The following is a 41070-nucleotide window of genomic DNA, read 5'->3' as shown; positions in this document are numbered from 1 at the left end:
CGGTGGCGCGGGCCCGCGCGGGTCGGCGCCGGTGCTCGCCGGTCTCGGCGGCACGCCGGCGCCGACCCTGCCGCCCGGCCTGTCGCCGCCGGGCGGCATACCGACGCCCGCCACACCGCTCGTCCCACCGCTGTTCCCGGCGGGTGGCGGGGGCCCCGCGAGCGTCGCGCCGGTGCTGCCGCCGCTGACCGCTACCGTCGGTGGCGTCGGTGGGCTCCGGGTGCCAGGGCCGAGCATCGGTGGGATCGGGGGGCAGCTCCCGCAGGCCGCCGTGCCGGTCGGCAACCCCGTCCCGCCGGTGCCGGGCGTCCTGCAACCCGTGTCGTCGCCCGGCCCTGCCGCCGCGTCGCCGGCGGCGGGCACCGGGACGCCACCGATGATGCCGCCACCCATGATCGGCGGCATCGGGACGCCCGGCGGCGGCGCGGCGGGCACGGGCGCGGCCGCGGTACGACGCCCGACGACCGGCCGGGGCCGGGGCCCCGCTGCCGTCCCCGGCCTGCCCGCGATGCTCAGCGGCCGGGCGGGCCGGGCGGATGCGAGCGCCTTCCCGGCGCGACCCCGGACGCCGGGGGTGCGCCGCCGGCCGGAGCCGCCGCCCGCCACCGGGCTCGTCGACGACGACCTGTGGTGGGTGGAGCGCCCGGATCCGGCCGGTCCGCTGCGCGCCGGCCGACCGCCCCGGCGCTGACCACCGACGGCCCGCGGGACCCGGGCGACGTCCGGCTCCCGCGGGCCGTGAGGGCTCAGGCCGGCGCGCGCCGCAGGGCGGCGTCGTGACTCAGGCCGCTGCCGATGGGGAGGCGGGCGACCAGCCCGGCGGGTATCCGAACCGGGCGGACCCCGGCGAAGCCCAGCACCTCCAGCAACTTCGGCTCGGCCAGCGGATGGCCGATGCCCAGGTCGGTCACCACCAGCACGGTGCCGGCCGGTGCGTCCGGGCCCGGCATCGACTCCACCACCGCGACGTGGCCGGCGGGCACCAGGACCCGGTCCGCGAGCCGCAGCCCCCGTTCGGTCCGCCCCGCGGTCTCCATCATCCGGTCGAGTGCCGGCAGGACCGGATCCACCAGGACGGTCGGCACCGGGCCGCTGGGCGCGAACACCAGGCACATCGTGGTCGTCGGGTCGGCGGCCACGAACTCCGGGCGGACGGTCGGCGGATCGCCGGGGACCCGCGGTGGATCGTGCTGCTTGCGGGCGCCGGCCGCCTCCAGCAGGCTGAGCGGGACGCCCGCCGGCCGCCCGCCGGGGTAGGCGGCGGCGGTGCCGGGAAAGGCGAGCTGGATGTCGTACTGAAGCTCGTCGATCGGCCGCAGATGCCCTACCTCGGCCAGGTAGTACCGCGTCCCCCGGGAGCCCGTCGTCGCCAGTACCTGCCCGGCGCGGATGTCGCTGCGACCGGGTACCGCACGGGACAGCCGGCCCACGCCCGGCACCACGACCGGCGCGATCGGCCCACCAGCCGGCAGCACGTCGAGGACCGCCGGGCTGAGCCGGATCGTCGGGCTGGCATCGAGCGCGACCTCCACCACCGTCGCGTCCGCCTCGTCGATCTCGTGCCGGTACCCGTGGCGCACCAGGTGCCGGCGGCCGGTGCCGACCTCCTGGACCAGCAGCGCGCGGTCGGCCAGCCCGCCGCCACCGGACGGGCGGTGACCGACCATCAGCACCGACTCCGCCACGGCCGCTCCGGTCCGGTCCGTGCCCCGCACCGAGCAGAACGTCCAGGTTCCGTCGAGCAGTCGGGCCGGCCCCGGTAGCGCGTCGGGAGCGTCCGGGATGCCGATGCGTGGCCCGCGGGCCACCTGGAGCAGGGAGTTGCGCGAGACGCTGCGGACCCGGGTGTGCCTGCCCAGCGCCAGCAGCGCCGAGGTGTAGTTGGCGACCGGGTGCAGCCGCCCGTTGAGATAGACGAAACGGGTGCCCGTCTCCTTCTCGACCACGACCGCGTCGCCGCTCTGCCAGTCCCTGGCCCCGCCGGGTACGACGATCCCGTAGACGCCGACGACGGCGAGCGCGAGCGCCGCCAACGCGAGGCTGCCGAACGCGGCGGCGCGCGGGCGGCCCAGGGGCGGCTGCTCCGGATCGCTCTCCCCGGTCAGCAGGGCCGAGACCACCCGTTGGGTGAGGTACGCGTGGGCCTGCAACTGGTCGCGGGCGGAGGCCACCTCAACCCCCCAACCCGCGGACGTGGTCGTAGAGTCCGAGCACCTCGCAGAGCACCGGGACGACGGCCAGCACCACCAGCACCTCCAGCAGTTCGGCGTACCGGATCAGGCGCGGGCCGGGGCGCCTGCTGCCGTACCGGACGGCGAGCAGCGCCACCAGCCCGCCGGTCAGCAACAGGGCCGGCCCGGTCACCGTCAGCAGGTCGGACCGGTCCGCCATCGACGGTCCACCGACCAGGCAGGCCGCCCCGGTGAGCCCGGTCAGCAGCAGCGCGGCGCGCTGGCGCGCGACCGGATACAGCCGGGCGCGCAGCAGGAACCCGAGGCTCAGCACGGCGACCAGGCTCAGCGCGGCGGGGCCGCCGGCGCGGACCAGGAGCACCTGGCAGATCGCGGCCACCAGCGCGAGGCCGCCCAGCATTCCGCCAAGCAGACTGTCGGCCCGCAGCACCGCGGCGTACACCGCCGTCCGGGGTGGTTGCGGTGTGGCGCGTACCAGGTCCGCGGCGCCGCGCGGGAGGACCGGCATCGGCATCCGGGCCAGTCGGATGGACAGCGGGGCGAGCGCCGGTGAGAGCACCAGGCCCAGGCCGGCCACGAGCGCGGCGGTCTCCGGTCCGTCGAGGGCGTCGAGGGTGCTCGACCAGGCGGCGAGCGCGGTGAGCAGCCCGACGGTGCCGGCGCAGACGAAGAGCGTCGCCCGGTCCACCACGCCGACCAGGGCGATCACCGAGGCGAGCAGCAGTGCGGCGCCGGCCACCAGCAGGTGCGGTGCGCCCAGGGCGGTCAGGGGACGGTCACCGGCGAGGAGGAGTCCGCCGCCGGCGAAGGCCAGGGGGAGCGCGGCCAGCGCGGCGACCGCGCCCACACCGGTGTCGCCGCCGGCCCTGGCCAGCAGCACCCCCGTGCAGAGCAGCAGTCCGGCCGCGCCGAGCGCCCACCAGGCCGGGGTCGGCCACGGCGGTCCGGACCGCAGGACGGCGACCAGGCAGAGCAGGGCGGCGAGCGCGCCCACGGCGAGGCCGGTCGCCCTGGTGTGCCGGGGCCCCCAGTAGCCGCCGATCCGGGTCGAGCCGGTGGCTATCGCGTCGACCAGGTCGTCGTACTCCAGTTCGGGCCACTCGGTGCGGGCGGGCGTCAGGTGCAGCACCTCGCCGTCGCGGACCCGGTGCCAGGCCAGCGAGCGGGCCAGCTCCAGCACCGTGCCGTCGGCGCGCCGGAGTGCCCAGCCACCCGTCGCCGTCCCCGTGTCGGCGAGGCTTTCGCCCGCGTGCGACAACAGGGCGGGCATCAGTTCGGCGAGGGACGACCGTTCAGGCAGGGTGAGGTCGATCCGTCGGGCCGGCGCCGCGACGGTCAGCCGAACCAGTCCGGTGGCGTTCATTCTCAGCTCCGGGGAGGGACTCGTCACCGCGGGCGGTGTGGCGCCGGCGGGCCCACCACCGCTGGTGGACGCACCCACGATCACCCAGTCGACCGGTGGGAGATCCGGCGTGGCCGGTAGCGGACACGCCCATCAGCCAGCGGACTCGTGCCGGCTCGGCGTGCAGCGGCGCAGCTGAGCGTCGCGGCATGTTCTTTGCGAGTTTCCGCTCTCGGCGTCGCTGACGGCGAGGTCACCGGGACCGCCCGAACTCGCTCAGCGAAACAGGCCGCCTCTCGACCCTAGCTGGCTGTCTCCGATCGGGCGGCGCGGCGGATGTCGAGCAGGTGGTGCTCGCCTTCGTGGATGGTGTGCCGACCGAGCCACAGCAGTGTGCGGGCCTGCGGTCGCGGCCACGGGTAGACCCCGGTGCGGGCGAGTTCCATGGGGCCGAGCGCGCCGATGCGGGCGGCCAGGTCGTCGGCGGCCGCGCCCAGCGCGGCCAGCACGGTCGCGGGATCCTGCTCGTTGTACGCCTGCGCCACGGCGCGCTCCTCGCGTCCCATCGGGGTGAACTCCGGTTCCTCGACGCGCAGCGCCAGGGCGAGGCGTTCGGCCTGCACGCCGAGCACGTCGCGGACGTGGCAGGCGTACTCCAGCGGCGACCACACCCCGTCGGCCGGCCGTCGGCGCACCTTCCGCACCTCGGCGAGGGCGGCCGCGTACCGCCCGCCGAGCGTGCGCAGCAGCGACGGCAGCTCGTCGGTGGAGACGCCGGCGTAGTCGAAGCCGCACTCGTCGCACCGGTCCACAGGCCGAGGCTAGCGGCGTCGCCGCCCCCCGTCACGCCCCACGGGCGCGGCGCCGTGGTCGTCGACGTGCCCGCCAACGACACCGACATCGATGGTGACCGCCCCGTCGCCACGCTGTCCACCGTCGCCGCCGGAGCGCCCGAGCACCACCGGCTCAGCCGGCCGCGCAGCCGCCGGGATCGTCGTCGCCCCTGACGATCGCGACGAGCTCGGCGCGCGAGGTGGCGCCGAGCTTGGCCAGGATGCTGGAGACGTTGTTGCGTACGGTCTTGGTGGAGAGGAAGAGCGTCTGCGCGATGTGGTCGTTGCCGCGTCCGCGGGCGACGAGTTCGAGGATCTGCCGTTCCCGTCCGGTGAGCTGCGGCCAGCGGGTCGCGTCCGGCGGGGCCTGTAGGCCGGTGCGGAGCCGGGGACTGACGGCGGCGCCGATGACGACGTCCCCGGCGGCGACCGCGTCGAGGGCCCTGCTGATCGAAGCCGACACCGTCGTCCGCCACGCGCAGGCACAGCGTGCCGTCGCGCACCCCGACGTGCACGTCGACGTGGGCCGCGTCGGCGTGCCGGACCGCGTTGGCGATCGCCTCGCCGGCGATGAGCAGGGCGGCGCTCTCCACCTCGGCGGGCAGGGCCGGCAGGGAGTCGCTCGTCGTGCTGACCGTGGTGCGCGCGGTCGTCATCGAGCCGGACAGGTCGGTCAGCGCCGCGAGGAGGCCGGCGGCGAGCCCCGGCGGGCCCATCTGCGCCACGATCCCGCGCAGCGTGGCGAGAGCCTCCTCACCGGCCTGCCGCAGCCGATCGAGCGCCTCGGGCGCGGTGGACGCGTCCCGGGCCAGGCGCAGGAGCGCCACGTCTGCCTGGAGCAGGGTCGCCGAGAGCAGCGGGCCGAGCCCGTCGTGCAGGTCGTGCCGGAGCTGGCGGCGCTCGTCGGCCCGTGCGAGGGCGAGCTGTTCGCGGGAGCGGCGGAGCTGGTCGGCGAGAGACCTGGCCTCCAGGACGGCGGCCACCGGGATGGCCAGCTCCGTCAGCAGGCGCCGGTGGCGGCGCGTCAACCCCTCGCGTGGGCCGCGCGGCGCGACGAGCAGCTCACCCAGGGCGGTACCCAGGTGGACCAGGGGCGTCGCGTACGTCGTCGCGGGTTCAACGCCGGGCGGTGGTGGCCCGCCGGCGGTGATCGTGCCCCCGGTGGTGCGGATCGCCACCCAGGGCACCCGCGGCGTCGAGGCGATTCCCCGGCACGCCTCAGTCAGCGCCGACTCGGGGTGCGCCGCCCCGGCGAGCAGCGAGCCGAGACCGGCCAGGGCCCGTCCGGGGGAGTCCCGTTCCCCGTAGAGGCTCCGTGAGACCAGCCCTTGCAGGTATGTGCGAGCCGGCGCGACGGCGAGACCGACCAGCGCGGCCGTCAGCAGGCCGGCCGGCACGGCGCCGTCGCCGCCGACCAGATGACCGGCCGCGACGACCACCGTCACGTGGGCGACGACGATGAGTCCCGACAGGCCGAGGAAGAGCAACGAACGGCGCACCACTCCTTCGAGGTCGTAGAGGCGGTACCGCAGGATGGCGGTCGTCACCGCGAGCGGCGGCAGCAGCGTGGCGGGGAGCTGCACGACGGCCGCCCAGGCCGGTAGCCCCGCCGACAACAGCAGGCCCACCACCGAGAGGGCGCAGGCAACGAGGACAGGCGCGATCTGCCGCCGCCGTTCCCCGTTGCTGCGACGCAGGCGGGCGGTGAGCGCGGTGACCGCCGCGACGGCCGCGACGGTCACCATCAGCTGTCCGAGCGGTGCGAGCGGGGCCGTGGCACCGACGGCGATCGGGTTGTCCATAGGGGTACCGGCCGGGTCGCCTACCCGTGCCCCGGTGGCCACCGTCACGGTGAGTAGCGCGGTGCTGACGGCGCAGAGGCACGCGACGCCGATGGCCGGTCGGGATCGGGGCGCGGCGTCGGGAAACCAGAGCGGCAGCAGCATCACCGGTGCACAGGCACTCACAGTCCAGACCCATTCGCTGAACCACGCCGCCGGCAACGCTCCGGGCAGGGAAGCGGCCTGCGCGACGGTCGCCCAGCCGCCCGAGCAGCGTGTCAGGGGATCCGCGAGATCGTCACTCTGGTTGTCCAGTACGCCGATACTTCTACGAAGGATCTTCCCGGCCGAACCGGGCGAGTGATCCACCGGCGCTGGTGGCATGGCTGTCGCCGGAGCGGGTGGTAGTTCTTTGCACGTGCTGCTGCGGGTGCTTGATGATCTGGGCCGTGTCTGATGTGAAGGGCGGCCTCCGCGCCCGTGTTCAACTGCCCTGGCCTGCGGTCTGCCGAGCAGACCTCATGCGGTTGTTGCCAGACGCCGGCCTCGTTCCAGTTCCGCAGTCACCGCCAGCAGGTTGTCCCTGACCCGAAGCCGAGTTCCTGGGGCAGGTGCTCCCAGGGGATCGCGGTGTAGAGCACGAACAGGATCCCGCAGCACCTTGCGGTCATCCAGCGGTTTGCGGCGGGGACCGATGCCGTCGGACGGACGGGGTGGCAGCAGCAGTGCGATTTCGGCCCAGAGTTCGTCGGAGACGATCCACGGCGGCTGTCACCCCCCGCACGTTCAGACAGAAGATCCGCACGTCCCGAGGACACGCCCAACATCATCTCGTCAGGAGTTGTCAGGAGAAACATCCGTACGTCGGTCAGAGCATTGGTGAACCGTAGAGCAGACGGTTCGGCGAACCGCTGCCAGGATTGGTCACCACGCCCGGGGTTGCGCTCTCGACCAGAAACGCCTGCACCTGCGCCGGGGTCCAGGTCGGATTCTTGCTCAGCACCCGGGCGGCCATCCCCGCCACATGCGCCGAAGCCTGGAGGGTGAGGCTGATGGACTTGACCGCGGTGTCCGAGTCAGGGGAGGCCGACACGACGTCCACGCCGGGGGCGAAAAGGTCGACGCAGGGACCGAAGTTGGAGTAGGAAGGCCGGGCGTCATTGGACTGGATGGACGCGACGGTGATGACGGTGGGCACCGAACCAGGCGAGTCATTGCAGGCGTTCTGGTTCACGTCGCCAGCCGGTGTCGTTATGACGATGCCGTCGTCGACAGCATTGGCGACCGCCGTGTTCAGCGCGGTGCTCATACCGCCGGCCAGCACGAAGTCCCCGACGGCGGGCGGATCCCAGGGGCTGTTGTCGGCGACCACCCAGTCGACGGCGCCGATCAACGCGCTGAGGGTGCCGTTACAACTGGGGAGGCCGACCGAGACCAACTCGACGTTCTTGGCGACTCCGTACGTCGTTCCACCGATGATGCCGGCCACATGTGTGCCAAGGGCCTTGAAGCAGCTGGCGGCGTAACCGTGGTGGGCCCGACCGCCGAACTCCTGGTGGGTGGTGCGGATTCCGGGGCCGATGACGTAGACCCGGACCCCGGTACCTTGGCGTACGAAGTTGTAGGTGGTGTCGAGTCCGACCGGAGCATCGATCCGGTCCAGGTTCCAGGGTGCGTTCGGCTGGGCGGTGGCCGGCTGCACCGAAGCCGTCTCGGGCACTTCAACGGCCTGGTCCTGCTCTACGTAGGCCACCGCCGGATCGGCGGCGAGCCGCCGGGCGACCGCCTCGGAGGCCCGCACCGAGAAGCCGTTGAGGGCGTCGCCCCACACCTGGTTCGGCATTGTGCCGAATCGACTGGCCAGTGCGCGGGCTGCGCCGGACACGGCGGACTTGCGGCTACCCGCCGAGCCCGCGGCCGCACCGTCCTTGAGCACCACAATGTATTCGCCCGGCACTGCGGTCGCCCGCCCGGCCCCGAGGATCTCGCCGACGGCATTCGCGGTCCGTCCCGGATTGGCGGCCGAGGCCGCTGGTTGAGTGAATATGACGGCAGCCAGCGTGGCGGCGACGAGCGCCACGGCAGTGCGCCCGGGTCGACGGGTGGGAACGATTGTCACTCTTCGCGGGTATTCCATCTACCAAGCTCCTTCGTTTTCGTTGCGGCAATGGGTCGCCAATGCCTGTGCATTGCCCGGTTGGTTTGCCGGACTCTACAGCCAACGGCAGCCGCAGAGGGACGCCTCGGATTGATGTACGCATTGCCAAGCGTCGTTTTCGCGGTGACTGACAAAATCCGATTCAGATGTATCAAACAAGCCGCTGACGCATCATGCGGAGTCGGCGCACGCGCCCTCGGGCGTACGCCGGATGGCGGTCAGGTCGCGGGCCTCATCCGATCAGCGGGCCGGGCCCCGGCCGGAGGCCGATCACCCCTGTGGAGCGCCCGCGACTCCGGGCTGATGCCATCGATGGGCGGCGTCGGCGACTGCTGCGACAACCCGCGCTCTGTTCGGTACGCCCGCCGGTGGCCCGGCCCAGGGGCTTGCTTGCCGCGGGGTGAACATCGGTCGTCGACTTGCCGTTCGCCTCGGAGCGGGGGCTCGGCCGGCCATAGGATCTTCGCGGCCGGCCGTGCCGGCCGCGGAAGGGTGACGATGGAGATTCGAGCCGGAGCCAGGGGCCGGGTGGTCATGCTGGTCGACAACGCGGTCCAGGGCGATTCCCGGGTGCAGAAGTCGGCCCGGTCGGCCGCCGCCGCCGGCTGGGACGTCACCCTGCTGGGCCGCTCGCCCGACGGGGAGCCGCACCGGTGGCGGATCGGCGAGGCCCTGGTGCGGCTGCTGCCGATGGGCCGTCCCGGCGCGCCCGTGCGCCGGACGACGCGCCGGGACGCGGCGGCGCTGCTCGCGCGCCTCGGCCTGCGGACGCCGGTCGAGCGGGCGTACACCCGACTGTGCCTGCGGCTGTACGGTGACCGCGCCTGGCGCCGGTTGCAGCCGGCACTGTGGAGCTACGAGCACGCCTACGGCCCAGTGCTCGACGAGTTGGCGCCCGATCTGATCCACGCCAACGACTTCCGCATGCTCGGCGTGGGCGCACGGGGGCTCCTGCGGGCCAGGGCCGCCGGCCGCCGGGTCAGCCTGGTGTGGGACGCCCACGAGTTCCTGCCGGGCATCAAACCCTGGAGCGACAACGTGCGGTGGCTGCCCGCCCAGTTGGCGCACGAACGGGAGTACGCGCGCCACGCCGACGCGGTGGTGACCGTCTCGCCGGAGCTGGCCCGCCTGCTGCAACGCGAGCACGACCTGCCCGAACTCCCCACCGTCGTGCTGAACGCGCCCGACGGTCGCGAGGTCGGCGACAGGCCCGTGCGGGCCACCGAGACCCTCCGCGCGGGGTTCGGCCTCGGGCCGGCCGACCCGCTGCTGGTCTACAGCGGCGCCGCGGCGCCGCAGCGGGGCCTCGACGTCCTGGTCGAGGCGCTGCCGCTGCTGCCCGGCGTGCACGTCGCGCTGGTGGTCAACCATCCCGACGGCGAGTACGTCCGGTCGCTGACGGCACGGGCGGCCGACCTTCGTGTCGGCGACCGCCTGCACGTGCGGGGGTACGTGCCGCACGACGAGGTGGTGCCGCTGCTTGCCGGGGCCGACCTGGGGGTGATCCCGATCCAGCACTGGCCCAACCACGAGATCGCGCTGATCACCAAGTTCTTCGAGTACTCGCACGCCCGGCTGCCGATCGTGGTCAGCGACGTGCGCACCATGGCCGACACCGTCCGAGCGACCGGGCAGGGCGAGGTGTTCCGGGCCGGGGACGCCGAGGAGTTCGCCCGCGCCGTACGCGCGGTCCTCGCCGACCCCGGCCGGTACCGGGCGGCGTACGACGACCCGGCCCTGCTGGCGGGGTGGACGTGGGAGCGGCAGGCCGTGGAACTCGACCGGGTCTACGCCCGGCTGGTGCCGGCGGGCGTCGCCGGCGGGGCGGACGCGTACGGCCGTGTCGGCTGAACCCGTGGCCGCCGGCGCGCCGGCGGCGGGTCCCCGGGGCGGCTCCCGGCTGCCCGACGTGACCGTCGTCGTACCCGTGTACAACACGATGCCCTACCTCACCGGGTGCCTGGACTCGCTGCTCGGACAGAGCATCGGCACGGACCGGATGCAGATCGTGGCGGTGGACGACGGATCGACCGACGGCAGCGGCCGGCAGCTCGATCGCTACGTCCGCCGGTATCCGGGCGCCGTGACCGTTGTGCACCAGCCCAACTCCGGCGGCCCGGCGGCGCCCTGCAACCGGGCCCTCGACCTGGCCACCGGGCGGTATGTCTTCTTCGTCGGCGCGGACGACCGCCTCGGTCCTGAGGCTCTGGAACGGCTGGTGGCCGCCGCCGACCGGTACGGCTCCGACGTCGTCCTCGGCCGGGTGGTCGGGGTGAACAGCCGCTACGTCCACCAGGAGGTCTTCGCCCGCACGGCGGTGGACGTCGGGCTGGCCGACTCGGCTCTGCCGCTGTCGTTGGCCAACACCAAGCTGTTCCGGCGGGAGCTGGTCGAGCGGCACCGGCTGCGGTACCCGGAGGACATGCCGATCGGCAGCGACCAGCCGTTCACCCTGGAGGCGTGCCACCGGGCGGCCCGGGTCACGGCCCTCGCCGACTACGACTACTACTACGCCGTGCGGCGGCTGAACGCCCGGAACATCACCTACCTGAGCCGGGTGGAGGAGCGGCTCGACTGCGCGCGGCGGCTCGTGGAGTTCGCCGTCGGCCTGATCCCGCCGGGCGGCGAGCGGGACGCGGTGCTGCGGCGCTACTTCCGCTTCGAGGTGGCGGCCCTGCTCGACGACGACTTCCTGCGGCTGGACGGGCCGACCCGCGAGCTGCTGCACGCCGGCGTACGGGAGCTGGCCGGGCGGCACCTGACCGCCTCCGTACGGGACCGGCTGCCGGTGGAGACCCGGCTGCGGATCGGGGTCGCCGAGCACGGCACGCCCGACGACCTGGTCGACGTGATCCGGCAGGACGCGGAGCGCGGCGTGCCGTCGACGGTCTTCGAGGGCGGCCGGCGGTACGCGGCGTATCCGGGCTTCCGGGCGTCGCACGGCCGGCTGCCCGACGGCGTCTTCGACGTCACCGACGCCGTGGACTGGCTGGCCCGGTTCGAGGTCACCGACATCGGCTGGGACCGCGACGCCGACGCGGGGCCGGCCCTCGTCCTGGACCTGCGCACGCCCCTGCCCGATCTCGACCGGCTCTGCCCGGGACCGCCGCGACTCACCGCCGGCGAACTGGCCGGCGTCGTTCGGCCCGCCCCGGCCGCCGGCGACACCGTGCTGCGGGCCCGGATCAGCGTGACCGAGGTGCTGGGCGCCAGCGCGGTGACCGGGCAGCGCCGCCCCGTACACCTGACGCTGCCCGCGCCCGACGGCCGGCCCGGGACCGCGCCGCTGCGCGCACCCCGCCGGGTCCGGTTTCCCCGACCGGTGATCCGGCGGCGGGGGCGGCGCTGGTACGCCGTCTCGCCGGTGACCGACGGCAGCGGCCGGTTGATGATCTCCGTGGTGCCACTGACCCCGCGGCGGGTGCTCGCCCGGCTGGTCGCCCGCCGCCCTTCCTGACGGGCCGCCGCGAGGTCGGGGCCGCCCCGAGCCAGGCGAACGGCGGCCGTGGGCCTTCCGGCGGCCCGATGCCGGCCAGCGGCTACCGCAGGGCGAGCGGGGCCACGGCCAGGTGCCGGCGGTCGTCGAGCGCCCGCCACTCCAGTGCGTGCCGGATGCCGTCCTCGATGCCGAAGCGCGGCGACCACCGCAGCAGGTCCTGGTAGCGGCGGCTGCGGTTGTAGACCCCCGGGACGTCGCCCGGCCGCCGGGCGGCCTCCCGGTACGGCAGGGGATGGCCGGTCACCGCGGCGAACGCGGCCAGCAGTTCCCGGACCGTGGTGCCCACCCCGGTACCGATGTTGAGCGCGGCGTACCCGTGCGGGCCGGCGGCCGTCACCTCGTCGAAGCGGGTCAGGGCGGCCACGTGGGCCTGGGCGAGATCCCACACGTGGACGTAGTCCCGGACGGCGCTGCCGTCGCGGGTGGGCCAGTCCGTGCCGGTGATGTGGAACTCCGTGCCGGTGGTGGCGGCCTCGATCATGCGACCCAGGGCGTGCGTCGGGTGGAGCAGTTGCAGCCCGGTGCGCAGCAGGGGATCGGCCCCGATGGGGTTGAAGTAGCGCAGCGCCACCGCCCGCAGCTCCCCGGCCCGCGCGCAGTCGGCCAGCACCGCCTCGACCATGGCCTTGGTGCGGGCGTACGGGCTGATCGGGTCGATGGGGGAGGACTCGTCGACCGCGAAGTCCGCACCCGGCCGGTAGACGGCGGCGGTGGAGCTGAACAGCACCCGACGGCACCCGTTGCGAACCAGGTGGCGGACCAGCTCGACGGACTTGGCGAGATTCTCCCGGTAGTAGCGCAGCGGGTCGCGGGTCGACTCGGGTACCACGATCATCCCGGCGCAGTGCACGGTGGCCCGGATCTCGGGGTGCTCGGCGAAGATCCGGTCGACCAGGTCGCCGTCGGCGACGTCACCGCGATAGAAGGGTCGACCGGCCGCGAAGGACGCCCGGCCGGTCGACAGGTCGTCGAGGATCACCGGCGTGATGCCCCGGTCCAGCAGCGCGGAGCCAACCGTGCTGCCGATGAAGCCGGCACCACCGGTGATCAGATACTTCATGCTCGTCACCGTTCCGTCACCCGTCCGCGCCGACGGGCGCGTTCGAGCTGGTCCGAGCGGGTTGCGCCGGCCGTGGCCGCAGCGACCGGCGCAGCCGGCCCGCCGCCCGGTGCGCTGCCCGCAGGGCCGCCCAGACGACGTACGCGTCGTGGCGCACCATCCGGTGCTTGAGCCCGGCGATCCCGCCGGGTCGGGGGTAGCCGGCGGCGGGCAGCCATCGCCGGTAGTCCGCCGCCATGCGGCGGAAGAACGCCCGGCGGTCCTCCGGCGGTAGCCGGAGGTCGTTGCCGACGATCACCAGGTAGTGGTCGAGCATGACGCGGAACAGGTCTGGCCGGAACCGGTCCGGGGCGTCGCCGCCTGCGGTCACCAGCCAGCCGAACACCGAGGCGTACTGGTCGAAGACCTCGAAGTGCCGCGAACTCAGGGTGGCGGTGATCCGGTCGCGGGGGCGCTGCCGGTAGTGGTAGCAGTCCCGCTCCAGCACGTCGATACTGCTGGCGGCGATCAGCAGGGGATGACTGTAGGCGCAGTCCTCGTACCAGCCGGGCCGGAAGGAGAGTCCCAGCTCGGCCAGGAACGTACGGCGGACGAGCTTGGTGCACGCGGACTGGGCGAGCATGAGCAGCTCGGGCCGGTCGGCCAGGCGCAGCGGGACGCGTCGCCCCCCGAGGGCCGGCCCGGACGGCCGGGCCACCACCCGACCGTCGGGGAACACCTCGGCGTGGTCGACGATCAGCACGTCCGGGCGGGTCTCCGCGAGTCGCTCCCGCACCGCCGCGACCGCGCCGGGCGGCAGCCAGTCGTCACCGTCGACGAACCAGAGGTAGTCGCCGGTGGCCTGGGCCGCGCCAGCGTTGCGGGCGCCGCCCAGGCCGGCGTTCTCGGCCAGGCGGACCACCCGCACCCGGGGGTCGCGCGCGGCGTACCGGTCGAGCAGCCTCCCACTGCCGTCCGGCGAGGCGTCGTCCACCGCGACGACCTCCACGTCCTCGGCGCCGGGTTGGGCGAGGATCGAGTCGAGGCAGGTCGCGAGGTACGCCTCGACGCCGTGCACCGGAACGACGACGGACAACGTCGGGCGGTCGGCTGGGGTATCGGCACCGTCCACGGCTGGGACTATTCCGAGACAGCCCGACCATCCCACCACGCGCAGGTGAACTGGGCCTGACATTCTGCGAGCCGGCCCGGTGCGTGCCACCGGGCCGGCTCGCACGCCGGGTCGAGGTGCGTCAGGGCGGGCACCGTCGACCTCTGGTTCGCGCCACCGGTGCACGTCCAAGATCTGTTCGGTGTCGCGTTGGCCGAGCTGTTGTCCACACCCCTGACCGCAGCCCACCTCAGCCGTCTCTCGGGCCAGGCCAAGCGCCTGCGTGAGCGACCGGGGTGCCGCCCCGAACCTTAGTTGGTTGGGCGACGGCCCTGCTGGGCCAGTGCTCGGCGGCGGCGCGTCAGTGTCACGCCGACGGCCAGGGCGAGCAGCGCCAGCGCCGTCGCGGCGACCGTCCACGGGCCCAGCCCTGCCAGCCAGCCGCTGAGCGCTGTTTGAACGGCGCCGGCCGCGCCGATGATCGGGTCGTCCGTGTCACCTCGGCCGGTGAGGACCCGTACCTCGTACCATCCGTACCAGGCCACATATCCACCGGTGACCATCAGCAGCAGGCCGGCGACGCGCCCGAGCAACGGGGCGGCCCGGCGGGTGCGACGAACCAGTGAATCGCGGGCCAACGCGACGGCCAGCGCGGCGGCCCCTACCGCGAGCCCCATACCCACCGCGTACGCCACGAAGAGGCCGATGCCCGACAGCGCCGACCCGGCACGGAAGCCGGCCACCACGACGGCCAGGAAAGGGCCGATGGTGCAGCCGAGCGAGGCGATCGCGTAGGCCATGCCGAACAGCACCATCGAGCCGAACCGTCGGCGGACCGCCGGTCCGGTCGCGACCCTCGGGGTGAAGGTCGGCAGCTGGCATCCGGCCAACAGCCAGCCGCCGGCCACCACCAGGGCAAGACCGATAAGTATCGACACCCGAGGCAGGTGACGGGCGACCGCGTCCGCCGCAGGGGCGGCGAGCAGCCCGAACGCGCCGAACACCGCGACGAACCCCAGTGTCATCGCGCCGGTCAGTGCGACGGCCCGGCCGATCGGCGCGAGCAGGCCCCGCTCGGCCGTCGGCTCGTCACCGAGCACCAGCATCGACAGGTACGCGGGCAGCAGTGCGAAGCCGCACGGGTTGACCGCAGCCAGCAGCCCGGCGCCGACGGCGAGGCCGTATGGCGTGTCCGGCATGGTCAGTTCAGCCCGGCGACCCGCTGGCGCAGGTCCGTCTGGGACAGCGGTCCCGAGTGCACAACGGCGCCGGCGGAGTCGATGAGCACGTACTGTTCCTGGCTGGTCACCTCGAAGCGGCGCCAGATCTGGCCGTCGTCGTCGGCCAGGTGGGGGAAGCCCTCGATCCCGGTCTGCTTCGCAAACCGTCGCATCGCCTCGGCGCCGCTGCCCAGCCCGGCCACGCCGACCACGTTGACCCGGCCGGCGTTCTCGCGCTGAACGGCGGCCACCTCGTCGGCAACGGCGCGGCAGCGGGTACACCAGGCCGCCCAGAACCACAGCACCGCAGGCTTGCCGGCGAGGCTGCTGCCCGAGAATGCCCCGCCATCGATCGTCCGGCCGGAGAACGTGAGCGTCTCCGGGACTGCCGTGTCCGTCGCGCCGCTGGCCGTCGGGCCGACAGTGCCCGCAGCGGTCGGCTGCGCTGCTGCGTCTAGCCCAGCGCTCGTGCCGTCGGGGGCGGCGGGCGGCTCGGTGCCGCCGCAGGCGGCAAGGGCGAGAACGACCGCCGTCAAGGCGGCCACACCGGGCAGGGATGCGGTACGGGGACCGGGCATGAGCGGATACTAGCCCGGTCCCCTGGTCGAGCAGGATTACCGCTTTCTTACGGCAGGTGTGAGGCCGTCACCGGTCGAGGCAGCCGGACCGGCCAGGAAGGCGCCGGCGGCGACGCCCGACGGGAGTTCACCGACGGGCACGGTGAACCCGCTGATGCCCCGCGCACAGAGCCCGGGTGACCGGCGCGGCGCTCGTTATGATCGCGCGGAATTCGTGGAGCGCCGGGAAGTCTGGTCGGCACCGTGACGAACCGTTCCCTCCGGAGGCCCGCGTGCTGTTTGCTCTGCTTTGCCGCCGTCCTGTTGGCTGCCGTCCTGGTGTCGGCGCTGGCCCACCGGACGATCCTGTCCACGGCGGCCCTGTTCCTGGTGGCCGGGGTCGTCCTGGGCGAAGGCACCACGGTGTGCTGCATCTGCGGGCCGACTCGCCGATCGTGGTGCAACTCGCGGAGCTGGCGCTGTTCGCGGTGCTGTTCACCGACGGTATGCGGGTGGGCTGGGCCGATCTTCGTTCGGCGTGGCGGCTACCGGGACGGGCGCTCGGCTGGGGCCTGCCGCTGACCCTGCTGATCACCGCGGTACTGGCGCGCTACGTCGCCGGGCTGGACTGGCCGGAGGCCTGCCGATCGGTGCGATCCTCGCTCCGACTGCTGGGCGGCGGCACCGACCCCGGCTAATCATGGGGACGAGCCTGTTGATCATGCCCCTTGGATTGCCACGGCAGGTGCCTTCGGCCGTGACCAGCCGTCCGGCAACCCTTCCAGGGCTCGCGTGGTTGGCGCCGGTGCCTCCGGTGACGTCGGCGTCGACCGCGACGCTGGGCAGGACGTATGCCCGTCAGTAGCCGTTGGGTGTGAGGACGTCGATGAACAGCGGGTTCGGTTCGGTGCCGTTGAGGGTGACGCTGTCGTTCTTGACGTAGCCGTAGTAGGCGTTGGCGTCGATGACCCGGTTGTTGCCGATGTAGACGCCGGTGTGGTCGAGGTCGCCGCCGTAGCGAATGCCGTCGTTCGGGTCGGTGTCCCAGAAGACGAGGTCTCCCGGGCGCGGGGAGCTGACCCGGCGGCCTTGGTTGATCTGGCCCTGCAGCCAGTAGTTCAGCTGCAGTCCGCGGCCCGTGGCGGCCTTCGTCCCGTCCCAGATGGCGTGTCTGTTGAGGCACTCGCAGTCCACCGCCTGCGTGCCGCACGTCCAGCCGTAGGCAAGGCGGTACGGCGTGCCCAGGTAGGCCTTCGCGGCGTTCACGACCGCCGCTCGTACACCCGTGGCGCCGTGCGCGGGCGCGGCGACCATCCCGACGCTCGCTGCCGTGGTGACCGCGATCGCGATGGCGCTCAGTCTCTGGCGTGCCGAACTCATCAGGCCTCCCCTGGATCATGCCGTCAGCGGCGACGACATCATTCGTCGTACGATGCAGTGAAGAACAGTGATCGATGTTAGTCAAGTTGGCCGGTCGCGTCGATCGCGAGGAGGCAGCGGTGAGGCAGCCACGTGGCTGCCGTTGGCCCGGACGGATGGGCCGCGTCTCAGACCGAGGTGTGTGGGGGCCTGGGCCAGTGTCAGCAGCGTTGCCCACCGTGTGTGACATCCTCGCGCTCCGCTCCGCCAGGCGACCCCCATGCCTTTGTCGGACGCGGGTTGGGGGCACTGCTGGCGCATGACGTGGCGCATCTGTCGGCGTACGGGTTCGGATGCCAAGGTAGGTACGCGTGAAGTCGTACGCCGACACGTATCCGTGGCAGCGACCACCGGGCACCCTGCGCGTATACCTTGGGCACGGCCGGAACAAAACGAGAGCGGTCGCCGCGGCGCACCTGTCCCGTCCGGCTCTCTACGAGCGGCTGGCCCGGATCGGCCGGATCCTCGCGACGCCGACCTCGACTCGGTTGATGTCTGCCTTTCTCTGCACGTAGCGCTGCTGGCCCTTGACCTCGTTGCGCCGGGCGTGAGCCAGCGGTGGGGTGAGCACCCTGTTCGGTGGGTTCGGCATGGTGGCGGCTGCCGCCGTGCCCGCAACGGCGCGTAAGTCAGGGCGATGAAGCTACATGTCTGCGCGAGTGTGCATTGGAGGCGGAGGCAAGGTCGCAGCCGGTGGTGGTGGCCGCGTAGCCGACGATGTGCGCTTCGGCCTGTTGGCGGGTGATGGACGTCCGGGCGATGACGTGATAGCCGTAGGCGTCCTCGAGAGCGACGAGGTTGCTCGCGATCTCGGTCGAGGTCGCGGTGAGATGAAACTGCCCGAGACCGGCGCCGGTGTCGAGGATCGATCGATAGAGGCTCACCTGGCGGTCGTAGAGCGTGCGGCGCAGTGCGGCGTCGACACGTCGCCGGCGAGCCTGTGGGGAGAATTCGTAGAGCAGACAGCACAGTTCGTCGTCCGGGCTGGTGGGCAGGCCCGAGCCGATCGTCACCGCCAGCCGCTCTCGCGGGTCCGTGACACCTTCGACGGCTGCGACACGGCGGGCATCGAAGCGGTCGACGGCTTCGGCGTAGACCTCCTGGAACAGCTGCTCGATCTCTCGGAAGTAGTAGGTGACGGAGCCGGTAGCCATACCGGCGGCGTCGGCGACGTCACGGACCCGTACTGCGGCCAGGCCGTGCGTGACGATCGCGCGCCGCGCCGCCCGCACCAGGTGCTGGCGCCGCTCCTCCTGGTTCTTGGGCCGCGCCATATCCTGCACTCCCTTCACCGGCCAGCCTCCGTCGCCACGGGAACGTCTGCCCGCCGTGGAGATGGACTCAACAGTACCGTTCAGGCCTTGACAGACGGCGCCACTGGTTCTTCGCCGGAGCATACGAAGAACCGCGCTCGTCATTCGAGAGTTCCCGTGGACCTTCATCGCGCCGTTATGCCACCTCAGCGTTGGCCGGACTGGCCGCGCTCGCTGCGGCGGCCTGCTGGGGCAACCGGGATGAACTGTTCCGGCTTCAAGGGTGGCATCGGCCTGGACAGTGCAAGGCCTTTGCCCGGCGGGTCCCCCTGGGCATGGCCCGCACCGGCGGCTCGCACTTTTCCGGTGATCCGTTTTCTTGCTTTCGCCACGGCCAATCCCGGCGCTCGCAAGTTGCTGTCCGAGCCCTGAGCGGGTAGGAACTGGATTCCCTGCGGTTCGTGCCGTGGGGGTACACCGACCGCTTCTACGAGGCGACCGTCCAGGTGGTGGAAGAGGCCATCGTCAACGCGCTGATCGGCAATACCGCGATGGTTGGCCGGGACGGCAACCGCACGCCGGCCCTGCCGCACGACCGTCTAATCAGTCTGCTGGCCCACCGATCTTGATTCGAGCCCGGAGCCGCCGCCGCAGCGCGTAGAGAATCGCGCTGCCGGCGAAGATCGCTGCGCTGGCCGCCAGCCAGCGGGCCAGCAGCGGCTGCGGGGTCAGGCCGGTCGCCGCCGTGTACGTGTCGCCGCCGAGTCCGAGGATGCCGGGAAGATAGACGAGCAGGAGCAGCCCGGAGGCAAGCGCGGGCACCCGTAAGTGGTTCAGCGCCGGGCGGTGGTTCGGGCGGTCCGTCGCGGCGAGCAGCGTCCGATCGACCAGGGCGTAGACCGGGAACAGGAGCAGGTCGTGGGCGACGACCGCGCCAAGGAACCAGAGCAGCATCCGGGCTGCGGTCGGCTCCCCGGACAGCCGCAGCGCTATCCAGCCGGTCACCGCGAAGCAGCCGAGCAGGAGCAGCAGGTGCCAGAGTGCGGCGCCGTAGCTTCGCCGGAACTCAGTCATCGGACTGCTTCTCGAAGGTGATGTCGCGGACCCACTTCGTGCAGTGCACGCCGGGCAGCGCCGGCACGATGATGCGGGCCGGATAGCCGTGGTCGGCCGAGAGGTCGACGCCGTTGACGCGCAGGGCGAGCAGCGAGTCGGGGTGGAGGACCTGGTTGACCTGTAACCGGGCCTGACGGAACAGACCGGCCTGTTCCAGCGATTCGACCCGTGCCACGGCGCTGTCGGGTGCGCCGACCAGAGCGGCGAGGTCTCGTAGCCGTACCCCGGTCCAGGTTTGCGTTGTCGACCAGCCCTCGACGCAGGCGATCGGCAGGTCCGCGGTGTGCTGTGGCATCGCGAGCAGGCCGGCGCGGTCCACCTCTACCGTGCGGCTGCCGCCGCGCACCGTCAGCCGCCACTGGGTGCCGGTGTCGGCGGGTTGGATACCGGCCGCGGTGGCGGTCCGGTTGATCGGGAAACCGTTGGGTCCGTCGTCGTGCTGCCGGCCCCGCGGTAGCAGCAGCGCGGTCCTGCGCAGCACCCCGTCCAGGCTCTGCCCGATGGTCAGCGCCGCCAACAGCAAGGCGCCGCCACCGGTCAGGGCGAGAACGCCACGTCGGCTCATCGTCGCCGGGCCGGGCCGGCGGGCTACCAGCCCGTCCGGATCCGCCGGCTCCGGCGTGGTGTGCGTGAGGCGCGGACCGCGCAGCGCGGAGATCGTACGAGGAAGCTTGATCGCCACGTGTGTGACGAGGGCGGCGGTGAAGATCCAGGCGCCGTACCAGTGCGCGATGTAGAAGTCGAACCCGAAAAGGTACGCGTACTGGATGTTGAGCAGGCCGGTGGCCATCTCGAAGAGGATTCCGCCCACCAAGAGCAGCAGGGAAAGCCGTTCGAGTACCTGGGCCACCGAGCGGGCCGGCGGCCAGTCGAACAGCTTGGGTACCACCGACCAGAGTTTCGCCACGACAACCGGTACCAACACGATACCGAGCGTCACGTGCAGCCCCTGGGTGAGCCGGAACAGCCAGGCGGGGCGGGTGGGCCAGTCGAAGATGGGAGGGTGCAGCCAGCCCACGTCGCTGGGGAATGCCTGGCCGAGCCGAGGGCCGTAGGCGATCCAGTCCAGCAGTCCGGTGATGATCACAAGCGGTAGCGTGGCGAGCAGGACGACGCCGAACACGGACGTCAACCATGGGCCGCGTACCGGGCTGCGCCACGCGTTGGTGGCGGCGTCGGCTCCGGGCGGGCGATGCCGATCCAACGCGCGCCACAGTCGCGCCGGGTAGGCGTACGCTCGGGCCCCGGTCGCCTCGGCGGACCGCCCGGACTTCTCGGACGTGCGCCTCGGCTCACCTGGGTCGGGTCCCGCAGTCGAATCATGGGACGGCGGGTCGGCTGGCACTGTTCCTCCAGTCGGTGACGGCGTCGAACCGGACGCGACGGCGTTGTGCAGGACGCTAGCCGGCAGCGGCGCCCTCGGGCGGGCTTTGCGGCATTACCAAAGGCTTACCGGCCGTCCCCTTACGAAGTGCTGACGTCGGAGCGGAACCGGCCCCGAGGGCCGCCGCTCTGACCTAGCGTGACGCAATGCGGGTACTCGTCACCGGCGCCGCCGGGTTCATCGGATCGCAGGTCGCGGACCTGCTCGTCGCACAGGGGCACCAAGTGGTGTGCCTGGACGCGCTGTTGCCCCAGGCGCACGGGAGCGTGCTGCCCGCGTGGTTCCGCCGCCATGATCCGGTCGTTGGCGACATTCGCGATCCGCACCTGCTCGACGATCTGCTGGCCGGGGTCGATGCCGTGTGTCACCAGGCGGCGATGGTCGGTCACGGGCTGGACCCGTCGGATGCTCCCGACTACGTCAGCCACAACGACTACGGCACGGCGGTGCTGCTGGCAGCGATGCACCGGGCTGGCGTGTCTCGTCTGGTGTTGGCCAGTTCCATGGTCGTCTACGGTGAAGGGCGATATACGTGCGCCCGGCACGGGGTCGTTCGACCGGCCCCACGTCGTGAGGCCGATGTCGCCTCCGGCCGGTACGACCCCACCTGTCCGGCGTGCGCCGGCCCACTCACCAGCGCACTCGTGCCGGAGGACGCTCCGCTCGAACCGCGTAGCACCTACGCGGCCAGCAAACTGGCCCAGGAGCATCTGGCCGCCTCGTGGAGCCGGCAGACCGGGGCAGGGGTCTGGGCACTGCGCTACCACAACGTGTACGGCCCCCGGATGCCCCGCGACACGCCGTATGCCGGAGTAGCGTCGATCTTCCGATCGGCGCTGGCCAATGGTCGGCCGCCACAGGTCTACGAGGACGGCCTGCAGCGGCGCGACTTCGTGCACGTCTCCGACGTGGCGCGCGCGAACGTGCTGGCGCTGACCGCTCCGGCTCCGGACGGTCTGGTACCGGTGAACGTCTGCTCTGGCCAGCCGCACACCGTCGGCGATCTCGCCACCGCCTTGGCGGCGGCGATGGACGGGCCAGCACCGGTGGTCGTCGGCGGCGCCCGGGCCGCCGACGTGCGGCACGTGGTCGCCGACCCCGGCCGCGCGCGCGACCTGCTCGGATACACCGCCCAAGTCAGCTTCGTCGAGGGAGTGACCGCCTTCGCCACCGATCCGCTACGGGAACCCGCCGTCGTGTCGGTCTGAGCAGACTCGCACCACCCCCACCCCCACCCCCACCCCCACCCCCACCCAGCGGCGGCAGGGGCAGGCTCACGAGACGGTGAACAGCAGGTGATTGACGGCCAGGGCGGTGAGCGCCTGCCCGGCCAGCCACCAGCGGTGCGTCGCGGCGGGCAGATGCGCGGTGGCGACGAGCAGCCAGACCGTGAACGGTAGCCAGATCCGCTCCACCTCTGCCTTGCTCATGCCCGACAGGTCGGCGGCGAGCACCGCAAGCAGCGCGGCGGCCGATAGCAGAACGGTAGGCCCGAGTGTCTCGACCCGTCGCGCGAGCGCGCCGATCCGCAGGTTTCGCACCGCGACGCGGGTCAGCAATTCACCGCCCGGTCCCGATCCGCTGGTCCTCGGCTCCGGCGCGGTCAGTTCCGGGGGTCTGGCCCACGCCCGCCAGGCCCCGCGGGCCGAGTGCAGAGTGCGGCGCAGCGCCGGCCCGACCACCGGCCCGGCAGAGAGCAGCAGCGCCGCCAGGTTGGCCCAGACCCAGTATGCGTAGGGACGGTCGGCCGCCCAACCCTGGTAGTAGCGCTCGACCACCCGGTCGTACCCCTGCCACCAGTAGAACCCCGCCACGGTGAACGCCACCGCCACCGTGGCCACACCGGTCGCGCCAGCGAGTAGCGCGGCACCCCGGCCTCCTGGCCGCAGCGCGAGCACGACGAGAGCCAGGGGCGCGACAAGCACGAAGCCGTAGGAGAGGTACAGCGCGAAGCCGAGCAGTACTCCGCCGGCCAACGCGGTCGCGGGTCCTCGTACTGCCAGCATCGCGAGGCCGGCGGCTACCACCCCGGTGAAGAGACCGTCGGCGGAGGCGCCCACCCAGACCGCTCCGGGCAGCAGCACCAGGAACGGCAGCGATGCTCGGGCGGCCCCGCCGGCGCCCAGGGCCCGTAAGGTGATCGGCACGGACACCACGACGCTCGCCCCGACCAGGACGCAGGCCAGCGCCGCCGCCGTGCCACCGCCCAGGCCCACCCGGTCGAGTGCGACGAAGACCAGCAGGGCACCTGGTGGATGGCCGGCGGTGTGGGTGGACCACGAGCCCGGCTGGAAGTCCAGAATGCGGTCCGCGAAACCGGCCAGCATCCGCCCAATGTCTGTCACCCGGTGCACCTCGTGCAGATACTCCGCCTGCGGGGTGAGCCGTCTTGTCAGCCCCTCCGACCAGCCGTCCACGAGCGCCAGGGCGAGCGTCCAGCCGACCGCGGCCAGGTAGCCGACGGACAGCAGAGTGCCCCATCGGGCGGTGCGGGCCCACTGCAATCCGGGCCCGACCACCGCGACGGCGATCGCCAACGCGGCCGGCGTGCCCCAGCCCAGGTGCGGTCTCCAGGTGGCGTAGAGCGGCGCGGCGTCGGCGTGCAGGCCCACGCCTGCGCGGTTGAGCATCGCGCCCACCGCCACGGCGGTGACCAACAGCGTCGCCTCGACGCCCAGCACCAGCAGGTCGCCCCGGTGGCGGTTCGGGATGCGGTGGTGGACGGACGAGCGGGAAACGGTGGCACCGGGTCTCATGTCGACCGGACGGTACGGCTCGGTCCACGCTCCGTCAGCCACTTTGCCGGTATGTCACCGGACGGTAAGAAGTGTCTGTGCGGTAAGTGTTCCGTAAGGTCGAATCGGGCGCGGGCAGCCCTGGGCCAGCCCTAGCGTCGGCGGTATGCCGACACAGATCGACGTGGTGCTGCCGTGCCTGGACGAGGCCGCGGCCCTGCCCGCCGTGCTGACCGCGCTGCCGCCCGGATACCGGGCGATCGTCGTGGACAACGGGTCGCGCGACGGCTCACCCGAGGTGGCCGCCCGGCACGGTGCGCGGGTGGTGCACGAACCACGGCGGGGGTACGGCGCGGCCGTGCACACCGGGATCGAGGCCGCCGAGACCGAACTGGTCTGCGTGCTGGACGCCGACGGGTCCTTTGCCCCCCGAGAGCTACCCGCCATGGTCACCCTCGTCGCCGACGGGGTCACTGATCTGGCCGTCGGCCGTCGTCGACCGATCGGTGTCGGGGTGTGGCCGTGGCACGCGCGGGCGGGCACGGCGCTGGTCGCCGCGCTGCTGCGGCACCGGGGCGTGCCGCTGCGTGACCTCAGCCCGATCCGGGTGGCCCGCCGGGAGGCCCTGCTCGCCCTCGGGGTCACAGACCGGGCCTTCGGCTATCCGCTGGAGCTGTTGATCCGGGCCGCCGCGGCGGGTTGGCGCATCCACGAGGTGGACGTCACCTACGCCCCGCGCGCCGCCGGCACCCGTTCCAAGGTCTCCGGTTCCGTACGGGGCACCCTGCGGGCCACCCGAGACTTCGCCGCCGTGTTGCGTACCGTGCGGGAGCCCCGGTGACCGTCGTGCTGGTGATGGCGAAGGCGCCCGTTCCTGGCTTGGTGAAGACCCGGCTGTGTCCGCCGGCGACTTCCGTCCAGGCCGCCCAGTTGGCCGCCGCCGCGCTGCGGGACACCCTGGACGCCGTCCGAGACACACCAGGGGTGACACCTGTGCTGGCGTTGGCCGGACAACTCGCGGACGCCGTGGACGGCGTGGAGTTGACCGCCGCCCTCGCCGGTTGGTCGGTCCTGCCGCAGCGAGGCGCGGATCTGGCTGATCGACTCGCGCACGCCCACCTCGACGTCGCCGAGACATTCCCCGACCGTCGGGTGCTACAGATCGGGATGGACACCCCGCAACTGACCCCGGCGCGGCTGGCCGCCGCCATGCGCCGGCTCGAAGATGCCGACGCAGCGCTTGGGTTCGCCCCCGACGGCGGCTGGTGGGCGCTGGGGCTGCGCGATCCCCGGCAGGCGGTGATGCTGCGCGCGGTGCCGATGTCGACGCCGGATACGGGCCGATCGACGTGGTCCGCGCTGACTGGGCGTGGACTGCGCGCCGTGCCGCTGCCCGTGCTGCGAGACGTCGACAACTGGTCCGACGCGCGCGCCGTGGCGGCGACGATCCCGGATGGCCGGTTCACCCGCCAGGTCGAGGCCGTGCGTCGCGACATGGTGGTGCGCGCGTGACCGCGGACGGATTCGCCTCGGCGCTACTCGACCAAGCCGGAGACGTGCACTGGTTGATGCCTGCGGACGGGCTCCGCCGCCGGCTGCCGGTGAAGCGGTGGCATCGATCGGCCACCCCGGTGGACGCGGCGGTGGTCGCCCGCTGCGCCGGCCCCACCCTCGACCTGGGGTGCGGTCCGGGCCGGATGTCGCTGGCACTGACCAGGGCCGGGCTGAGCGCCGTGGGGGTGGACGTGTCGTCGCAGGCGGTGGCGTTGACCCGGGCGCGCGGCGCGGTCGCCGTGCACGCCGACCTGTTCGGCCCGCTGCCAGCCGAGGGACGGTGGGCACACACGGTGCTGCTCGACGGGAACATCGGCATCGGGGGCGACCCGGTCGCGCTGCTGCGGCGGTGCGGGTCGCTGCTGCGTCCGTCCGGCACGGCGCTGGTCGAGCTGGAACCGCCCGGCGCCGGCGCCTGGCAGGGGCAGGTCCACGTGGCGACCGGACGGCACCGGGGCCCTACCTTCCGTTGGGCGTGGCTGGACACGGATGCGGTGTCAGGTGTCGCTGCGGCGGCGGGACTGGCGGTCGGCGAGGTGTTTCGGTCTGGCGGTCGCTGGTTCGCCGAGTTGACCCGCTTGGACCCTCCCGCCGCGCCCTGACCTGCACTCCTGACGGGCGCAGCCGTAAGAACCTGGCAAGCTTCCGGCCGGCCGTCGACGCTTGGATCGTCGCTACTCTGGCCAGATGGATGCGGCCGGGACAGGGCGGGAACCAGGGCCTAGGAAGCGGGTGCTGGTGGTCGACGACGACCACAACGTCAGCGACGTGATCTGCCGTTATCTGGAGCACGACGGCTTCCAGGCCAGCCACGCGGGCGACGGGGCAGCGGCGTTGGCAGCCGTCGCCAGGCAGACGCCAGACCTGGTGGTGCTCGACCTGATGCTGCCCGAGGTCAGCGGCCTGCAGGTGTGTCGCGAACTACGCGCCGGGCCACACGGCGTACCGATCATCATGCTCACCGCGCTCGGCGACGAAGCCGACCGGATCCTCGGCCTGCAACTCGGTGCGGACGATTACCTGACCAAACCCTTCTCGCCGCGGGAGTTGGTGCTGCGGGTCCGTTCGGTGCTTCGCCGTGCCGGCGGTGAGCCGACCCTCGGGCGGCCAGAGACCCTCACCGACGGCAGCCTGACTGTGCAGACCGGCCCCCGCACTGTGCATCTCGCCGGCCGGGAGCTCGCTCTGACCCTGCGCGAGTTCGACCTTCTCGTCCACCTGATGCGGCACCCGGCCCGGGCGTTCACCCGAGCCGAACTACTCGAGCGGGTCTGGGGCTGGAGCTTCGGCGACCACTCGACGGTGACCGTGCATGTCCGACGCCTGCGCGAGAAAATTGAGACCGATCCTGCCAACCCCCGACGGCTCATGACCGTCTGGGGCATCGGCTATCGGTACGGGCCGGCCGATGCGTGATCTGGCACTGATCTTCGCGATCGCTCTCGGCGCGGCGCTCGCCGCCGGTGTCGCCGGAGCGCTGCTGTTGCGCCTGCTCCGAGGTAGCTCGATCATCGTGCACCTCGGCGTGCTGCTCGCCACGGCGGTGGTCGCGGTTGTCCTCGGCGTGGTGGCGGTCGCGGAGGCGATGTTCCTGTCCCCGCACGACCTGGAGGTGGTGTTGATCACCGTCGGCGCGGCGGCGGTGGTCAGCCTCGGCGTCGGCGGGCACTTCGGCCGCCGGTTGGCCACTGCCGCCGTGTGGGCCGATCAGGCCCGCGAACGGGAGCGGCAGGTGGAGGCCGGGCGTCGGGACCTCGTCGCCTGGGTCTCCCATGACCTGCGTACCCCACTCGCCGGGCTGCGGGCGATGGCGGAGGCACTGGAGGACGGCGTCGTCCGTGATCCCGCGACGGTCGGGGAGTACCACCGGCGCATCCGGCTGGAGACGGACCGGATGACCAGGCTCGTCGACGATCTGTTCGAACTGTCCCGGATCAACGCCGGAGCCCTGCGCCTGTCCATGGCGGCGGTCCCGCTCGGCGAGGTGGTCTCGGACGCGCTGGCCAGCACCGCCCCTCTGGCCGCAGCCCGACGAATCAAGCTGGTCGCCGCGGAGTCCGGCTGGCCGACGGTCGCCGCCAGTGAACCAGAGCTGACCCGGGTAGTGGCGAACCTGCTGCTCAACGCGGTGCGCTACACACCGCCGGACGGCACCGTACTCGTCGAGGCCGGCCGCGACCGGGACCTCGCCTGGCTATCGGTCGCCGACACCTGCGGCGGTATTCCCGCCGCCGATCTACCTCGGCTGTTCGATGTCGCATTCCGGGGCGAACCTGCCCGTAGCCCTCAGGCGAGAGGTGCTGGTGGGGCGTCCGGAGGCTTCGGACTGGCGATCGTGCGCGGACTGGTCGAGGCGCACGGCGGCCGCGTCGAGGTACGCAACACCACAGACGGATGCCAGTTCGTGGTCCGGCTCGCCGCCGTCTGATCCGCAGTGGCGGGCGGATGCCGTTCGAACAGCGTCCATACGTTCCTCGAACATGCATGGCCTATCGTCGGGTCACATGACGGAGCGGGAAGCGGTAGCCCATCTGCTGCGGCGCGCCACCTTCGGGCCCACGGCCCAGGAGGTGGACGCGGCGCAGCGGGCCGGTTTCGCCGCCACACTCGACAAGCTGCTCGCCCCGGTCAGCCCCGACCGGGGCGCGGCCGACACCCCGCTGCCCGCCCTCGGCGTCGACCCATACGCGGGCCTGTCCCGGGAGTCCGGCCGCGAGGAGCGGCAGCGGGCCAACGAGCAGCGTCGGGAGCAGGTGCTCCGGCTGACCGTCTGGTGGTTGAACCGGATGGTCGCCGCCGAGCACCAGCTGACCGAGAAGTTGCTGTTCTTCTGGCACGGGCACTGGGCGACCAGCGTGCAGAAGGTCCGGTCGGCTCCGCTGATGCTGCGGCAACTGGAGACGTTGCGCGGTCACGGGCACGGGCGGCTGGAGCCGCTGGTCGATGCGATGATTCGTGACCCGGCGCTGATCCTGTGGTTGGACGGTCAGAAGAACACCCGCAAGGCCCCGAATGAGAATTTCGCCCGGGAACTCATGGAGCTGTTCACCCTCGGCGTCGGCGGCGGCTACACCGAGGCGGACGTCAAGGACGGCGCCCGGGCGTTGACCGGCTGGGTGGTGGACCGCCCGGCGGGGACATCCCGGTTCCAGCCTCGACGACACGATGACGGGCCGAAGACCATCCTGGGCGTGACGGGGGCGTTCGACGCTCGGGCGTACGCGAGACTTTTGGCCGGACGGCCGGAGGCGGGACGGTTCGTTGCCAGCCGGCTGTGGTTCCGCTTCGCCGGTCCGCATGTGCCGGTCCCGACCGACCTCGCGGGCCCGGACACGGTGAGCACCCTACGGCGGGTGTTCACCGCACCGGGGTTCGCGCGGACCCGGGACACGTTGGTCAAGCAGCCCGTGGAGTGGCTGGTCGGGGCGTTGCGGCAGCTCGGCGTACGTCCGTCCGCCCTGCCCGAGCAGCGTCGCCGGCAGCTGCTGTCCGGTCTGACCGCGATGGATCAGATGCCACTGCGTCCGCCGAGCGTGGGCGGGTGGCCGGCCGGGGCGGCGTGGTTGAGCACGTCGTCGTTGCAGGCCCGGCTGCGCACGGCCGAGCTGCTGGCTGCTTCGGCGGGCGGGGCCGTGCTGGCCGCGTTGACCGCTGCGCCCACCCACGGGCGGCCGGAGGCGCTGGCCCGGCTCCTGGTGGTCGACCGGTGGAGCGAGCGCACGCGGGCCGCCCTGGCACCGGTGGCCGGCGAGCCGCGCCGGCTACTGGCGGCCGGCCTGGTCAGCCCCGAGTACACGGTCAGCTGAGCGCGGAAGGAGACGACGATGGACACCCTGACCCGACGGCGCTTCCTCGTGGCGAGCGGTGTGGTGGGCGCGACCGCCCTGGCGGCGGGAGCCGCCGCGTACCGCCTGGACGACCTGTTCGCCACGGCCGGCGACCGGGATCCCCAGGCTCGCACGCTGGTGCTGGTCACCCTGTACGGCGGCAACGACGGACTGAACACCATCGTTCCGTACGCCGATCCCGCCTACCAGGACGCGCGTCCAGAGCTGGCGTACACGGCGGAGCAGGTCCGACGGCTCGACGACGAGGTTGGCCTGAACCCGGCCCTGGCCGGGTTGCACCGGCTGCACTCGCAGGGGCGGCTGGCGGTGGTCCATGGAGTCGGCTACCCGAAGCCGGATCGCAGCCACTTCCGGTCCATGGACATCTGGCACACCGCGCAGCCCGACCGGCCCGGCACGACCGGCTGGCTCGGCCGCTGGCTGGACCTGGCCGGCGGCGACCCCAGTCTGGCGGTGTCGTTCGAGCCGACGCTGCCGCCGCTATTGGCCGGGTACCGCAGCGCGGGCGCGGCGGTGCCGGTCACCGGACGGAAGGCAAATCGGGGACTGCCGCAGTCGGTGCTGGCCGCGTTCGCGGCTCCCGAGGCGAATGAGTCGGAGTCGCGTGCACGGGCGGCGGCCTGCTTCGCCGACCTCCGATCCGTCGAGGAGATGATCCGAGAGGTACGCGAGGCCGCCGACGCCGACGAGGCCGAGTCGGACGGAGAGACGGCGCCCGCCACGGCGACCGGCGGCGCGCGTACGCCGCTCGACGCCCAACTCGACCTCGTCGCTCAGTGCGTGGAGGCCGGCGTCTCCACCCGGGTCTTCTCCGTCTCGCTCGGTGGCTTCGACACCCATGCCGACGAGAAGCAGTTGCAGGAGGTGCTGCTCGGCCAGGTCGATCGTGCGCTGACCGCCTTCGCCGACCGGATGGGACGCACTGAGGCCGGCCGCAAGGTGGTGGTGGCCGTCTATTCCGAGTTCGGCCGCCGGGTGCGCGCCAACGCCTCCGACGGCACGGATCACGGCACCGCCTCCAACGTGCTGTTGCTCGGCCCGGCCGTGCGGGGCGGCCGCTACGGGGCGCCGCCCAGCCTGACCGATCTCGACGACGGTGACCTCAAGTCCACCACCGACTTTCGAGACGTCTACGCCACCCTGCTGGAGAAGGTCCTCGACACCGACCCGGGCGCGGTGCTGGCCGGCTGGCGGGGACGGCTGCCCGGCGTCTTGTGATCATGAGGCGAGCCCTGTCGCTGTGACACGTGTGCTCCTCGTGCTGGCGGTTGGTCAGATGCCGAGCGGCGGCCCTGCTCGCCAGGTCACGTCGGCGTCGAAGCTGGCCTGCGCGTCGGAGGCGCGTGTGCCGCCCGGCGCTGCGACGTACCCGGCTGCCTGGTAGTGGCGCAGATAGCGGTCGGGCAGGTTGATCGATCGCAGCCGGAAGCCGTCGACAGTGTCCTCGGGGCAGAAGGTGGCGTCCGCCCGGAACAGCGAGTTGTCGAGGTAGGGATCCAGGCGTACCCGGAAGTCCCGGTGCCGCAGGTACGTCCCGGGCACGTTGACCGCGGCGAGCGACACGCAGTCCGGGTCGGCCAGTCCCGGGCGGACGAAGAACTGCGCGTCCCTGCGGTCCACGTCCGGACTGGCCGCGGTGATGACGGAAGTTTCGGTGACGTTGTCGCGGTGCCGCAGGTACCGGTCGGTGAAGCCCGGGGTGGTGACCGCAGCGAGACCGCCTGCCCCGCCTGGAGTCCGGCCGGCCGATCCACCGCCCCCACAAAGGGAAACCGTTGCGGGGCGAGGCCGTTGCAGTCCCACGACCGCAGGCGGGTGCCGTTCGCCGTCGCGCCGTCCGGCGCGTCGAGGCAGCGGCCGGAATTCGGGTTCACCAGTGCCCCGTCCGGGCGGCGCAGCCACTGCTGGGCCGGGGATCCGTTGCAGTCCCAGACCTGCACCGGCGTGCCGGCGGCGGTACCGGCGCCGGGGACGTCGAGGCACCGCCCCTGCGCCGCTATCGTGCCGTCCGGCCGCAGGGTCCAGCGCTGCACCGGCGCGCCGTTGCACTGCCAGAGCTGCACGGCGGCGCCGTTGGTGGTGCCACCGGCGGCGACGTCGACGCTGACGAGGATCGCCCGGCCGTTCAGAGCGGCGTCGGAGCCGTCGGGGTTGCGCAGCCGCTGACCGATGAGCAGCACCTGACCGGTCGCGGTGGTGGCCAGGGTGGGGGTCGCGGTGAGATACCGGCCATCCGCGCTCTGCGCCAACGGGTCCAGCCGGGCCGGGTCGCCCCAACTCGTCCCGTCCGGCGAGGTGCGGGACCGCACCGCGCAGTCGTACTGCCCGCCGAACCCGCAGACCTCGTGGGCGAGCAGGAAACGGCGGTCCGGCAGACGACGCACGGACGGCATGCCGGGACGATGACCGGACTCCAGCCCTGTCACCAACGTCCATGGGCAGAACACCTAGGGCCTGTGTCGGAGTCGGGGGTGGTGCCTGAGCTGGTGTGACCGCTCGGCGTGCCGAAGATCAGAAATGGGTGAGGTCTCCGGTAGATGATTCAGCGACCCAGCAGGTCAGTGGGGAGACGATATCCCGGATAACCGACACGGTCATCGAGGAGATGAAATGACTGGTCGCATCGGGTGCCCTGGCCGGGCTCCGCGCGGCCGTGTGCACCGACGCCATCATGGTCAAGGTCCGTCCGTGACGGGCAGGTCGCAACCCGGCCGTTCACCACGATCGACATCATCCTCGACGGTTACGATGACGTCCTCGGGCTGTGGGCTGGTACCTGGGGCAGCACGACACATCGCTCCCAACGGTGCCACCACTGTTCCTCCGTGGGCTCGTCAGCCGCGATCACCAGTGCGTTGATCAGCTCGGCGGTGGTCCGCGGGCTGGTGGCGACGGCCTGTACGAGGCGCCGGATCTCCCCGGTCCGGTGCCGCATGACATCGCCGACCAGTGTCTTGCCGGCCTCGGTGAGCGAGAGCAGGGCGACCCGCCGGTCCGCGGGCCGGTGGTGCCGCGCCACGAGATCTCGGCGTATCAGACGATCGCAGGTCCTTGTCGCCGTGGACGGGTGCACGTGCAGCGCAGCCGCCAGGTCCACGGTGCGCAGCGGGCCCCGCGAGGCGAGGACGACCAGGGTCCGGTACTGCGACAGGGTGACCTCGACATCCAGGGTCGCCAGTGTCCGAGCGGTGATTCCCACCATGGTGCGGCTGAGGGCCGAGAGTCCGTGGACCAGATCCTCCCCGCCGAGAGTCGACCGGGTACCGCTTCCCGCGTAGAGTCCCACCGCCCAATGATTGCATACGTACACGAAAAATTTCGGGGGTGAAACCGGTCATGCAGGCGAAGAACCACACGCGGCCCGCTGATAAGGCGGCGAGCTGGGAACGCCGGACGGCGCTCCCGTTGACAGTCCTGTCGGTCGTCTTCCTCGTCGTCTACGCGGCGCCGATCCTCCGGCCCGACATAGGCAGGCACTGGCAGCGGACATGCGAGCTTGCCACCGTGATCATCTGGCTGGCGTTCTGGGCCGATCTCCTGGTGCGGCTGGCGCTGACCGAGCACCGGCGGCGGTTCCTGCGCAACCACCTGTTCGATCTGGCCGTGCTGGTGTTGCCCGTACTCCGGCCGCTGCGGGCACTGCGGCTGGTCACCGTGGTGCTGGCTCTCAGCCGGAGGACGGAGAGGTGGGCCCGGGGCCGGCTCGCCATCTACGTCGGCGTGACCACCATGCTGCTCGTGCTGGTGTCCGCGTTGGCCGTGCTGGACGCCGAGCAGTCCGCCGCGGACGCCAACATCGTCTCGTTCGACGACGCCCTCTGGTGGGCGGCGGTGACCATCACCACCGTCGGCTATGGGGACCACTACCCGGTCACCGCCGCCGGGCGCTTCGTCGCCCTGGGGCTCATGGTCGGGGGGATCGGCCTGATCGGTTTCGTCACCGGCTCGCTGGCCACCTGGATCGTGGAGCGGGTCTCCGACAAGGGGCAACCGGCTGCTGCGACGAGCGAGGACATCGCCGTCCTCCGCGCCGAGATCGCGGCCCTGCGCCAGCAGCTCGACCCGCCGCCGGAGCGGGCCGGCGACGAACGGCAGCGGCGGAACGACGCACCCGAACCCTCCCGCTGACCACATTCGCGCCGCACCCGTCGACGGGTGCGGACCGCCGTCCGCTGGCGTCCCGGGAACAGGCAGGAGCGCCGCGAACTCGCCGACGGGCGGGCACGACCGGAAGGTCGACCGACCGACGTGTCAGCGGGCCACCTGACCTGACGCTCCGCGGTCGGCCTCGCCTCCCCGGCCGGGGCTGCTACCGGATCCGAGCCGACGCGACCGCCCGGAGCAGATGCCCGCCCGGCCGGTGTCACGCGGGGACGAGGGGGCGGCGCGGCGGGATGGACCTGCTTCACCTCAGCTACGCCCTGGTCGGGCTGTTGGAGGGCGTACTGGTCGGCCCACTTCTCGGGCTGATCGACCTGCCGCACCGTCAGACGTCCGTGCTGAGGCTGGAGGCGAGCCGGTCCTGCTGGCCATTCGCGTCGGCTGTGCGGCGTTTCGCCGCTCCCCGTCCTCGGGCCTCAACACGCACGGCCACCCTGTGTGGTGCACCGACGGGAGCGCTTCGATCGCGGCCTACCTGCGCGTGCCAGGCGGACATCGCGGGTACGGCACTGCGATGGTGCTGAAGAACCCCGCCGACCTGCTCCGGTTGCTGGTCGTCGCCGTCGTCGTCTACCCGGCGCTGGTCCTGATCCTTCGGCTGTCCGGCAAACGAACCCTGTCCAAGCTCAATGCGTTCGACCTCGTGGTCACTGTCGCGTTGGGTTCCACCCTGGCCACGATCCTGCTGTCGCGTGACGTCTCCCTGGCGGAGGGAATCCTCGCGTTGACGCTGCTGGTGGCGTTGCAGTACGTGGTCGCGCTGCTCGGTGTGCGCTGGCCGCCGTCACAGCGGCTGATCAAGGCACGACCGACCATCCTGCTCCGCGACGGGCAGCTGCGGCATGCCACCACGCGACGCTGCCGGGTCACGGAGAGCGAGATTCGGCAGGCCGCTCGTAGCCAGGGGGTGGGCGACCTCCACGACCTCGCGGCGGTGGTGTTGGAAACCGACGGAAGCCTGAGCGTCCTCACCCGGTCACGGCTGGGTGACGGCAGCAGCCTCGCCGACATCGTCGACCACGATCGGTAGCGGGACGTCAGCCAAGGGCGCTGCTGCACGGCCTCACCGCCACGCCGGGCCGTCGCTGGTACGCCCGGCGGTCGGCCCTCTCACCGGCGGCCATCCGGGGCGGCGCCGGTAGCCGACGCCTGGGGCGGGTGAACGGTGATGTCCTGCGTCACCGACGCCACCCGTATGCCGTTCTCGGCGAAGCGGTCCAACACCCGCCGGGTGACCTGATCCTTGACCTGTCGGGCAGCGCGCACCGGCACCACGAACCGTGCCGACAACTCGACCCAGTTGGGGGTGGCGCGGACGAACACGCGCGGATCGACCTCCGCCTCGGCGACCGGGTAGCGGCGGCGCATCTGATCGATGGCCCGCCGCGCCTCGACCGTCGAGGAGGTGTTCTCCGCCTCCTCGCACAGGATGCGCTCCGCCAGGTGCCAGTCCGCCTCGTAGGGGACGGGCAGGGTCAGCTCCTCCCACAGATGGTCCAGCACCGTGCTGCTGTTGTAGACCGGCGCGCTGAACACGAAGCGGTTCGACAGGGAGACCACCCGCCCGGTGTACTGGCGGCCGCGGATCCAGGACTCCGGGTCGGAGGAGGAGCCGCTTTCCAGGATGCGGGTGCGCAGCGGGGTGATGTCCAGGACGTCACCGCGTACCCCGCACATCTGAATCCGGTCGCCAACGCGGAACTGCCGTCCGGTGAGGATACTGACCCACCCGGCAAACGCGCCGATGACCTCCTGCATGGCCAGCGCGAGACCGGCGGCGAGCAGGCCGAAGACCACACCGACCCGGCCGGCGAACGGCCGCCACAGCAGTGCCAGCGCGAACAGCAACGCCAGGACGGTGAGGTAGTGCACCGCCTTGCGCAGGTAGTAGCGGTTGGTGGTGTCGTCCACCCGCAGGGTGGCCACGCGGCCGACCAGAGCGGCGAGCACGACGGCCAGCACGATCAGGACGACGCTGGTCACGAGGCGACCGCTCACGTTGCTCGTGTCCCAGACAGCTTCCAGGAACCGATCCATGCTGCTCGCCCATCGCCCCCGGCGGTGACCGACCGGTGTCCGTCCCGCCGCTTCCACCATAGGTGGCCGCCGACTGCGAATCCCGGAAACGCCTGGTGCGGGGAAAGGGAACGCCTGGTGCGGGGAAAGCTAGCGGGAAGGCTGACGGCGGCCGGCGACGGTCGCGACGAGGATGACGGTGAGGCCGGCGAAACCCGCCTGGCCGACGACCCCGAGCAGGCCGATGTTGCGGGCGTCGACACCGACCAGCACGGCGAGGATGGTCGCGAGCAGGGCAGCGGTGACGCCCAGGACCAGCGCCAACCAGCGCGGTATAGCGTCACGTACCGGCACCGCGAGGCGACCCAGCGCGCCGGCGACGAGACCGACGACGATGGCGCTGACAAGGGCACTGACTGTCATCCTGCTCCTCAGTGGGTGTGGGCGACCGGAAAGCCGCTCGGGTCGGCACCCCGCGCGGAAACCCCCGCCGCGTCGAGATGGCTCACTCCCGGACCGTCAACTCCTGCGCGACGAGTGCCCGCCCACCCTCGAAGGCCCGGTACGGTCCCGGGGATCCGAGGCGGTAGCGGTCGCTGAGATCGCGGTGGGAGAACCGGATCACGATGCCCCGCACAGTCACGAGCTGCGGCGGACTCGGCGCCGACGGGCCCGTCGTCAGCACGAGCAGGGTCCCGTCGGTCAGGTCGGCGTCGCGGACGACGAAGGCGGTGTCGGTGATCACCCGGTCGACGGCGGCGGTCACGGTGAGCCGGTCGCCCACCTCCGCCCGGGCGACCGTGCCGGGCCGGGTGGTGGGCAGCGGCTCGGGGCTGGGCCGCGGCGCCGCGGGTGGGCTCGTACAGCCCGTGACGAGCAGGACCACCGCCGGGAGAACCGCCAGTGCCGGACGCATCCGGTCGCGCCATGCGCCCATCGCCGGCCCTCCTCTCCGTCGTGCCGCCTGTTCAGGAACTTCCCCGGCATGTGGCGGCGCCACCGCGAACCCATGACGGTTGTGTGACGATCCCCCGCTGCTGGCGAGAGGGCTGCTGAGCAGGAGTTTTGGATCACGGGGGCCGGGTACCGCCCTGCGTCGACGAGACATCGGCGCGACCGGAGCGAAAGCCCGCCACGACCGCGCCGGCGCCGGACGACGACCGGGGAGACGATCACCATGCGACTCCTGCACCAGCGCTACCGGCTCGACGAACCGGTCGGGCAGGGTGGCATGGCGGTGGTCTGGCGCGGTTTCGACCTACGGTTGCAGCGTACGGTCGCCGTGAAGATGCTCTCCGCGGAGTTGCTGGACGACCCGGCTGCGCGGGGGCGGCTGCGCGGTGAGGCGCTCGCCGCGGCAGGGCTCGACCACCCGCACGTCGCCGGCGTCTACGACTACGGCGAGCAGCGGCGCCTGGGTAGGCGACCGGCGCCCTTCCTGGTCATGGAGTTCGTCGACGGCGAGACCCTGGCCGCCCGCCTGCGCCGGTCCGGACGGATGCCCTGGTCCGAGGTCGCCCGGATCGGCGCCGCCGTGGCGGACGCCCTCGCCGCCGCACACGCAGACGGACTCGTCCACCGTGACGTCAAGCCCGGCAACGTGATGCTCGGCTCCCGTGGCATCAGGGTCGTCGACTTCGGCATCGCCGTGGGCGTCGGCCAGGACCCGGCCGACGACGGGGGCCTGATCTGGGGCACCCCGGCATACCTGGCTCCGGAGCAGGCGGCCGGTGCCACGGCGGCACCGGCCGGTGACGTCTTCGCCCTGGGACTGGTGCTGGTCGAGTGCCTCACCGGGCAGAGTCCCGCCGATCTGCGGAACGGCCGGGGCAGCGCCCGCGTCCCGTCCGCTGCCGAACTGCCGGACCAGGTGGCCGACCTGCTGCGGCGTTGCCTGTCGCCTGAGGCGGGTCGCCGGCCGACGGCCGCCGAGGTGGCGGCCGCCCTCCAGGGCGCCCCCGACGCGGAGACGGCGCTGCGGCCTGCGCGCCCGGTGCTTTACCTGCCGGCTGCCACCGGAGCGACCCGGCAGCACACCGGCGGCCCGAGGACCCCCGCCCGCACCGGAAACACCCGTCTCGGGAACGCCCGGGCGTCGGGCCCCGCACGCCTGCGCGGGATCCGCTCCCGGGCCGCCGTCGGAGTACCGGCGGTCCTGCTCGCCGCAGTGCTCGTCGGACAACTGCCGGGCCTGACCGCGCTCGACGATGCCGCAGACAGCGACACCGGCAGCACCGACGCGCAGTCCGGCGCCTGCGCCGCCCGGTACACCGCCCACCCGATGCCCGACGGCAAATTCCGTGCCGACCTGGCCGTCACCAACATCGGGGAGCAGTGGTTGCGTGACTGGTCACTGGCGTTCGCACTGCCTCCCGGCCACCGGGTCCTCACCGCCGGCACATCCTGGGACCAGGACCGCCGCCGCGTTACCCTCGCCCCGGCCAGACCGCTGGCGCCCGGCGCGACCCTGGCGGCGGCGCTGCGCGGGACGGTCGAGGCCGAGCGACTGAGGGCTCCGGTCGAGTTCTCCGTCAACGGCCTTCCGTGTGACCGGGTGATCAGCCAGATCGCGTCGCCCGTCGTCGAATCCGCTGTGCCGTCCGCCTCCGCCCCCGCGACCGGGGGTAGCCGGCCGGCCGGCGAAGCTGCCTCCCCGCCGGCCTCCGATGCCGTTCCGGAGCCGCGCACGACCCCGGAGGACAGGGATCCGCCCCCGCCGGGGCCCGACCCGGCAGGTGGCACGCAGCCGCCCGCCAGCCCGCCGGCGACCGGGGACCCCCAGGTCACCCCTCCACCGACCGTCGATCCCTCGCCGAGCACGGAGCCCTCGCCGAGCAGCGCCTCGCCCACACCGCCGCCCGGCGACCGGGCCACCCCCAGCCCTCGCCCGAGCGACTCGCCCGGCACGCCGACCACCGGCGGTCCCTCCGTCAACAGGTCGCAGGCAGGGGTGCTCGAATCCGCGACCGGCGCATCACGGGTCGCCGCGTGACAGTCCCGCGAGGGCCTCGGCCGTGACGGACCGCCGGAGTGCGCCGCCCGTCCGCCCGCGCCGGAGACGGGGCGATCGGATCCCCGCGCCCGCCGAACGGTGGGGACCGTTGGTGGATCTGGCCGGTCCGCGTTCCTACCGGTAGCGTGACAGCCGCAGGGATTGTTGCATGCATGCAGGTTCCGGCAGGCCTGGGCAAGCCGGGAGGCGTACGTCCGTCGGAACCGGAGTCGTGGTGCTGCGCTTCCGGCCGCCCCTCCCGAGCAACAGATCGGACTCCGACCGTGACCCCACACCCCGGTGCCCGTCGATCGCGCCACCGCGACGTTATGTCGATCCTGCTGGGCATCGGGACCAGTGCGTCTCGACTCGTCCGCTCGCGATGGGCCCGACAGCTCATGGCCGGGGCCGCGCTCGTGGCCGTCACCGCCATCGGCGTCACCGTCGGTGTTCTGCTGGGTGCCAGGGGCGAGAGCGACGTGGGCCCGTTCCGGGTCGCGTTGCACGTGACCCTCGCCACCGACGGAGGCACCGAGGTGGCAGTGCCGCCCCTGGGATCGCTCTTCCTCGACAGCCATGAGGGGCCGGCCCGGCTGACCGTCCGCCTCGACTCGCTCGACCAACGACGGACCGAGGTGCTGATCAACGATCCCGCGGCTCTCGCCCGTGCCGGGGAGAGCGCACCGCAGGACCTCCGGGACGCGCTGGTGCGCCTCGGGCTGCGTACGCTCGGGGCGGCTGTCCTGGCCTCGATGCTGCTCGCGGCCGTGACCTTCCGGTCCGTCCGCCGGGTCGCCTGGTCCGGCGGCCTGGCACTGCTGATCACCGGCGGCACCCTCGGCACCGCCGCCGCGACTCTGCGCCCGCAGGCGCTGGCGGAGCCGCGCTACGAGGGGCTGCTGGCCAACGCACCCGCGTTGATCGGCGACGCGCAGCGGATCGCCGACGACTACGGCCGGTACGCCGAGCAGCTGCAGCGGCTGGTGGGTAACGTCGGCAAGCTGTACGCCAGCGTGTCCAGCCTGCCCATCTACCAGGCGTCCCCGGACACCACTCGACTGCTGCACGTCTCGGACCTGCACCTCAACCCGGCCGCCTGGCCGGTGATCAGGACCGTCGTCGAGCAGTACGACATCGACGCGGTCATCGACACCGGCGACATCACCGACTGGGGCAGCGAACCCGAGACGAACTACGTCTCCATGATCGGTCAGCTCGACGTGCCCTACGTCTACATCCGCGGCAACCACGACTCGCCCCGCACCGCTGCCGCCGTGGCCAGCCAGCCCAACGCGGTCGTGCTCGACAACTCCGTCACGCTCGTCGCGGGGCTCAGAATCGCGGGTATCGCCGACCCCCGCTTCACCCCCGACAAACGGGACGAGGCCGCCGGTCCCTGGGACGAGCCGCCGACGACGGTCGAGGGCGCCGGGGAACGCCTCGCCGCCACGATCCGGGCCCTGGACGCACCCGTGGACATCGCGCTGGTGCACGACCCGGCGTCCGCCGCCGCGCTCAACGGTGTCACGCCGGTCGTGCTCGCGGGGCACACGCACCGCCGCGAGGTGACGGTGCTGCCACCCACCGGTGAGGTGACCACGCGACTGGCCGTGCAGGGGTCCACCGGTGGGGCGGGGCTGCGGGGGCTCGAAGGCGAGGAGCCGACGCCGCTGGCCATGTCGGTGCTCTACCTCGGCCCGGACCGCCAGCTCAAGGCGTACGACGACATCCGGGTCGGCGGCACCGGCACCGCACAGGTCAGCCTCGACCGGAAGGTGATCGAAGCGCCCGCGGTCAGTGCGCCCTCGCCGGCCGCCACGCCCAGCCCCACGGTCCGCCCCGGCGACCGGTAGGCGCGCCCCGCCGAAACCTCCCGGCACCCACAGCGCTGCGGCCGCTGCATCCAGCCCTGGCCACGAGCGCGCTGGCACTGCGGCCGGACGGATTTGGCCCGGCGACCCCGAACGTCAGAGGAGGGGTGCGAGCCAGGCTGGTCGCCGATGGTCGACCGGGTGGGTCACGACGATTTCGTGCCCGATCGCACACACCCCGCCGCCGCGATCAGTGCTGCCCCCGCTGGGCCCTTACGCCGGTCGGGTACCCGCTGTCCCCGGTCTCCCGGTGTCCGGGCACCCCAAACGGGTAGGCGTGGCCGAGAGGCTGGTTGAGGCTACGAGGAGGCCAGGAGGAGCCAGCAGAACCTGTCCCAGATGAAGGCCGGTGAGGTGGCCGAGCGTCCGGAAGGCCGGCGTTCCGGTAACCAGAGCACACCGGTCGGCCAGTGACACCTGTGAGCCCTTGCTGACCACGTGGTGGCCGCCGACGGCGCCTACAACGTTCCCACAGGACGCGGCAAACAGCACACATGGTCCGAGCCAAGGCGGCGGGGCGTTTGCCAGGGGCGCCGCGCGGGGCAAGGTCAGGTCCTCGAGCAGGGTGCCTGGCCCCGACACTTGGGAGCAATGTCGTGCGCATTCCTCGCCTCATGGTCGACGATCTCCGCAGGAGCATCGTGGCGGCGCCGCCCCCCAGTCCGGTGGCTGCCGATCGGGTTGGCGGCCGGCTTGTCCTGCGTGCGGCGAGGGACGAAGATCTCCCGGCGATGTCCCGCGCCCACATCGAGTTGCTTCCGATGGGACTGTTTCCGTCGCTCGGAGCCCGCTTCATCCGCCGTTGGCACCGCACTGTGCTGGACTCACCGCACGGTGTGGCTGTCGTGGCGATCGACACCACAGGCTCGCAGGACGATCTAGTCGGGTTCGTGCTGGGCACGAGCGATCACGCCGGTTACATGACCGAGCTGGCGAAGGACCGGCGCGCAATGGCGTCCCTCGCCCTTGCCGGGCTGGTCGCGCTGGTG

Annotated in this window: 35 protein-coding genes and 6 pseudogenes; 20 read left to right on the top strand and 21 right to left on the bottom strand. The window is 72.5% G+C overall.

The window, feature by feature from the left end; translation table 11 throughout:
- Positions 1–691: pseudogene (locus ACFHW0_RS28875) on the top strand (hypothetical protein); the annotation flags it as partial.
- Positions 692–746: 55 nt separating this feature from the next.
- Here the strand turns inward: ACFHW0_RS28875 and eccB are convergent.
- From eccB to ACFHW0_RS28845, 6 genes and pseudogenes are all read right to left on the bottom strand, one after another.
- On the bottom strand, positions 747–2171 hold the full coding sequence (gene eccB, locus ACFHW0_RS28870) for a type VII secretion protein EccB (protein WP_416612678.1): 1425 nt from the start codon (positions 2169–2171) through the stop codon (positions 747–749).
- Position 2172: 1 nt separating this feature from the next.
- Positions 2173–3555 (bottom strand): type VII secretion integral membrane protein EccD, encoded by a 1383-nt coding sequence (gene eccD, locus ACFHW0_RS28865; protein WP_416612676.1) that lies wholly within the window; start codon positions 3553–3555, stop codon positions 2173–2175.
- A 281-nt stretch (positions 3556–3836) separates the two neighbouring features.
- Positions 3837–4346 (bottom strand): DinB family protein, encoded by a 510-nt coding sequence (locus tag ACFHW0_RS28860; protein ID WP_416612674.1) that lies wholly within the window; start codon positions 4344–4346, stop codon positions 3837–3839.
- Positions 4347–4500: 154 nt separating this feature from the next.
- Complete coding sequence (locus ACFHW0_RS28855; RefSeq protein WP_416612672.1) at positions 4501–4830, bottom strand: helix-turn-helix domain-containing protein; 330 nt, start codon at positions 4828–4830, stop codon at positions 4501–4503.
- A gap of 31 nt (positions 4831–4861) precedes the next feature.
- Positions 4862–6112 (bottom strand): annotated as a pseudogene (locus ACFHW0_RS28850) (sensor histidine kinase); the annotation flags it as partial.
- Between the two features lie 904 nt (positions 6113–7016).
- A complete protein-coding gene (locus tag ACFHW0_RS28845) occupies positions 7017–8228 on the bottom strand; it encodes a S8 family peptidase (protein ID WP_416612670.1) in 1212 nt (403 codons plus the stop codon).
- A 612-nt stretch (positions 8229–8840) separates the two neighbouring features.
- On the opposite strand from ACFHW0_RS28845, the gene ACFHW0_RS28840 reads away from it, so the two are divergent.
- Together ACFHW0_RS28840 and ACFHW0_RS28835 are read left to right on the top strand one after the other, a co-directional pair.
- Positions 8841–10157: a glycosyltransferase family 4 protein gene (locus ACFHW0_RS28840; RefSeq protein WP_416612687.1), complete on the top strand. Its 1317-nt coding sequence runs from the start codon at positions 8841–8843 to the stop codon at positions 10155–10157.
- Positions 10158–10206: 49 nt separating this feature from the next.
- Entirely contained in the window at positions 10207–11763 is a 1557-nt protein-coding gene (locus ACFHW0_RS28835) for a glycosyltransferase family 2 protein (RefSeq protein WP_416612685.1), read from the top strand.
- An 82-nt stretch (positions 11764–11845) separates the two neighbouring features.
- Here ACFHW0_RS28835 and galE read toward each other — a convergent pair whose 3' ends face one another.
- The 4 genes from galE to ACFHW0_RS28815 form a co-directional block, all read right to left on the bottom strand.
- Complete coding sequence (galE, locus tag ACFHW0_RS28830) at positions 11846–12865, bottom strand: UDP-glucose 4-epimerase GalE (RefSeq protein WP_416612668.1); 1020 nt, start codon at positions 12863–12865, stop codon at positions 11846–11848.
- A gap of 16 nt (positions 12866–12881) precedes the next feature.
- Positions 12882–13976: a glycosyltransferase family 2 protein gene (locus ACFHW0_RS28825; protein WP_416612666.1), complete on the bottom strand. Its 1095-nt coding sequence runs from the start codon at positions 13974–13976 to the stop codon at positions 12882–12884.
- Between the two features lie 290 nt (positions 13977–14266).
- Positions 14267–15154 carry a cytochrome c biogenesis CcdA family protein gene (locus tag ACFHW0_RS28820; RefSeq protein ID WP_416612664.1) on the bottom strand — a complete coding sequence of 296 codons (888 nt, stop codon included), beginning with the start codon at positions 15152–15154 and terminating at the stop codon, positions 14267–14269.
- Between the two features lie 2 nt (positions 15155–15156).
- Positions 15157–15753, bottom strand: coding sequence for a redoxin domain-containing protein (locus ACFHW0_RS28815; protein WP_416612662.1), 597 nt, complete (start codon positions 15751–15753; stop codon positions 15157–15159).
- Between the two features lie 279 nt (positions 15754–16032).
- Between ACFHW0_RS28815 and ACFHW0_RS28810 the strand changes: the two are divergent.
- Positions 16033–16402: pseudogene (locus ACFHW0_RS28810) on the top strand (cation:proton antiporter); the annotation flags it as partial.
- 188 nt (positions 16403–16590) lie between these two features.
- Here the strand turns inward: ACFHW0_RS28810 and ACFHW0_RS28805 are convergent.
- Positions 16591–17112: a C40 family peptidase gene (locus ACFHW0_RS28805; RefSeq protein WP_416612660.1), complete on the bottom strand. Its 522-nt coding sequence runs from the start codon at positions 17110–17112 to the stop codon at positions 16591–16593.
- A 356-nt stretch (positions 17113–17468) separates the two neighbouring features.
- On the opposite strand from ACFHW0_RS28805, the pseudogene ACFHW0_RS28800 reads away from it, so the two are divergent.
- A pseudogene (locus ACFHW0_RS28800) lies at positions 17469–17779 on the top strand (helix-turn-helix domain-containing protein); the annotation flags it as partial.
- Between the two features lies 1 nt (position 17780).
- On the opposite strand, the gene ACFHW0_RS28795 reads toward ACFHW0_RS28800, so the two are convergent.
- Entirely contained in the window at positions 17781–18443 is a 663-nt protein-coding gene (locus ACFHW0_RS28795) for a TetR/AcrR family transcriptional regulator (protein ID WP_416612658.1), read from the bottom strand.
- A 422-nt stretch (positions 18444–18865) separates the two neighbouring features.
- On the opposite strand from ACFHW0_RS28795, the gene ACFHW0_RS28790 reads away from it, so the two are divergent.
- Positions 18866–19033 carry a hypothetical protein gene (locus ACFHW0_RS28790; protein ID WP_416612656.1) on the top strand — a complete coding sequence of 56 codons (168 nt, stop codon included), beginning with the start codon at positions 18866–18868 and terminating at the stop codon, positions 19031–19033.
- Here the strand turns inward: ACFHW0_RS28790 and ACFHW0_RS28785 are convergent.
- Both ACFHW0_RS28785 and ACFHW0_RS28780 read right to left on the bottom strand, forming a co-directional pair.
- Positions 19008–19478 carry a hypothetical protein gene (locus tag ACFHW0_RS28785; RefSeq protein ID WP_416612655.1) on the bottom strand — a complete coding sequence of 157 codons (471 nt, stop codon included), beginning with the start codon at positions 19476–19478 and terminating at the stop codon, positions 19008–19010. The two genes, ACFHW0_RS28790 and ACFHW0_RS28785, sit on opposite strands and share 26 nt — an antisense overlap.
- Positions 19471–20736 carry a molybdopterin-dependent oxidoreductase gene (locus ACFHW0_RS28780; protein ID WP_416612684.1) on the bottom strand — a complete coding sequence of 422 codons (1266 nt, stop codon included), beginning with the start codon at positions 20734–20736 and terminating at the stop codon, positions 19471–19473. Before ACFHW0_RS28780 ends, ACFHW0_RS28785 begins: the two co-directional genes overlap by 8 nt.
- A gap of 314 nt (positions 20737–21050) precedes the next feature.
- On the opposite strand from ACFHW0_RS28780, the gene ACFHW0_RS28775 reads away from it, so the two are divergent.
- Complete coding sequence (locus ACFHW0_RS28775; RefSeq protein WP_416612653.1) at positions 21051–22112, top strand: NAD-dependent epimerase/dehydratase family protein; 1062 nt, start codon at positions 21051–21053, stop codon at positions 22110–22112.
- A gap of 66 nt (positions 22113–22178) precedes the next feature.
- Here ACFHW0_RS28775 and ACFHW0_RS28770 read toward each other — a convergent pair whose 3' ends face one another.
- Entirely contained in the window at positions 22179–23660 is a 1482-nt protein-coding gene (locus ACFHW0_RS28770) for a hypothetical protein (RefSeq protein ID WP_416612651.1), read from the bottom strand.
- Positions 23661–23805: 145 nt separating this feature from the next.
- Here ACFHW0_RS28770 and ACFHW0_RS28765 point away from each other — a divergent pair, with 145 nt between their 5' ends.
- From ACFHW0_RS28765 to ACFHW0_RS28735, 7 genes are all read left to right on the top strand, one after another.
- The gene (locus ACFHW0_RS28765; RefSeq protein WP_416612649.1) at positions 23806–24480 is read left to right on the top strand and encodes a glycosyltransferase family 2 protein; all 675 of its coding nucleotides are present in this window, start codon (positions 23806–23808) and stop codon (positions 24478–24480) included.
- Positions 24477–25151, top strand: a complete 675-nt coding sequence (locus tag ACFHW0_RS28760; protein ID WP_416612647.1) for a TIGR04282 family arsenosugar biosynthesis glycosyltransferase — start codon at positions 24477–24479, stop codon at positions 25149–25151. The genes ACFHW0_RS28765 and ACFHW0_RS28760 overlap by 4 nt, the downstream gene beginning before the upstream one ends.
- Positions 25148–25795: a class I SAM-dependent methyltransferase gene (locus tag ACFHW0_RS28755; RefSeq protein WP_416612646.1), complete on the top strand. Its 648-nt coding sequence runs from the start codon at positions 25148–25150 to the stop codon at positions 25793–25795. Before ACFHW0_RS28760 ends, ACFHW0_RS28755 begins: the two co-directional genes overlap by 4 nt.
- Before the next feature lie 85 nt (positions 25796–25880).
- Positions 25881–26609, top strand: a complete 729-nt coding sequence (locus ACFHW0_RS28750) for a response regulator transcription factor (RefSeq protein ID WP_416612644.1) — start codon at positions 25881–25883, stop codon at positions 26607–26609.
- Entirely contained in the window at positions 26602–27621 is a 1020-nt protein-coding gene (locus tag ACFHW0_RS28745; RefSeq protein WP_416612642.1) for a sensor histidine kinase, read from the top strand. Before ACFHW0_RS28750 ends, ACFHW0_RS28745 begins: the two co-directional genes overlap by 8 nt.
- 76 nt (positions 27622–27697) lie before the next feature.
- Entirely contained in the window at positions 27698–28999 is a 1302-nt protein-coding gene (locus ACFHW0_RS28740; RefSeq protein ID WP_416612640.1) for a DUF1800 domain-containing protein, read from the top strand.
- An 18-nt stretch (positions 29000–29017) separates the two neighbouring features.
- Entirely contained in the window at positions 29018–30259 is a 1242-nt protein-coding gene (locus ACFHW0_RS28735) for a DUF1501 domain-containing protein (protein WP_416612639.1), read from the top strand.
- 54 nt (positions 30260–30313) lie between these two features.
- Here ACFHW0_RS28735 and ACFHW0_RS28730 read toward each other — a convergent pair whose 3' ends face one another.
- Positions 30314–30844, bottom strand: coding sequence for an AbfB domain-containing protein (locus tag ACFHW0_RS28730; RefSeq protein ID WP_416612637.1), 531 nt, complete (start codon positions 30842–30844; stop codon positions 30314–30316).
- Positions 30817–31434, bottom strand: a pseudogene (locus ACFHW0_RS28725) (ricin-type beta-trefoil lectin domain protein); the annotation flags it as partial. The gene ACFHW0_RS28730 and the pseudogene ACFHW0_RS28725, both read right to left, overlap by 28 nt.
- Positions 31435–31598: 164 nt before the next feature.
- Here ACFHW0_RS28725 and ACFHW0_RS28720 point away from each other — a divergent pair.
- Positions 31599–31824 (top strand): annotated as a pseudogene (locus ACFHW0_RS28720) (transposase); the annotation flags it as partial.
- Here the strand turns inward: ACFHW0_RS28720 and ACFHW0_RS28715 are convergent.
- Positions 31785–32243 (bottom strand): MarR family winged helix-turn-helix transcriptional regulator, encoded by a 459-nt coding sequence (locus tag ACFHW0_RS28715; RefSeq protein ID WP_416612682.1) that lies wholly within the window; start codon positions 32241–32243, stop codon positions 31785–31787. The pseudogene ACFHW0_RS28720 and the gene ACFHW0_RS28715 sit on opposite strands and share 40 nt — an antisense overlap.
- A gap of 134 nt (positions 32244–32377) precedes the next feature.
- Between ACFHW0_RS28715 and ACFHW0_RS28710 the strand changes: the two genes are divergently transcribed.
- Both ACFHW0_RS28710 and ACFHW0_RS28705 read left to right on the top strand, forming a co-directional pair.
- Positions 32378–33169 (top strand): ion channel, encoded by a 792-nt coding sequence (locus ACFHW0_RS28710; RefSeq protein WP_416612680.1) that lies wholly within the window; start codon positions 32378–32380, stop codon positions 33167–33169.
- A gap of 547 nt (positions 33170–33716) precedes the next feature.
- Positions 33717–34232: a DUF421 domain-containing protein gene (locus ACFHW0_RS28705; protein ID WP_416612635.1), complete on the top strand. Its 516-nt coding sequence runs from the start codon at positions 33717–33719 to the stop codon at positions 34230–34232.
- An 80-nt stretch (positions 34233–34312) separates the two neighbouring features.
- On the opposite strand, the gene ACFHW0_RS28700 is transcribed toward ACFHW0_RS28705, so the two are convergent.
- The 3 genes from ACFHW0_RS28700 to ACFHW0_RS28690 all read right to left on the bottom strand — a co-directional run bounded on the left by ACFHW0_RS28700 (position 34313) and on the right by ACFHW0_RS28690 (position 36155).
- A complete protein-coding gene (locus tag ACFHW0_RS28700; protein WP_416612632.1) occupies positions 34313–35239 on the bottom strand; it encodes a mechanosensitive ion channel domain-containing protein in 927 nt (308 codons plus the stop codon).
- Positions 35240–35368: 129 nt separating this feature from the next.
- Positions 35369–35641, bottom strand: coding sequence for a GlsB/YeaQ/YmgE family stress response membrane protein (locus tag ACFHW0_RS28695; protein ID WP_416612630.1), 273 nt, complete (start codon positions 35639–35641; stop codon positions 35369–35371).
- An 82-nt stretch (positions 35642–35723) separates the two neighbouring features.
- Entirely contained in the window at positions 35724–36155 is a 432-nt protein-coding gene (locus ACFHW0_RS28690) for a hypothetical protein (RefSeq protein ID WP_416612628.1), read from the bottom strand.
- A gap of 240 nt (positions 36156–36395) precedes the next feature.
- Here ACFHW0_RS28690 and ACFHW0_RS28685 point away from each other — a divergent pair, with 240 nt between their 5' ends.
- The 3 genes from ACFHW0_RS28685 to ACFHW0_RS28675 form a co-directional block, all read left to right on the top strand.
- On the top strand, positions 36396–38210 hold the full coding sequence (locus tag ACFHW0_RS28685) for a protein kinase domain-containing protein (protein WP_416612626.1): 1815 nt from the start codon (positions 36396–36398) through the stop codon (positions 38208–38210).
- A gap of 329 nt (positions 38211–38539) precedes the next feature.
- Positions 38540–40063, top strand: coding sequence for a metallophosphoesterase family protein (locus ACFHW0_RS28680; RefSeq protein ID WP_416612624.1), 1524 nt, complete (start codon positions 38540–38542; stop codon positions 40061–40063).
- Between the two features lie 632 nt (positions 40064–40695).
- A partial coding sequence (locus ACFHW0_RS28675; RefSeq protein WP_416612622.1) for a hypothetical protein occupies positions 40696–41070 on the top strand: 375 nt, incomplete at its 3' end.

This window comes from Micromonospora sp. LOL_025, from assembly GCF_048060285.1.
Lineage (GTDB): Bacteria > Actinomycetota > Actinomycetes > Mycobacteriales > Micromonosporaceae > Micromonospora.
This window is presented reverse-complemented; position numbering and strand designations above follow the sequence as displayed.

Bases quoted from the DNA above. Each gene is read 5' to 3' on its own strand.
- ACFHW0_RS28840 (WP_416612687.1), top strand. From the start codon at position 8,841: ATGCTGGTCGACAACGCGGTCCAGGGCGATTCCCGGGTGCAGAAGTCG.
- ACFHW0_RS28765 (WP_416612649.1), top strand. From the start codon at position 23,806: ATGCCGACACAGATCGACGTGGTGCTGCCGTGCCTGGACGAGGCCGCG.
- ACFHW0_RS28715 (WP_416612682.1), bottom strand. From the start codon at position 32,243: ATGGTGGGAATCACCGCTCGGACACTGGCGACCCTGGATGTCGAGGTC.
- ACFHW0_RS28710 (WP_416612680.1), top strand. From the start codon at position 32,378: ATGCAGGCGAAGAACCACACGCGGCCCGCTGATAAGGCGGCGAGCTGG.
- eccD (WP_416612676.1), bottom strand. From the start codon at position 3,555: ATGAACGCCACCGGACTGGTTCGGCTGACCGTCGCGGCGCCGGCCCGA.
- ACFHW0_RS28785 (WP_416612655.1), bottom strand. From the start codon at position 19,478: ATGACTGAGTTCCGGCGAAGCTACGGCGCCGCACTCTGGCACCTGCTG.
- ACFHW0_RS28690 (WP_416612628.1), bottom strand. From the start codon at position 36,155: ATGGGCGCATGGCGCGACCGGATGCGTCCGGCACTGGCGGTTCTCCCG.
- ACFHW0_RS28770 (WP_416612651.1), bottom strand. From the start codon at position 23,660: ATGAGACCCGGTGCCACCGTTTCCCGCTCGTCCGTCCACCACCGCATC.
- ACFHW0_RS28700 (WP_416612632.1), bottom strand. From the start codon at position 35,239: ATGGATCGGTTCCTGGAAGCTGTCTGGGACACGAGCAACGTGAGCGGT.
- ACFHW0_RS28695 (WP_416612630.1), bottom strand. From the start codon at position 35,641: ATGACAGTCAGTGCCCTTGTCAGCGCCATCGTCGTCGGTCTCGTCGCC.
- ACFHW0_RS28685 (WP_416612626.1), top strand. From the start codon at position 36,396: ATGCGACTCCTGCACCAGCGCTACCGGCTCGACGAACCGGTCGGGCAG.
- ACFHW0_RS28815 (WP_416612662.1), bottom strand. From the start codon at position 15,753: ATGCCCGGTCCCCGTACCGCATCCCTGCCCGGTGTGGCCGCCTTGACG.
- ACFHW0_RS28775 (WP_416612653.1), top strand. From the start codon at position 21,051: ATGCGGGTACTCGTCACCGGCGCCGCCGGGTTCATCGGATCGCAGGTC.
- ACFHW0_RS28750 (WP_416612644.1), top strand. From the start codon at position 25,881: ATGGATGCGGCCGGGACAGGGCGGGAACCAGGGCCTAGGAAGCGGGTG.
- ACFHW0_RS28820 (WP_416612664.1), bottom strand. From the start codon at position 15,154: ATGCCGGACACGCCATACGGCCTCGCCGTCGGCGCCGGGCTGCTGGCT.
- galE (WP_416612668.1), bottom strand. From the start codon at position 12,865: ATGAAGTATCTGATCACCGGTGGTGCCGGCTTCATCGGCAGCACGGTT.
- ACFHW0_RS28745 (WP_416612642.1), top strand. From the start codon at position 26,602: ATGCGTGATCTGGCACTGATCTTCGCGATCGCTCTCGGCGCGGCGCTC.
- ACFHW0_RS28805 (WP_416612660.1), bottom strand. From the start codon at position 17,112: ATGAGTTCGGCACGCCAGAGACTGAGCGCCATCGCGATCGCGGTCACC.
- ACFHW0_RS28740 (WP_416612640.1), top strand. From the start codon at position 27,698: ATGACGGAGCGGGAAGCGGTAGCCCATCTGCTGCGGCGCGCCACCTTC.
- ACFHW0_RS28735 (WP_416612639.1), top strand. From the start codon at position 29,018: ATGGACACCCTGACCCGACGGCGCTTCCTCGTGGCGAGCGGTGTGGTG.
- ACFHW0_RS28680 (WP_416612624.1), top strand. From the start codon at position 38,540: ATGTCGATCCTGCTGGGCATCGGGACCAGTGCGTCTCGACTCGTCCGC.
- ACFHW0_RS28705 (WP_416612635.1), top strand. From the start codon at position 33,717: ATGGTGCTGAAGAACCCCGCCGACCTGCTCCGGTTGCTGGTCGTCGCC.